General features: G+C 63.2%; 57 protein-coding genes, 5 tRNA genes and 1 pseudogene (2 of these 63 cut by a window edge). 32 read left to right on the top strand and 31 right to left on the bottom strand.

Annotated elements, in window-relative coordinates; all coding sequences use genetic code 11:
- Positions 1-259, top strand: the 3' portion of a protein-coding gene (locus V8V93_RS13285; RefSeq protein WP_338667073.1) for an NAD(P)/FAD-dependent oxidoreductase. Its footprint begins 650 nt before the window's first position; the window shows 259 of its 909 coding nt (coding positions 651-909); the start codon falls outside the window, past its left edge; it ends in the stop codon at positions 257-259.
- Positions 260-269: 10 nt separating this feature from the next.
- Here the strand turns inward: V8V93_RS13285 and V8V93_RS13290 are convergent, their stop codons facing one another.
- Complete coding sequence (locus V8V93_RS13290; protein ID WP_338667074.1) at positions 270-899, bottom strand: PilZ domain-containing protein; 630 nt, start codon at positions 897-899, stop codon at positions 270-272.
- A 65-nt stretch (positions 900-964) separates the two neighbouring features.
- Here V8V93_RS13290 and V8V93_RS13295 point away from each other — a divergent pair, with 65 nt between their 5' ends.
- From V8V93_RS13295 to V8V93_RS13340, 10 genes are all read left to right on the top strand, one after another.
- Complete coding sequence (locus V8V93_RS13295) at positions 965-1252, top strand: potassium:proton antiporter (RefSeq protein WP_338667075.1); 288 nt, start codon at positions 965-967, stop codon at positions 1250-1252.
- 127 nt (positions 1253-1379) lie between these two features.
- Positions 1380-2120: a cytochrome c3 family protein gene (locus tag V8V93_RS13300; protein WP_338667076.1), complete on the top strand. Its 741-nt coding sequence runs from the start codon at positions 1380-1382 to the stop codon at positions 2118-2120.
- A gap of 14 nt (positions 2121-2134) precedes the next feature.
- Positions 2135-3340 carry an electron transporter RnfC gene (locus V8V93_RS13305; protein ID WP_338667077.1) on the top strand — a complete coding sequence of 402 codons (1206 nt, stop codon included), beginning with the start codon at positions 2135-2137 and terminating at the stop codon, positions 3338-3340.
- Positions 3334-4314 (top strand): RnfABCDGE type electron transport complex subunit D, encoded by a 981-nt coding sequence (locus V8V93_RS13310; RefSeq protein ID WP_338667078.1) that lies wholly within the window; start codon positions 3334-3336, stop codon positions 4312-4314. The genes V8V93_RS13305 and V8V93_RS13310 overlap by 7 nt, the downstream gene beginning before the upstream one ends.
- Positions 4315-4893, top strand: coding sequence for an RnfABCDGE type electron transport complex subunit G (gene rnfG, locus V8V93_RS13315; protein ID WP_338667079.1), 579 nt, complete (start codon positions 4315-4317; stop codon positions 4891-4893).
- Positions 4894-4907: 14 nt separating this feature from the next.
- Positions 4908-5585 carry an electron transport complex subunit E gene (locus V8V93_RS13320; RefSeq protein WP_338667080.1) on the top strand — a complete coding sequence of 226 codons (678 nt, stop codon included), beginning with the start codon at positions 4908-4910 and terminating at the stop codon, positions 5583-5585.
- Between the two features lie 2 nt (positions 5586-5587).
- A complete protein-coding gene (locus tag V8V93_RS13325) occupies positions 5588-6097 on the top strand; it encodes a hypothetical protein (RefSeq protein ID WP_338667081.1) in 510 nt (169 codons plus the stop codon).
- Complete coding sequence (locus V8V93_RS13330) at positions 6097-6672, top strand: electron transport complex protein RnfA (RefSeq protein WP_338667082.1); 576 nt, start codon at positions 6097-6099, stop codon at positions 6670-6672. Before V8V93_RS13325 ends, V8V93_RS13330 begins: the two co-directional genes overlap by 1 nt.
- 12 nt (positions 6673-6684) lie before the next feature.
- Positions 6685-8787, top strand: a complete 2103-nt coding sequence (locus V8V93_RS13335) for an FAD-dependent oxidoreductase (RefSeq protein ID WP_338667083.1) — start codon at positions 6685-6687, stop codon at positions 8785-8787.
- Positions 8788-8863: 76 nt separating this feature from the next.
- Positions 8864-8940, top strand: a tRNA-Val gene (locus tag V8V93_RS13340).
- A gap of 105 nt (positions 8941-9045) precedes the next feature.
- Here V8V93_RS13340 and V8V93_RS13345 read toward each other — a convergent pair.
- Complete coding sequence (locus tag V8V93_RS13345; protein ID WP_338667084.1) at positions 9046-9645, bottom strand: TetR/AcrR family transcriptional regulator; 600 nt, start codon at positions 9643-9645, stop codon at positions 9046-9048.
- 289 nt (positions 9646-9934) lie between these two features.
- On the opposite strand from V8V93_RS13345, the gene V8V93_RS13350 reads away from it, so the two are divergent.
- On the top strand, positions 9935-10675 hold the full coding sequence (locus tag V8V93_RS13350; protein WP_338667085.1) for an SDR family oxidoreductase: 741 nt from the start codon (positions 9935-9937) through the stop codon (positions 10673-10675).
- A gap of 116 nt (positions 10676-10791) precedes the next feature.
- On the opposite strand, the gene V8V93_RS13355 is transcribed toward V8V93_RS13350, so the two are convergent.
- Together V8V93_RS13355 and V8V93_RS13360 are read right to left on the bottom strand one after the other, a co-directional pair.
- Positions 10792-11154, bottom strand: a complete 363-nt coding sequence (locus tag V8V93_RS13355; protein ID WP_338667086.1) for an STAS/SEC14 domain-containing protein — start codon at positions 11152-11154, stop codon at positions 10792-10794.
- Between the two features lie 96 nt (positions 11155-11250).
- The gene (locus tag V8V93_RS13360; RefSeq protein ID WP_338667087.1) at positions 11251-11832 is read right to left on the bottom strand and encodes a hypothetical protein; all 582 of its coding nucleotides are present in this window, start codon (positions 11830-11832) and stop codon (positions 11251-11253) included.
- A 173-nt stretch (positions 11833-12005) separates the two neighbouring features.
- On the opposite strand from V8V93_RS13360, the gene V8V93_RS13365 reads away from it, so the two are divergent.
- The 11 genes from V8V93_RS13365 (at position 12006) to rfbD (ending at position 20860) form a co-directional block, all read left to right on the top strand.
- Complete coding sequence (locus tag V8V93_RS13365) at positions 12006-13733, top strand: aldehyde ferredoxin oxidoreductase family protein (protein WP_338667088.1); 1728 nt, start codon at positions 12006-12008, stop codon at positions 13731-13733.
- Positions 13734-13826: 93 nt separating this feature from the next.
- Positions 13827-14054, top strand: a complete 228-nt coding sequence (locus V8V93_RS13370) for a MoaD/ThiS family protein (RefSeq protein ID WP_338667089.1) — start codon at positions 13827-13829, stop codon at positions 14052-14054.
- A gap of 4 nt (positions 14055-14058) precedes the next feature.
- Complete coding sequence (locus V8V93_RS13375) at positions 14059-14895, top strand: HesA/MoeB/ThiF family protein (RefSeq protein ID WP_338667090.1); 837 nt, start codon at positions 14059-14061, stop codon at positions 14893-14895.
- Positions 14896-15027: 132 nt separating this feature from the next.
- A complete protein-coding gene (locus tag V8V93_RS13380; RefSeq protein WP_338667091.1) occupies positions 15028-15414 on the top strand; it encodes a winged helix-turn-helix domain-containing protein in 387 nt (128 codons plus the stop codon).
- Between the two features lie 53 nt (positions 15415-15467).
- Complete coding sequence (locus V8V93_RS13385; RefSeq protein ID WP_338667092.1) at positions 15468-16292, top strand: substrate-binding domain-containing protein; 825 nt, start codon at positions 15468-15470, stop codon at positions 16290-16292.
- A gap of 66 nt (positions 16293-16358) precedes the next feature.
- Entirely contained in the window at positions 16359-17054 is a 696-nt protein-coding gene (locus V8V93_RS13390; RefSeq protein ID WP_338667093.1) for an ABC transporter permease, read from the top strand.
- Positions 17051-17704 (top strand): energy-coupling factor ABC transporter ATP-binding protein, encoded by a 654-nt coding sequence (locus tag V8V93_RS13395; RefSeq protein ID WP_338667094.1) that lies wholly within the window; start codon positions 17051-17053, stop codon positions 17702-17704. Before V8V93_RS13390 ends, V8V93_RS13395 begins: the two co-directional genes overlap by 4 nt.
- 15 nt (positions 17705-17719) lie before the next feature.
- Positions 17720-18427, top strand: a complete 708-nt coding sequence (locus tag V8V93_RS13400; protein ID WP_338667095.1) for a molybdopterin-guanine dinucleotide biosynthesis protein MobB — start codon at positions 17720-17722, stop codon at positions 18425-18427.
- Positions 18428-18430: 3 nt separating this feature from the next.
- Positions 18431-18892, top strand: a complete 462-nt coding sequence (locus tag V8V93_RS13405) for a tRNA (cytidine(34)-2'-O)-methyltransferase (RefSeq protein ID WP_338667096.1) — start codon at positions 18431-18433, stop codon at positions 18890-18892.
- Positions 18893-18968: 76 nt separating this feature from the next.
- Positions 18969-19985, top strand: a complete 1017-nt coding sequence (rfbB, locus tag V8V93_RS13410) for a dTDP-glucose 4,6-dehydratase (RefSeq protein ID WP_338667097.1) — start codon at positions 18969-18971, stop codon at positions 19983-19985.
- Positions 19985-20860 carry a dTDP-4-dehydrorhamnose reductase gene (gene rfbD / locus V8V93_RS13415; protein WP_338667098.1) on the top strand — a complete coding sequence of 292 codons (876 nt, stop codon included), beginning with the start codon at positions 19985-19987 and terminating at the stop codon, positions 20858-20860. Before rfbB ends, rfbD begins: the two co-directional genes overlap by 1 nt.
- On the opposite strand, the gene V8V93_RS13420 is transcribed toward rfbD, so the two are convergent.
- Positions 20857-23586 (bottom strand): SulP family inorganic anion transporter, encoded by a 2730-nt coding sequence (locus V8V93_RS13420; protein WP_338667099.1) that lies wholly within the window; start codon positions 23584-23586, stop codon positions 20857-20859. The two genes, rfbD and V8V93_RS13420, sit on opposite strands and share 4 nt — an antisense overlap.
- Positions 23587-23861: 275 nt before the next feature.
- Here V8V93_RS13420 and V8V93_RS13425 point away from each other — a divergent pair, with 275 nt between their 5' ends.
- Positions 23862-24764, top strand: a complete 903-nt coding sequence (locus V8V93_RS13425) for a glycosyltransferase family 2 protein (RefSeq protein ID WP_338667100.1) — start codon at positions 23862-23864, stop codon at positions 24762-24764.
- 258 nt (positions 24765-25022) lie between these two features.
- Here the strand turns inward: V8V93_RS13425 and V8V93_RS13430 are convergent, their stop codons facing one another.
- The 6 genes and pseudogenes from V8V93_RS13430 to V8V93_RS19495 form a co-directional block, all read right to left on the bottom strand.
- Positions 25023-25964 (bottom strand): aminotransferase class IV, encoded by a 942-nt coding sequence (locus V8V93_RS13430; protein WP_338667101.1) that lies wholly within the window; start codon positions 25962-25964, stop codon positions 25023-25025.
- Positions 25965-25974: 10 nt separating this feature from the next.
- Positions 25975-27000, bottom strand: coding sequence for an aspartate-semialdehyde dehydrogenase (locus V8V93_RS13435; protein WP_338667102.1), 1026 nt, complete (start codon positions 26998-27000; stop codon positions 25975-25977).
- An 18-nt stretch (positions 27001-27018) separates the two neighbouring features.
- A complete protein-coding gene (locus V8V93_RS13440; RefSeq protein ID WP_338667103.1) occupies positions 27019-27891 on the bottom strand; it encodes a methylenetetrahydrofolate reductase in 873 nt (290 codons plus the stop codon).
- Between the two features lie 123 nt (positions 27892-28014).
- Complete coding sequence (locus tag V8V93_RS13445; protein WP_338667104.1) at positions 28015-28404, bottom strand: (deoxy)nucleoside triphosphate pyrophosphohydrolase; 390 nt, start codon at positions 28402-28404, stop codon at positions 28015-28017.
- Complete coding sequence (locus V8V93_RS13450) at positions 28401-29846, bottom strand: ABC-F family ATP-binding cassette domain-containing protein (protein ID WP_422394418.1); 1446 nt, start codon at positions 29844-29846, stop codon at positions 28401-28403. The genes V8V93_RS13445 and V8V93_RS13450 overlap by 4 nt, the downstream gene beginning before the upstream one ends.
- Before the next feature lie 33 nt (positions 29847-29879).
- Positions 29880-30299, bottom strand: a pseudogene (locus tag V8V93_RS19495) (ATP-binding cassette domain-containing protein); the annotation flags it as partial.
- A 176-nt stretch (positions 30300-30475) separates the two neighbouring features.
- Here V8V93_RS19495 and V8V93_RS13455 point away from each other — a divergent pair.
- From V8V93_RS13455 to V8V93_RS13465, 3 genes are all read left to right on the top strand, one after another.
- Complete coding sequence (locus V8V93_RS13455; RefSeq protein WP_338667106.1) at positions 30476-30751, top strand: GIY-YIG nuclease family protein; 276 nt, start codon at positions 30476-30478, stop codon at positions 30749-30751.
- Between the two features lie 101 nt (positions 30752-30852).
- Positions 30853-31101: a hypothetical protein gene (locus tag V8V93_RS13460; RefSeq protein ID WP_338667107.1), complete on the top strand. Its 249-nt coding sequence runs from the start codon at positions 30853-30855 to the stop codon at positions 31099-31101.
- Positions 31098-31553, top strand: coding sequence for a hypothetical protein (locus V8V93_RS13465; protein ID WP_338667108.1), 456 nt, complete (start codon positions 31098-31100; stop codon positions 31551-31553). Before V8V93_RS13460 ends, V8V93_RS13465 begins: the two co-directional genes overlap by 4 nt.
- A gap of 74 nt (positions 31554-31627) precedes the next feature.
- Here V8V93_RS13465 and leuB read toward each other — a convergent pair whose 3' ends face one another.
- The 6 genes from leuB to V8V93_RS13495 form a co-directional block, all read right to left on the bottom strand.
- A complete protein-coding gene (gene leuB / locus V8V93_RS13470; protein WP_338667109.1) occupies positions 31628-32695 on the bottom strand; it encodes a 3-isopropylmalate dehydrogenase in 1068 nt (355 codons plus the stop codon).
- Positions 32696-33016: 321 nt separating this feature from the next.
- Positions 33017-33508, bottom strand: a complete 492-nt coding sequence (locus tag V8V93_RS13475) for a 3-isopropylmalate dehydratase small subunit (RefSeq protein ID WP_338667110.1) — start codon at positions 33506-33508, stop codon at positions 33017-33019.
- A gap of 12 nt (positions 33509-33520) precedes the next feature.
- Positions 33521-34780 carry a 3-isopropylmalate dehydratase large subunit gene (leuC, locus tag V8V93_RS13480; RefSeq protein WP_338667111.1) on the bottom strand — a complete coding sequence of 420 codons (1260 nt, stop codon included), beginning with the start codon at positions 34778-34780 and terminating at the stop codon, positions 33521-33523.
- 4 nt (positions 34781-34784) lie between these two features.
- The gene (locus tag V8V93_RS13485; protein WP_338667112.1) at positions 34785-36317 is read right to left on the bottom strand and encodes a 2-isopropylmalate synthase; all 1533 of its coding nucleotides are present in this window, start codon (positions 36315-36317) and stop codon (positions 34785-34787) included.
- Positions 36318-36455: 138 nt separating this feature from the next.
- Complete coding sequence (pssA, locus tag V8V93_RS13490) at positions 36456-37223, bottom strand: CDP-diacylglycerol--serine O-phosphatidyltransferase (protein ID WP_338667113.1); 768 nt, start codon at positions 37221-37223, stop codon at positions 36456-36458.
- Positions 37224-37250: 27 nt separating this feature from the next.
- Positions 37251-37898, bottom strand: coding sequence for a phosphatidylserine decarboxylase family protein (locus V8V93_RS13495; protein ID WP_338667114.1), 648 nt, complete (start codon positions 37896-37898; stop codon positions 37251-37253).
- Positions 37899-38005: 107 nt separating this feature from the next.
- Between V8V93_RS13495 and V8V93_RS13500 the strand changes: the two genes are divergently transcribed.
- Both V8V93_RS13500 and V8V93_RS13505 read left to right on the top strand, forming a co-directional pair.
- Positions 38006-39034, top strand: a complete 1029-nt coding sequence (locus V8V93_RS13500; RefSeq protein WP_338667115.1) for a metal-dependent hydrolase — start codon at positions 38006-38008, stop codon at positions 39032-39034.
- The gene (locus V8V93_RS13505; protein ID WP_338667116.1) at positions 39031-39897 is read left to right on the top strand and encodes a DMT family transporter; all 867 of its coding nucleotides are present in this window, start codon (positions 39031-39033) and stop codon (positions 39895-39897) included. Before V8V93_RS13500 ends, V8V93_RS13505 begins: the two co-directional genes overlap by 4 nt.
- 370 nt (positions 39898-40267) lie before the next feature.
- On the opposite strand, the gene V8V93_RS13510 is transcribed toward V8V93_RS13505, so the two are convergent.
- The 5 genes from V8V93_RS13510 to V8V93_RS13530 all read right to left on the bottom strand — a co-directional run bounded on the left by V8V93_RS13510 (position 40268) and on the right by V8V93_RS13530 (position 41854).
- Positions 40268-41287 (bottom strand): hypothetical protein, encoded by a 1020-nt coding sequence (locus V8V93_RS13510; RefSeq protein ID WP_338667117.1) that lies wholly within the window; start codon positions 41285-41287, stop codon positions 40268-40270.
- Between the two features lie 191 nt (positions 41288-41478).
- Positions 41479-41553 (bottom strand) — tRNA-Gly (locus V8V93_RS13515).
- Between the two features lie 64 nt (positions 41554-41617).
- Positions 41618-41692: transfer RNA gene (locus tag V8V93_RS13520), tRNA-Gly, on the bottom strand.
- A 4-nt stretch (positions 41693-41696) separates the two neighbouring features.
- A tRNA-Cys gene (locus tag V8V93_RS13525) sits at positions 41697-41771 on the bottom strand.
- An 8-nt stretch (positions 41772-41779) separates the two neighbouring features.
- Positions 41780-41854: transfer RNA gene (locus V8V93_RS13530), tRNA-Gly, on the bottom strand.
- Between the two features lie 224 nt (positions 41855-42078).
- Between V8V93_RS13530 and dksA the strand changes: the two genes are divergently transcribed.
- Positions 42079-42441, top strand: a complete 363-nt coding sequence (dksA, locus tag V8V93_RS13535; protein ID WP_338667118.1) for an RNA polymerase-binding protein DksA — start codon at positions 42079-42081, stop codon at positions 42439-42441.
- A 30-nt stretch (positions 42442-42471) separates the two neighbouring features.
- The gene (locus tag V8V93_RS13540; RefSeq protein ID WP_338667119.1) at positions 42472-43989 is read left to right on the top strand and encodes an NFACT RNA binding domain-containing protein; all 1518 of its coding nucleotides are present in this window, start codon (positions 42472-42474) and stop codon (positions 43987-43989) included.
- A 290-nt stretch (positions 43990-44279) separates the two neighbouring features.
- Here the strand turns inward: V8V93_RS13540 and V8V93_RS13545 are convergent, their stop codons facing one another.
- The 5 genes from V8V93_RS13545 to V8V93_RS13565 form a co-directional block, all read right to left on the bottom strand.
- On the bottom strand, positions 44280-45281 hold the full coding sequence (locus V8V93_RS13545; RefSeq protein ID WP_338667120.1) for a hypothetical protein: 1002 nt from the start codon (positions 45279-45281) through the stop codon (positions 44280-44282).
- A gap of 107 nt (positions 45282-45388) precedes the next feature.
- Complete coding sequence (mutY, locus tag V8V93_RS13550) at positions 45389-46483, bottom strand: A/G-specific adenine glycosylase (RefSeq protein WP_338667121.1); 1095 nt, start codon at positions 46481-46483, stop codon at positions 45389-45391.
- Positions 46484-46495: 12 nt separating this feature from the next.
- Positions 46496-47242 (bottom strand): 2,3-diphosphoglycerate-dependent phosphoglycerate mutase, encoded by a 747-nt coding sequence (gene gpmA, locus V8V93_RS13555; RefSeq protein ID WP_338667122.1) that lies wholly within the window; start codon positions 47240-47242, stop codon positions 46496-46498.
- Between the two features lie 82 nt (positions 47243-47324).
- A complete protein-coding gene (locus tag V8V93_RS13560; protein ID WP_338667123.1) occupies positions 47325-49985 on the bottom strand; it encodes a tetratricopeptide repeat protein in 2661 nt (886 codons plus the stop codon).
- A gap of 78 nt (positions 49986-50063) precedes the next feature.
- Positions 50064-50924 (bottom strand): glycosyltransferase family 2 protein, encoded by an 861-nt coding sequence (locus tag V8V93_RS13565; RefSeq protein WP_338667124.1) that lies wholly within the window; start codon positions 50922-50924, stop codon positions 50064-50066.
- 72 nt (positions 50925-50996) lie between these two features.
- On the opposite strand from V8V93_RS13565, the gene V8V93_RS13570 reads away from it, so the two are divergent.
- On the top strand, positions 50997-52106 hold the full coding sequence (locus V8V93_RS13570; RefSeq protein WP_338667125.1) for a glycosyltransferase family 4 protein: 1110 nt from the start codon (positions 50997-50999) through the stop codon (positions 52104-52106).
- Between the two features lie 6 nt (positions 52107-52112).
- On the opposite strand, the gene V8V93_RS13575 is transcribed toward V8V93_RS13570, so the two are convergent.
- The 4 genes from V8V93_RS13575 to V8V93_RS13590 form a co-directional block, all read right to left on the bottom strand.
- Complete coding sequence (locus V8V93_RS13575; RefSeq protein ID WP_338667126.1) at positions 52113-53036, bottom strand: lytic murein transglycosylase; 924 nt, start codon at positions 53034-53036, stop codon at positions 52113-52115.
- Between the two features lie 19 nt (positions 53037-53055).
- The gene (locus V8V93_RS13580; RefSeq protein ID WP_422394369.1) at positions 53056-53262 is read right to left on the bottom strand and encodes a dual CXXC motif small (seleno)protein; all 207 of its coding nucleotides are present in this window, start codon (positions 53260-53262) and stop codon (positions 53056-53058) included.
- 4 nt (positions 53263-53266) lie between these two features.
- Complete coding sequence (locus tag V8V93_RS13585; protein WP_338667127.1) at positions 53267-54628, bottom strand: TolC family protein; 1362 nt, start codon at positions 54626-54628, stop codon at positions 53267-53269.
- 98 nt (positions 54629-54726) lie between these two features.
- A protein-coding gene (locus V8V93_RS13590) for a MogA/MoaB family molybdenum cofactor biosynthesis protein (protein WP_338667128.1) crosses the window boundary here: on the bottom strand, positions 54727-55038 show its 3' end. It continues 480 nt past the right edge of the window; the window shows 312 of its 792 coding nt (coding positions 481-792); its start codon lies off the right edge, out of view; its stop codon occupies positions 54727-54729.

Consider the following 55038-nt stretch of genomic DNA (forward strand, 5'->3'; position numbering starts at 1 on the left):
CACCCAGGACGTCAGCGGCGTGTTCATCGAGTTGGGTGCCAAGGGCGTGCTGGAACTGACCGCCATGCTCGGCGTACGGCTGGACGAGAACATGAAGTACATCGAGGCGGACAAGAAGCAGTGCACCAACGTGCCCGGCGTGTTCGCCGCGGGCGACATCTGCGGCCCGCCCCTACAGATGGCCAAGGCCGTGGGCGAGGGCTGCGTGGCGGGCATCGAAGCCGCGACCTACGCGAAGAAGCTTGAACTCGACGAATAGGCCCGAACGGCTATAACCTGGGGATGCGGCAGCAGACCTGGGTCTCGATGAAACCGGATATCCGCTTGCGGGCATCCGGTTCGTCGTTGTTGAAACGCAGCACAGCGTAGTGCGCGTGGTTCTTCATGAAAACCTTGAGCACGGTGCAACCCACGGAAATCCCGTCCCCGTCCATGTCGAAGGGGTGGAAGGTCAGGTGCACGCGCCCGCCCGTCTCCGAAGGGAATCCGCCCTCCCCGCCGTCCATGAAACGGACGCGGGTGCAACTGGCGGACATGTCCTCCAGCACACCCCTGGCCGCTGACTTCCCGTTGACCACGAAGGCAGGAAACGAGCAGGAACAACGCGGCTCGCTGCGTTCCTCGGCGTCGAAGATCTGTTCCGGGGCGGCCAGTTCGAGGATGGTGCCGGGCGATTCCAGGGTGTTCAGCACGCGGGAGTTGAAGCCGAGCAGCTTGCCGTCGAAGGCGTAGCGGACCAGGGCAAAGGTGTCGGTCGCCAGGCGCCGCATGACCGCATCGGGGACATCGGCAAAGACCATCAGGCGTCCGTCGGGCTCAAGCCCGGCCACCAGCCCGAGAAAACGGTCTTCGAATGTGGAGACCTCCAGAATGATGTAGTCGCCCATGGCGATGTCCATGCCACCCTCCCGTATTGTTTCAATAAACCATGGCGCTTCGGGGTGCAATTATATATACGCACTCTATGCTCAAAACGCTCGGAATTCTCGCCTGGGGCGGATGCCTGCTGACCCTGGCCTGGCAGGGAGCGGCCTGGGCCGTCACCGGGGCCTGGCCTTCCATAACCCTCATGGACGTCTTCGGCAAACTGTTCGGCCTCGACCTGCTCACCCTGGCCCGGCACCTCTCCCTGGATATCGCCGCCAAGGCCGCCTACATGCTCTTCACCACGGAACTGTCCCTTTTCCTGTGGTGGGCCGGGGTGGTCATGTTCGGTCTGATGTTCGCCCTCGGGCTCCTTGGCCGGAAATAAATTCGGCATTCCCTCATATCCGCCGGACAATAGCCAGCGTAACCCAAAAACCCCTTTAGGGTATGGACTAAACCCCACGGTTTCAGCTACAAGTTTGTATTCCGCTCCAAATCGTGAGGTCGACCCATTGCAGAAACGGTATCTCCCCATCGCCATCGTGACCGGCATCCTTTTTCTCGTCGCCCTGGGCGGCTATCTGGCTCCCGCCGGCTCCGAAGGACCGCCGGTCCGGGTGCTCCTGGCGAACAAGGGTGGCAAGGTCATCCTGGACCACGCCCAGCATATCGACGATATGGAGGGCCGCTGCGCCGACTGCCACCACACCTCGGGCAGCGACCCGAATCCGCCCGCCTGCTCCTCCTGCCACGCGGCCAAATTCGGCAAGGATTTCGCCATATCGCACCAAGACACCATGGATGAGAAACAGTGCGGCTCCTGCCACCACGCCGGGGCGACCATCGGCAAATTCGCCCACGACGAACACGCCGACGACTACGCCTCAGGGGATTGTCAGACCTGCCACCACGACACGGACATCGAGCCGGAACCGCAGGCCTGCTCCAACTGCCACACGAACGGGGCCGACTCCCGCCCGAGCCTGCGCGATGCAGCCCACGCCCGGTGCGCGGACTGCCACGACGATATGTTCAAGGAAGGGGCCATCGGCTGCACCCGCTGCCACGAGCGCAAGACCGAACCGGCGTCCGAAGCGGACTACCAACCCTGCGCCGATTGCCATGCCTCGCCCACGGACCAGTTGATTCCGACCACCATGGCCGCCTTCCATGCACAGTGCCAGGGATGCCACGAGAAGAACGGCTCCGGCCCGTACGGCGATGACGCCTGCTACCAATGCCATATGAAATAAGGGACCCCAGAACCATGAGCGATTTCAACTTCAGCCTGCTGTGCGGCGAAACCGGGCCCCTGACCACGGCCTCCCGGCCGGACAGGCTGCGCCTTTCCCTGGACGGCACGACCCCGATCCTGGCCGTGGGCGACCAGGTCCTGGCGGGCACGAAAGTGGCCGTAGGCAACGGACCGGACAAGGGCGACCTGCACGCCCCCCTGGCCGGGATCATCCTCGAACTCGATCCCTACTCCATGCTCATCGAGATGGACAACGGCGGCAAGGCCGAGCCCCACACTCCCTGCGCCGAGGGAGGCGGGCTGCTCAGGCAGTGGCTCAAAACCATGGGCGTGGACGTGGGCGCCCTGTACCAGGCCCCCACCCTGATCATCAACGGGGTCCCGCCCGAGCCGGGCATCTCCGTGTTCGAGCCCTTGCTGCGCGACTACCGCAAGACCCTTGAGATGGGTCTGGAAACGATCCAGAAGGTCATCGAACCGGCCAAGATGTTCCTGGTGGCGGCCAAGGGCAACCGGGCCAACGCCTTTGCCAACTGCACCGTGGTCCACGTCAATCCGGTCTATCCCAACGGGCTGGACCCGCTGGTCTACAAGACGGTCCTCAGGCAGGAGGTCCTGCCCGGCGCGCGGCCGGACAACGCCACGCTCCTGTCGGTCAAGGATTTGTACGCCATCGGCCGGGTTATGGAGACGGGCCGCCCCCTGACCGAGACGGTCATGACCATCGGCGGGCAGAACCGGCTGGTGCGCGTGGGCACGCCCGTGGGCTTTCTGGCCGCCGAGGCCTGTGCCCAGATCCAACCCGGAGACCGCGCGGTGCTGGGCGGCCCCCTGCGCGGCATGGCCGCGGTCAACCTGGAACAGGGCGTGGACAAGGACACCTACGGGCTGACCCTCATGCGCCGCGAGGCGAGCCTGGAGACCACCGACAATTTCTGCCTCGGCTGTGGAAACTGCGAACGCCACTGCCCGGCCCGGATCCTGCCCGGCATGATCAGCCGCTGCGCCGAATTCAAGCATTTCAAGCGGGCCGAGGCCTACCACATCCACTCCTGCATGGAGTGCGGTTTGTGCGGCTACTGGTGCACGGCCCGGCGTCCGCTGCTGCAGTACATCCGCCTGGCCAAGTACGAACTGGCCCTGCTGGCCGGAGCCCGCGTACCGGCCGGACCCACGGCCGATGAACTCAAGGAGCAGACCGGAGACACGCCATGCTGAAGCCGCTCAATCCCATCCTGACCGTGGCCGTCCCGCCGCACGTGCACTGCGGGCGGTCCATCCGGCGCTACATGGTCGACACCCTGATCGCGCTCATGCCCGCCGCCCTCATGGCCGTGGTCGTCTTCCGCGTGGAGGCGCTCCGGGTCATGGCCCTGTCCTGCGCCGTGGCCGTGGCCGCAGAGTTTCTGCTCAACCGGATCATGCGCCGCGAGCAGTCCGTGGACGACTACAGCGCGCTGGTCACCGGCCTGCTGTTCGCCTTCCTGCTCCCGGCATCGAGCCCGTGGTGGCTGGTGGTCGTCGGTTCGTTCGCCGCCATCGCCCTGGGAAAGATGATCTTCGGCGGCCTGGGCGGCAGCCCGCTCTGTCCGGCCCTGGTGGGCTGGGCCGCGTGCCGCATCTCCTGGGGGAGCTACATGGATACCAACGCGACCATGCTCTCCTCCCACCTGGCCGCGCCCCTGCAGCAGCTCAAGTATTTCGGGCTGGACGCCATCGGCTCCATCCACTACCCCGACCTGCTCCTGGGCAATCAGCTCGGCGGACTGGGTGCCGTGCACGTGGCCGCGCTGCTGGTGGGCGCCGCCTACCTGCTCCTGCGCGGCCACATCAAATGGGAGGTCCCGGCCGGATTCATCGCGGGCCTGCTGCTGGCCGCCTGGGTCTACCGGCTCATGGACCCCACGGTCTACGCCCCGCCCCTGTTCCACCTGCTGGCGGGCGGCGCGATCTTCGGAGCCTTCTTTCTGGCCACGGACCCGTCCTCCAGTCCCATCGGACGGCTGCCCGCCATTCTCTTCGGGCTCATGGCCGGGGCCATGGTCGTCATCATCCGGGTGTACGGCATGTATCCGGACGGCGTGCCTTTCGCCATCCTGCTGGCCAACCTGTTCACCCCGCTGCTCGACCGCATCCGGCCCAAACCGTTCGGTGGCCCCTACTCCTTCCAAAGCGGCACGGAGGGCGCGTAAATGAAGGGAATGATCAAGATGGTCGTGGTCCTGTCGCTCTTCTGCGGCCTGTCCGGCCTGACCCTGGCCACGGTGCGCCAGGCCACGTCCAAACGCATCGAAGACCAGGTCATGACTTACGTGCAGGGCCCTGCCCTGGCCCAGATCTTCACCGGCTACGACAACAACCCGGTCAAGGACCGCAAGACCTTCGACCTGCCGGACGGTCCGGTGACCGTGTTCCCGGCCATGAAGGACGGCAAACTCATAGGCGTGGCCTTCGAGACCTTCGGCAAGGGATTCGGCGGCCCGGTGGGCATCATGGTCGGCTTCAACACCGACGGCACCAAGCTGGCGGGCATCGGCACGACCACGCTCAAGGAAACGCCCGGCCTGGGCATGCGCCTGGTGGAGCCCGAGTACCGCGACCAGTTCCGGGGCCACACCACCAAGTCCGTGGCCCTGACCAAGAACGGCGGCGACATCGCGGCCATCGCCGGGGCGACCATCTCGTCCACGGGCAGCGTGGCCGCGGTCAACCAGGCGATCAAGATTTTCCAACAGATCAAGGACAAGATCCACGCCACGTGGACCTCGTAAGCCAAGGTAGTCACATGAGCACATTGTGGAAGGAATTCTCGAAGGGACTGTGGCACGACCTGCCGCCGTTCAAGCTTGTTCTGGGGCTGTGTCCCACCCTGGCCGTGACCAAGACCGCCTACAACGGCTTCGGCATGGGCATGGCCGTCATCTTCGTCCTGGCCCTGTCCAACATGCTGATCTCCATGCTGCGCAAGGTCATCCCGAGCAAGGTGCGCATCGCCTGCTTCATCGTGGTCGCCGCCTCGCTGGTGGTCTGCGTGGAGCTGCTCATGCAGGCCTATGCCTATCCGCTGTACCAGCAGCTCGGCATCTTCGTACCGCTGATCGTGGTCAACTGCATCATCTTGGGTCGGGCCGAGGCCTTCGCCTCCAAGAACCCGGTCCTGCTGTCCGTGGCCGACGGCCTGGGCATGGGCATGGGTTTCACCCTGTCCCTGACCTTTCTCGGCTCCCTGCGCGAGCTGTTCGGCTACGGCACGTGGTTCGGCATGCACGTCATGGGCGGCTGGTTCAAACCCTTCGGCTTCATGGTCGAGGCCCCGGGCGCGTTCGTCTGCCTGGGCGTGCTGCTCGCGGGCATGAACGCCCTGACCAACTGGCAGCGGAAGACCAAGGGACTGGAGGCCGTCGAGGGCCCGGTCCACGACTGCAAGACCTGCGGCATGTGCGCCAGCAAACCGAGGATGTGACCATGAAACGACGGCTCATGCTTCCGCTCCTGGCCCTCTCGCTGATCCTGGCCGCGTCCCCGGCCCTGGCCCAACGCCCGACCGACGAGAGCATGATGAACATGCTCAAGGCCTCGGGCACCGTGGAAACGATCCAGGCGATGATTTCCAAACTTCTCGCCCGGACCCAGGCGAATCTGCAGGCACGTCTCCCCAACCTGCCGGACAAGGCGGTCCGGATAGTGAACGAGGAGATGCACAACGGCGTCCAGGACATCATCAGGGAAATACTGGCCAAGCAGATGGCCTTTTTCGCCGACCATATGACCCAGAAGGACGTGGACGACCTGATCGAGCTCTACAATTCCCCGGCCTGGAAGAAGCAGGTCGAGGTCTCCAGGCTCTACGTGGCCTCGGAATACGGCAAGATGCTGCGGGACGACGTCCCGCGCATGACCAAGGAAATGATCTCCCGCATCCTCTCCCGGCTGAAGGCCGAGGGGTATCTCGATAAAAAGGACGAGGGCATATAATGGACTACTTCGTACTCGTCATCGCCGCCATCTTCGTCAACAACATCGTGTTGGCGCAGTATCTGGGCAACTGCCCGTTCATCGGCACGTCCAAGGAGTCGGGCGTGGCGCTCGGCATGGGGCTGGCTGTGGTCTTCGTGGCTACCCTGGCCGCGGTTATCACATGGTGCGTCCAGGAGTACCTGCTTGCGCCCAACGACCTCGACTATCTCCAGACCATCGCCTTCATCCTGGTCATCGCCGCCCTGGTCCAGTTCGTGGAGATGTTCCTGAAAAAGGCCATCCCGCCGCTGTACAAGTCGCTCGGCATCTTCCTGCCGCTGATCACCACCAACTGCGCGGTGCTCGGCATCGCCATCATCTGCCAGCGCGAGGAATTCGGCCTGCTCCAGACCTTCCTCTTCTCCATGGCCTCGGGCGTGGGCTTCATGCTCGCATTGGTGCTCCTGGCGGGCATCCGCGAGCGGCTGGACCTGGCCCGCGTACCCATGGCCATGCGGGGCACCCCGCTCGGCCTGGTCATGGCCGGGTTGATGTCCCTGGCCTTCTTCGCCTTCAAGGGCATGGCATCCTAGGAGTAAGACGCTATGATCACCGCTTCCGTACTCATCCTCCTCGGCATCGGGTTCACCTCCGCCGTCATCCTGGCGGTGGCCTCCAAGCTGCTCTACGTCTATGAGGACCCGCGCATCGCGCAGGTGGAGAACGTGCTGGCCGGAGCCAACTGCGGCGGATGCGGTTATCCCGGTTGCGCCGGAGCCGCCCAGGGCGTGGTCGAGGGCAAGGCCGGGGCCACGGTCTGCGTGGTCGGCGGCGATGCGGTGGCCGAAAAGGTGGCCGCCATCATGGGCCTGGAGTTCTCATCAATGGAAAAGCAGATCGCCTTTGTCGACTGCACCGGCGGCATCCGGGCCGAAGAGGTCTACAGGTACGCCGGGGTCAAGGACTGCCGCGCCCAGCACATGCTCTACAACGGCTCCAAGATGTGCCCCGAAGGCTGCCTCGGATTCGGGACCTGCATCACGGCCTGCCAGTTCGGAGCCATCGAGATGGGGCCCAACGGCTACCCCGTGGTGGACCCCAACCTGTGCACCGCCTGCGGCGGCTGCGAGCAGGTCTGCCCGCGCGGCGTAATCACGGTCTGGGGCATGACCGCGCGCATCACCCACCTGAACCTCGAAACCGACTGCCTGGCCCCGTGCCGCCAACGGTGCCCGGGCCAGATCAACATCCCCCGCTACATCGAACAGGTCTCCCGCGGCGACTACGCCGGGGCCCTGGAGACCATCCGCGAGCGCATCCCCATGCCCCTGTCCATCGGCCGGGTCTGCCCGCACCCCTGCGAGGGTGTCTGCCGCCGGGGCCGCGTGGACGAGCCGGTGGGCATCAACATGATCAAACGTTTCGCGGCGGACTGGGAGATGAACTCCGGGACCCGCCTGCCCATCTCCTGCGCCCCGGACACCGGACGCAAGGTGGCCGTGGTCGGCGGCGGCCCCGCCGGGCTGTCCTGCGCCTTCTTTCTGCGCCGTCTGGGCCACAGCCCGACCATCTTCGAGTCCATGCCCAAGCTGGGTGGTCAACTGCGCTACGGCATCCCGGAATACCGGCTGCCCAAGGCCGTGCTGGACTGGGAGATCCAGGGCATCCTGGACCTGGGCATCGACGTGCGCTTCGAACAGTTTTTCGGCAAGGACTTCACCCTGGACACCCTGCGCGAGGAGGGCTTCGAGGCCGTGTTCCTCGGCATCGGGGCGTGGATGAACATGAATCTGCGCATCGAGAACGAGGACGCCGAGGGCGTCTCCACGGGCACCGAGTTCCTGACCAAGGTGGGCCTTGGCGTGGAGAGCGGCACCGGCAAGAAGGTCGTGGTCGTGGGCGGCGGCAACACCGCCATCGACGCGGCCCGGACCAGCGTGCGCCTGGGCGCGGACGTGACCCTCATGTACCGCCGTACCCGCGACGAGATGCCCGCCAACATGGAAGAGATCATCGGGGCCGAGGAGGAAGGCGTCAAATACCTCTTCCTGGCCGCGCCCACGCGCATCGTCAAGGACGGCGACGGCCGCGTGACCCACATCGAGTACATCAAGATGGAATTGGGTGAGCCGGACCAGTCCGGGCGCCGCCGCCCCATCCCCATCGAGGGCTCCGAGACGCTCATCGAGGCGGACACCGTGTACACGGCCATCGGACAGAAGCCCGAGCTGTCCTGCCTCTACGAGGACGGCGTGTGCCAGTTGGAGGAGACGCGCTGGCGCACCCTAGCCGCCGATCCCGACACCCTGCAGACGGCCATGCCGCACGTCTTCACCGGCGGCGACATGCACACCGGCCCGGCCCTGGTCATCACCGCCCTGGGCGAGGGCCGCAAGGCCGCCCGGTCCATCCACCAGTACCTCAACGGCGAGCCGCCGCACGTGGACGCGCGCACCCAGCGTGACATGATCCCCTACACCATGTTCACCGATGTGCCCAACGTGGGCTACCGGGAGCGGTCCGAGATGCCTCATCTGATAGAGTGCGACGAACGCGCCTGCACCTTCGGCGAGATCGAAGGCGCGCTCAGCGAAGCCCAGGCCAAACGCGAGACGTGCCGCTGCCTGCGTTGCGGGCTGACCTGCTATAACCGCGACATGGTCGACGGCCAGGAGTGCGCCGATGGGGATTGCGTCAAAAATCAGTAAAAAAAGGTTGCAAAGCGCAAGGCTTGGCGATATACAGTTTCTCCCTTGAGGCGATGTCCTCAAGCAAGACCGAAGTGGGCGATTAACTCAGCTGGTCAGAGTGCCATCTTCACACGGTGGAAGTCACAGGTTCAAATCCCGTATCGCCCACCACTTCGACAGCAAAAACGGACGCTTGATACAAGCGTCCGTTTTTTTTCGTTGGCAAGAGCACTGCGTCCACGAAACATCCGCCTCCCCTTTCCGGAAGAGAAAGGTTCACCGGGTTGCCGAAAGGCCCGCAAGGACGGCCGAGACCACCCTTTGCAGCAGAAGCTCCCTGTCTTCGTCCTTGTGTTCCAAAACCAGAACCGGATGGTGGAACGAGGCCGTGGCCTCGAAGAGGACTTCCATGGCTCTTTCGGGCAACGCTATGTCCAGCTCGCCGGAATCCGCACCGCGCTCCAACAGGGACAGCAACTGATCGTGCAAATTCTCCAGATGGCGGAGCACGAAGGGCTTGTCCGCTTCCACCGCCATGTTGAACGACCGGTACAGTTCAGGGTCCCGCATGACCTTGTTCCGCTTTTGACGGTGATACGCCATGAACCATTCAAGGATGGCCAACCGGGAAGGGCCGCCGGTACGGGCCACCCGCTCCATTGCCTCATCCATCTCATTCAGCCAGCGCTCCGAGATGGCGTCGAGAATAGCCCCCTTGCTCGGGAAGTGGTTATACAAGGCAGCATGGGTCACCCCCAACCCTTTGGCGACATCCACAAGCCGGAACCTGTCCAGGCCGACCTGGCGTATGGTATCCTGGGCGATTTCAATGGTCCTCTCGACCATCTCCTCTGAACTCAATCCGGTCTTCGGCATCTTTTTCGCCCTTGTTCGCCCTTTTGTCTTTTTTCCGGCACGTCCCCCTGTCTTGAGCCGATGCCGGAACACACATAAAAAATCGATCTCATTACATTTTAAAAAAAAGTAATTTACCCCGAACAGCTTGTCAATCGGCGCGGATCAAGGGATACGCGGATATACAGTTTCAGGTTGACGCCATTTTAATTACAATTTATATAAAAAGTAAGTTGTAATAAAAGAAAAAAACACTCAATTTCCAACCGTGAATAAGGGACCAGCCGGTCCCGGCACAAAGGAGAACGCCATGAACACAACAAGCAAGACGGCTATTGTCACCGGCGGTTCAGGCGGTATCGGAAAGGCGATTTCACTTCGTCTCGCACAGGACGGGTTCGCCGTGGCGCTGAATTATATCGGCAACAGGGAACAGGCGGACCGGACGGTCGCCGACATCAAGGGCATGGGCGGCAACGCTCTGGCCGTCCAGGGCGATGTCGGCAACGTCGAGGACATGGAACGGCTGTTCGATACAGCCAGGGAGACCTTCGGCGGTGTCGACGTTGTCGTGAACAGCGCGGGGATCATGCCCATGGTGCCCATCCAGGAAGCGGACATGGACGCTTTCGACAGGGTCATCAACGTCAATCTCCGGGGGACGTTCATCGTTCTGGGATTGGCAGCCAAACGCCTTGAACGAGGCGGGCGGATCATCGCCCTGTCCTCAAGCGTCATTGCCCTCGCGTATCCGGGATACGGCCCGTACATCGCTTCCAAGGCCGGTGTCGAGGGACTTGTGCGCGTGCTGGCCAACGAGATGCGCGGCCGGGGCATCTCCGTCAACGCCATTGCCCCCGGCCCCATCGGCACCGACCTGTTCCTGAAAGGAAAGACCGAGGAGCAAATCGCCCGCATCAGTAGCCTGGCGCCTCTGGAGCCCAGGCTCGGCACACCCGATGAGATCGCCGCCACGGTGTCGTTTCTGGCCGGGCCGGACGGAACCTGGGTCAATGCACAGGTTCTGCGCGTGAATGGAGGGGTTGCCTGATCCGGAAGCCGAAGACAACCCGCGGCGCGAACATGCCGGTCGCCCGGGTCAACCGCAATGGCTCTCGCCCGCTCAACCAAAAAACGGACGCCTGTGCAGGTGTCCGTTTTTTGATCTCAACCGCATATCCAGTCCAGGGCCTGGTCCAGCTTCTCGGGTGGATACAGTTTGACCTCGCAGTCCATGAGCAGTTCGCCGAGCTTGACGCCCCAGCGAACCCAGGCCGGGCCGCCGACCACGGCCAGCCGGCGGAAATCCTTGCGGTGGGCCATGCCGAATTTGGCGTCGTCCCACAGGGCCTTGGGCTCCCAGCCCGTGAAGTCCTCGTCCATGTACAGCAGGGCATCGGCCTTGCCGTGCGCCCGGATGATCATCTCCAGGGCCGGAATCCAGACGTCCCGGTAGTCGTCGTCCGAGAGCTTGCCCGAGACACGGACCGCCAGCATCCTGGTCGTGGACTGTTCCATAACGCTGATCATGCAAAACCTCCTTGTTCGGATACAATGCCGCACAAGGAGTATAGCCCATTTGCGGTCCCGTGCCCAGCCGAAACCGCAGGATCGCTCGGTCCGAGATCAGACGAACGTCACCCGGATGGGCAGGTCGCCGTCCAGACCGTCGAGACGGGCGAGAAATCCGCCCGCATCCAGACCGCCCGCCTCGATGATCTGGGCCTTCTTCTCGCGCAAAAAACCGGCCAGCACGTCGGCGTCCACCAGGATGCCCCGCGCGAGCAAACCCCGCCCGCTTTCCACTGCCAGGGTGCTGAAGACCTTCATGGCCAGCCGGGCCGGGGCCGCGTCGACGCGGGAGTGGTCCTTGACCTCGATCCCGCTGCGGAAGCTTTTGTAGAAATTGTCCCGGCCCATTACGATGCCCACCAGGCCGGGCATGGCGCTGCCCAGGGCCATGCGGTCCCCGTCCTTGATGTAGGTGCGGTCCAGATCGTCCACCGGACTGTTGTTCAGGAAGATGGTCCGGACCGTGGAGTCGATGAATCCGTCGTCGAAACCGAGGGCCTCATGCAGAAATTGGCGGACGGAAGTCCCGGAAACGCCGTTCAGCGCGAATCCCTTCTGGAGAATATAATTCCAGCCCCATGCGGCCTCCGCAACCATCGAAATGTCCATGCAGCCGTCCTTGCTGATCAATTCCATGTTCTGCCTTCCGAATGTATTGTGCTATTTTTGAACATTATGCCGATGTAAACATAATATATTGTTTTTTTTGACATTAATTTTGAAAACGGGGTATGAAAAGACAGTTAGTCCGTTTATCGACAATGCGTCAAGAGGGACGCTCAATTCCAAAAAAGACTGAGGGTGAATCAATGTCAAAAATTTTGCGAATCAACTGTCGGACAAAGGAATACACTTACGAGGACGCCGGTCCCTACGTCGGCCTTGGCGGCCGCGCCCTGACCTCCAGGGTCATCAACAAGGAAGTCCCGGCCACCTGCCATCCCCTGTCCGCCGAAAACAAACTGGTTTTCGCCACCGGCCTGATGGGCGGTTCCACCGCTGCCAACTCCGGCCGTCTGTCCGTGGGCACCAAGTCCCCCCTGACCGGCGGCATCAAGGAGTCCAACTCCGGCGGCCTGTTCGCCCACAAGATGCCCAAGATGGGCCTCAAGGCCATCATTCTCGAGGACAAGCCCGCCGAAGATGCGCCCTTCTCCACCCTGTTCATCACCGAGGACAAGGTCGAATTTCGCGACGCCTCCGACATCAGCGGCCTGGACACCTACCCCGGCCATGACAAACTTCTGGCCCAGTACGGCGACAAGCTCTGCGCGGCCATGATCGGCCCCGCCGGCGAGACTCTGCGCAAGACCGCCACCATCCAGTTCACCGACCCATACAAACGGCCCGCCCGCTCGGCCGGTCGCGGCGGCACCGGCGCGGTCCTCGGCTCCAAGAAGATCAAGGCCATCGTCCTCGACCCCGCGGTCAACGTGAAGGTCTCGGCCGCCGACATGGACGCCTTCAAGCAGGCCCGCTCCACCTGGGTCTCCATCCTCAAGGGCCACCCCGTCACGTCCCAGGGCCTGCCCGCCTACGGCACCTCCGTGCTGGTCAACATCATCAACGAGGCGGGCGCCATGCCCACCAAGAACTTCCGCTACGGCCAGTGCGAGCACGCCGCCGAGATCTCCGGCGAAAAAATCGCCGACCTGATCAAGGAGCGCGGCGGCAAGACCACCGAGGGTTGCCACACCGGCTGCATCATCCAGTGCTCCCAGCAGTACAACGACGCCGACGGCAACTACGTGACCTCCGGCTTCGAGTACGAAACCGTCTGGGCCCTGGGCGCCAACTCCCTGATCAAAGACCTCGACGACATCGCCCTCATGGACCGCATCTGCGACGAAAAGGGCATGGACACCATCGAGATCGGCAACACCGTGGCCGTGGCCATGGACGGCGGTATCATCCCCTGGGGTGACGGCAAGGCCGCCATCGAACTGCTCAAGAAGGTCGGCACCAACGATCCCCTGGGCATGATCATCGGCAACGGCGTGGACTTCGCCGGCGGGGCCTTCGGCGTGGAACGCCTGCCCACCGTCAAAGGCCAGTCCATGCCCGCCTACGACCCGCGCGCCGTCAAGGGCGTGGGCGTGACCTACGCCACCACCCCCATGGGTGCCGACCACACCGCCGGTTACGGCGTCACCGCTAACTGCCTGGGCGTGGGCGGCACCATCGACGGCCACAAGAAGGAAGGCAACGTCGAGCTGTCCAAGAATCTCCAGGTGGCCACCGCCGCCATCGACTCCATGGGCTTCTGCCTGTTCGTGGCCTTCGCGGTCCTGGATTCCGAGAACGGCGTCCAGACCATGGCCGACCTGGTCCAGTCCTGGACCGGCAACGCCTTCTCCGTGGACGACCTGGTCGCCCTGGGCGCCGGCGCCTTGCAGGACGAACTGGACTTCAACGAGCGCGCGGGCTTCTCCAAGATCGACGACCAACTGCCCCGCTTCTTCGAGACCGACCCCCTGCCGCCTCACAACGTCACCTGGGATTACACCGTGGATGAGCTCCAGGACGCCAAGGTCTAACCACCGCATCAACCTAAACGACATGGGCCGGGGAATGTTCCCCGGCCCCTTTTTTGGTTGACCCCCGCACCCCAAACCACCTAGGTTCATGCCATGGGAATAGAACTCAAATGTTTTGCTACCCTGAGGGATTACCTGCCGGAAAACAGCGACGACTACCCCGTTGAACCGGGCGAGACCATCCGCTCCCTGGTGATCCGGCTCGGCATCCCGGAGAAGGACGTGACCATCATGTTCATCAATTCCCGGTTCTCCACTCTGGACAGCGAGATCAAGGACGGCGACCGCGTAGGACTGTTTCCCCCGGTGGGCGGAGGCTAGTCCCTTGGGCGCCTCCCTCGAAGAATCCATCCGGCGCCTGGCCCGACCCCGCACCCTGCCCTGGGGCGGCACCGGAGCGGTCCTGGACGTGAGCGACGTGACCGCACTGGCCGAAGAATACGGCCTGCCCGGTCACGAGATCGAGGCCCTTGCCCTGAGCCAGGACGTCACACCAGCCCGCTACCTGCGCAACCGGCAATCCGTCTCCCGCGAGGACCAGATCCGTCTGCTGCGGGCAAGCGTCGCCATGGTCGGGCTCGGCGGCCTGGGCGGATCCCTGCTGGAGCAGTTCCTGCGCCTGGGCATCGGCCGCGTGCGCGCGGCGGACGGCGACCGGTTCGAGGCCTCCAACCTGAACCGCCAGGCCCTGTCAAGCCTGGACGGACTCGGCCGCGACAAGGCCCGTGCCGCCAGGCTGCGGGCCGATGAAATCAACCCCTCGATCACGCTGGAAACGCACTCGGAATTTCTCGCCGACGAGACCCTGCCGGGCTTTCTCGACGGCTGCGCGCTGGCCGTGGACGCCCTGGGCGGCCTGACCATGCGAGGCCATCTGCAACGGGCCGCGGCCGGGGCGGGCATCCCCCTGGTCACCGGAGCCCTGGCCGGATGGACCGGCTATGTGGCCGTGGTTATGCCGGGGCAGACCGGCCCGGCGGACCTCATGGGCACGGACAACGGTGCCGAGGAGCGCCTCGGCTGCCCCGCGCCGGCCGTGAACCTGGTGGCCTCGCTCATGGCCCTGGAGGTCGTCAACGTCCTGACCGGCGCGCCGACCTTGGCCGGGCGGATGCTTGTCACGGACCTGCGTTCGTACACATTCGAGACCATTTCGCTCTGATTTGGTGTCAAGCCTGACCCCATTATGTTTTCATTGACGTAATTCAAAAAAATCGTCTATTTTATTCACTTGGTAGAATATCTTTCCGAAATCGGTTCCACTTTCTTTGATCTGAGAACTCCGAGGTACCTCATGAAACGAAACCCCGAAACCATCCTGAGACTGCGCGTCTGGCTCGAACAAGAGGACCAAACCTACATAGGCATCGGCAGCACCCTGTTGCTCCAGCAAGTGGAAAAACTGGGATCGTTACGCAAGGCGGCTGAAGCCTTGGGCATGTCCTACAGGCGGGCATGGGGCAAGTTGAAGAACGCCGAAGAACGCATAGGCAAACCCCTGGTGGAGAAGACCAAGGGTAAGGGCCAGCGCTTCAACCTCTCGCCCTATGGCCGCGAAGTCATGGAGAAATTCCTGCATTTCTACTTGGATGTAGAGGAATACGCCACCAAGCGCGCCACGGAACTGCTCGAAATGGACGTCAAGAAATCCGGCGAATTCTACCGGGACGACATGGAATAAATCCTCATCTTGTTTGAGGACTGCGGATACAACTGTTCATCATTGGAGGAAAAATGAAACGTTTGCTTATCGCCGCCCTGTCCTGCCTCATCGTCATGGTCATGGCCCTGCCCGCGCTGGCCGGCCCGACCCTGATGATGGCCACCACCACCAGCACCGCCAACACCGGCCTGCTGGACGAACTGATCGTTCCCAAATTCCTGAAAGATACCGGAATCGAGATCAAATTCGTGGCCGTGGGCACCGGCAAGGCCCTCAAAATGGCCGAGAACTGCGACGTAGACGTTGTCCTGGTCCATGCTCCGGCCGCTGAAAAGGCTTACGTGGACAAGGGCGTGCTCGTTGACCGCAAGGAACTCATGTACAACGACTTCGTCATCATCGGACCGGCCTCCGACCCGGCGGGCATCAAGGGCATGGACGTGGCCGACGCCCTGAAGACCATCGCCCGGAAGCAGGCCGTGTTCGCCAGCCGCGGCGACAACTCCGGCACCAACAAGAAGGAGCTCTCCCTGTGGAAGGCAGCCGGCATGGCCGTGCCCGAAAAGGACGCTTGGTACATCCAGACCGGCCAGGGCATGCTCCCGACCATCAACATCGCCAACGAAAAGAACGGCTACACCATGACCGACCGCGGCACCTACATCAAGTATGCGGACACCAAGGGCGGCAACCCGCCGCTGGTGGTCCTGGTCGAAGGCGACAAAGTCCTGTTCAATCAGTACAGCGCCCTGGCCGTGAACACCGCCAAATGCAAGGATGCCCAGTACGACCTGGCCACCAAATTCATCAACTGGATGGCCTCTCCGGACACCCAGAAGGCCATCGGCAACTTCAAGCTGCTTGGCAAGAAGCTGTTTATCCCCAACGCCAAATAGGACCGCACGTCTGACTCGACGGGGGAGGGAGGCGGCAACTCTCTCCCCCGTTTTTGCGAGATTACCATGGAATATCTGCTTGAAGGCTTCCGGCAGGGGATTTTACTCCTCTTCTCGGGCGATCCAGAGGCCTATTCCGCCATTTGGGCCACGGTCTACGCCTCGACTCTGTCCATGATCTGCAGCATGGCCATAGGCGTGCCCCTGGGCTTCCTGCTCGGCTACAAGGAATTTCCCGGGAAGAAGGTCGTCCGCACCATTGTGGATACCCTGCTCTCCTTCCCCACCGTGGTCATCGGGCTGGTGGTCTACGCCTTCCTGACCCGCAACGGCCCTCTGGGCGGCACCGGCCTGCTCTTCACCATCCCCGGCATGGCCATCGGCCAGACCCTGCTCGGCCTGCCGATCATCGTGGCCATGACCGCCAATGCAGTGGAGTCACTGGACAAACGGCTGCCCATGACCCTGATCACGCTCGGCGCCAGCCCCGCTCAGATGATGTGGGCCACGGTCCTCGAAGCCCGCTACTCGATAATGCTCGCGGCCATGGCCGCCTACGGGCGCATCGTTTCCGAGGTGGGCATCTCCATGATGGTCGGCGGCAACATCAAGTGGCACACCCGGACCATCACCACGGCCATCGCACTGGAGACCGGCAAGGGCGAATTCGCCGTGGGCATCGCCCTGGGCATGGTCCTCCTGGCCGTGGCCCTGCTGGTCAACATCGGGGCCGCGGGCCTCAAAAGGCGGGCCGTCCAATGACCTCGCCGCTGATCGCCCTCGACAACGTCCGGCAGCGCTATTCGGAACGAACCGTCCTGGACATCGAACACCTGGAGTTCGGGGAAGGAACCATCACCGGCCTGGCCGGTCCCAACGGCTCGGGCAAGTCCACCCTGCTCCGCCTGCTCGCCTTCCTGGAACCCCCGGCAAAGGGAACCATCACTTTTCTCGGCCAACCCGCTTCGGCCAAATCCACCGTGAACCGGCAGGTCACCCTGCTGGTCCAGGAACCCTACCTGCTCAAGCGCACGGTCTTCGCCAACGTGGCCTACGGCCTGCGGATCCGCAGCAAGAACGACATCCCGTCCAAGGTGGCCCGCGCCCTGGAGGTCGTCGGCCTCGACCCCGCAGTCTTCGCCAAACGGCAGTGGTTCGAGCTGTCCGGCGGCGAGGTGCAGCGAGTGGCTCTGGCAGCCCGGCTGGTTCTCAAGCCCAAGCTCCTGCTCATGGACGAGCCCACGGCCAGCCTGGACGCCAAGAGCGCCGAGCTGATCCATCAGGCCGCCCTGTCCGCCCGCGATGAATACGGCGCGGCCCTGATCGTGGCCAGCCATGACATGACCTGGCTCGAAGCGGTCACCGACCACATCCATTATCTCGAAAACGGCCGCCTGGTGCGGACCGTCTAAACGTACGGAGGACCCATGAAGGCAGTCTCCATCATCGGACCGAAAAATTCCGGCAAGACCACCCTGGGCGTGGAACTCGCGCGTCACTTCAAGGAACGTGGAATGACTGTGTCCGCGGCCAAGTTCAGCCACCACGGCTTCGACTGGAGAGATGCCGACACCACGGACTACGCCGCCGTGTGCGACACCGTGACGGGCCTGGGGCCCAAGGAGGCCTTCGTCCACTGGACCGGGCACCGCTTCCTGCCGGACCTGCTGCCGCTTTTGACCAACGACGTGCTCATCGTGGAAGGCGGCAAGGAGCTCGGGTTTCTGCCCCGCATCCTCTGTCTGCGCGGCGATCTGTCCGACGGCATTGACTGGCTGCACCCGGAACTGGCCATCGCCAGCGTGGGCGAGACCGCCGTGGACGGCGTACCGGTGATCGACGATCTCCCGGCCCTGGCCGATGTGGTCCTTGAGAAGGGGTTCTTCCTGCCGGGCATGGACTGCGAGACCTGCGGCCGCCCGGACTGCCGAACCCTGGCCGCGGAAATTGTGGCCGGAAAGACCACTCCCCGAGCCTGCCTGGCCATGCACAATTCCATCCAGGTCGACATCGACGGCGCGGTGGTGGGCATGAAGCCGTTCGTGGAGGACATCATCTCCGCCTCCATCCGCGAGATGATCCGCACCCTCAAGGGGTACGCGCCGGGCAAGGCGACCATCAAGCTGGACGTCTAGCTCATGCGCATCGTCCTCTTCGAGCCGGAAATTCCGCCCAACACCGGCAACATCGCCCGGCTGTGCGCGGCCACCAGGACCCCGCTGCACCTCATCGAGCCGCTCGGCTTCTCCATAGACGACAAGCATCTCAAGCGCGCCGGGCTGGACTACTGGCCGCACGTCGACGTGACCGTGCACCCGGATTTCGACCAGTTTATCGAAACCGTGGCCCCGCCGCGACTGGTCATGGCCACCACCAAGGCGCGCACGGCCCACCACCGCTTCGGATTCCGGGCCGACGACGCCATCGTCCTCGGCCCGGAGACGCGCGGCCTGCCCCGGGAACTCATGGAGGGCCACCCCAGGGTGCGCATCCCCATCTGGGGCGAGGTACGCAGCCTGAACCTGTCCACGGCCACGGGCATTCTGCTCTTCGAGGCCCTGCGCCAGACCGACTCCATCGTGGACGTCTTCCCGGCTTGAGTTTTCGCCGCCTCGGCGGTACTATTTCACCGTCAAAGAAATTCCCAACCCTTTCACCCGAGACTGAAAGAACTCCATGAAACTTCTCGTCACCGGCGGCTGCGGCTTCATCGGCACCAACTTCATCCGGCTCATGCTCGCCGCGCACCCGGACTGGTCCATCCTCAACCTGGACAAGCTGACCTACGCGGGCAACCGGTTGAACCTCCTCGACCTTGAAGAAAACGAGCCGCGCTACGAGTTCGTCCAGGGCGACATCTGCGACCGGGAACTGGTCATGGACCTCCTGTCCGGCAATGGAATCGACGCGGTGGTCAACTTCGCGGCCGAATCCCACGTGGACCGGTCCATCAACGACCCGTCCCCCTTCGTGACCACCAACACGGGCGGGGCCCAGAACCTCATGGAGTGCGCCAGGCAGTGCGGCACCGGACGGTTCGTCCACGTGTCCACGGACGAGGTCTACGGCACCCTCGGCCCCTCGGGTAAATTCACCGAGACCACGCCGCTGGCCCCGAACAGCCCGTACTCGGCCAGCAAGGCGGGAGCGGACCTCATGGCCCGCGCCTACTTCGAGACCTACGGTTTTCCGGTGCTGATCACGCGCTGCTCCAACAACTACGGGCCGTACCAATTCCCGGAGAAACTCATCCCGCTCATGTATCTGAACGCCAAGGCGGACAAACCGCTGCCGGTCTACGGCGACGGGCTCAACGTGCGCGACTGGATCTATGTGGACGACCACTGCCGGGGCGTGGAGCTGACCCTGACCAAGGGACGCGAGGGCCAGGCCTACAACTTCGGCGGCAACGCCGAGGAGACCAACATTTCCGTGGTCAAGACCCTGCTGTCCATCGTGGGCAAGCCGGAGTCGCTGATTACCTTCGTCACGGACCGACCGGGCCACGACAAGCGGTACGCCATGGACTACTCCCTGGCGGCCGAAGAGCTCGGATTCGCACCGACCTTGCCCTTTGACCAGGGGCTGGCCCGGACCGTCGCCTGGTACGAGGCCAACGCCACCTGGCTCGAACAGGTCCAGAGCGGCGAATACCGGACGTTCATGGACTCCTGGTACGAGGAGCGCGCCTGATGCGTATGGAAGGCTCGCGCATCGCCGTCCTCGGCGGCAGGACCGGCCTGCTCGGCCAGGCCCTGACCACGGCCCTGGACAACGCCGGAGCCCTTGCCTTTCCCTTGTCCAGACGGGATTGCGACGTCCTCGATCCGCTGTCCGTGGAACAATGGCTGGACAAGAACGACCCGGACCTGCTCATCAACGCCACGGGCTACACCCAGGTGGACCTGGCCGAAGACGAGCCGGAAAGGGCGTTTGCGCTCAACGGCTCGGTCCCGCCGCTGCTGGCCACCCTGGCCGCGCGCCGGGCCATCCCGTTTGTCCACTACAGCACGGACTTCGTCTTCAACGGCCGGAAACGCTCGCCCTACACCGAGTACGACGAGCCCAACGCCACCTCGGTCTACGGAATCAGCAAGGCGGACGGGGAGCGCGGCCTGCTCAAGCTCGGCTACAGGCGCACCCTGATTATCCGCATCTCCTGGCTCTTCGGGCCGGGGCGGACAAATTTCGTCAAAAAGATCCTGGGACTGGCCGACGCGCACAAGACCCTGACCGTGGTCAACGACCAGATCGGTTCCCCGTCCTACACCCCGGACGTGGCGAAAAACACCGTCAAATTGCTGGAATGGGACGCCACCGGCATCTTCCACCTGGCCAATGCGGGCGAGACCTCCTGGCACGGGCTGGCCAACACGGCCGTGAACCTGGCGAACAAGGACTGCACGGTCTCGCCGGTGCCCACCTCGGCTTACCCCACCAAGGCCTCCCGGCCGCCCTACTCGGTGCTCGACCTGTCCAAGTTCACCCGGACCACGGGCACGGCCCCGCGCTCCTGGGAGGACGCGCTCAGGCAATACGTGCTGGGTGATCTCGGCCTGGGCGCCTAGAGCATCAGTTCGCGGACCCTGGCGTTGGAATTGGCCAACCGCTCGGACAGAAGATTGATCAGGAACCGGTTGATGGCCGTGACCAGCCTGGGCACGCGCGCCTCGATGGCGTCGAGCTTGCGCAGGGTCATGCGGTAGAGGACGCATTTCTCCGCCGCCCGGATGGTCGCAGACCTCGGGGACAGGGTGTAGATGCCCATCTCGCCGAAGACCGCGCCGGGCCCGACCTTCTTGAGCCGGATGATCCGCCCGTCCGGCAGTTCCAGTTCCACGTCCAGCCTGCCGGACTCCACGAAATACATGGCGTCCGAACTGTCGCCCTGGCGGAAGACCGCCTCGCCCGCCTGGGCCACCTCGCGCTTGAGGACCTTCATGAGCGCCGGGATGTACTTGGGTTCCGGGAAGATCGGCACCAACAGTTCGGGCAGGGTCTTCTGCCGGATCTCGAGCATGCCCTCGGCGTCCAGCACGCGGTTTTCGCACCACTCCAGGGCATAGTCCAGGTTGAAGAAAATCTTGAATTGCCCGTCCTCGTCGCCCGCGTATCCCAGGGAGACCAGGTGCGACTCCAGCTCCAGCGGAGCGCTGGTGATGACCACCTGAATCCTGTTCTGTACGGCCAGCTTGTACAGCTTGGCGAAGCCGAAGCTTGAGGCCGAGGCAAACCCCCTGGCCAGCCGGAAATCGAGGACTAGGTATTCCAGAGAGAGCTGGTTGTCGTCGTCCAGCCGCCTGCGGATGTCCCGGAGGAGCTGTTCCATGGCTCCCAGGAAGAGGAACCCCTGAAGACGCATGATGTGGATATGATCGCCGAACTCCTTGAGGACGCGCTGCTGGGCGGAGGCCCGGTCCACGTTGCTGGTGTGCTGGGAGCCGGAGAGCACGTTGCGCACCACCCCGCCCCGGCCCACGCGGCTGACCGTAACCATCAGGGCCAGAGCCACGCCGAAGCCGATGCCCTCAAGCAGCCCGAGCAGGATGGTGGCCGCGAAGGTGAACCGGAGCAGCCACAGCTCGGAACGGCTGGTGAAGGACGACTTGGTGCGCAGCATCCAATCACGGATGAGGTCCAGCCCGGCATAGACGAGCAGCCCCTCGGGCACGAACCGGGGGATCATGGGCAGGATGAAGTCCGCATAGAACAACCCGACGGCGCAGATCAGCCCGGCCACGATACCGACCAGCGGTCCCCGGCCGCCCGCGGCATAGCTGCCCGCACTCCGGCCGAAGGACAGGGAGACCGGCATGCCGCAACACAGCCCGGAAACCATGTTGGTCACGCCCAGCGCACTGTATTCGCGGCTCAGGTCGCTCTCGCGCCCCCGGATCAGCTCCAACCGGGTGATCCGGAACATGACCGTGAGCACGGCCAGGACGACCATGGCCCCGATGTACAGCCCGTGGGACTTGATCACCGACCATTGGATGTCGGCAAAGAGCATGGGCGACTTGAGCACCTCCACCAGGTGGACCAGCAACGACCCCTTGGGAAAGGCCACGGGCTGGGCCAGGTCGCGGACCGCCGGGTCCGTGGCCCAGACGCCCGCCGCGTTGCCCGCGCCCACGGCCACCAGGATAAGGGCCAGCAGGAACAGGGAGTTCTTGGTCCGGAACATGGCGAAAAACAGGATCAGGCCGAAGATCACGCTCGGCCCCATGGTGTAGAGGTCCTCGCTCAGGTTGAAATTGGTCACCAGAGACAGCCCCAGGCTGTAGACGTTGCTCCAGTCGAGGTTCAGCCCGCCCATCCAGGCGAAGGCCCCGATGAGCACGAACACGCCCACGCCGCCGATGACCCCGCCGATAATCTGCAGCGGGATGAAGCGGATGTATTCGCCGAGCTTGAGCTGGCCGAGCACCAGCAGGCTCAACCCGGTCAACAACGCCGCCGTCGCCACGCCAGCCAGGATGGTCGGCAGGATGAGTTCCGGGGCGAATGTGTCGGCCATGTAGCGGTACATGCTGCCCATGAACAGGAAGAGCACGGCGGTCAGGACCGTCTCCGGGCCGACCAGGGCGAAGGGAACCCGCGACAGGAAGGAAAAGAAAATGGACCCGACGATAACCCCGGTCAGGGCGGTGCCGAGCAGAAACGGCAGATACTGGTGCATGCCCCCCTGGGACGCGGCCAGCAGGGACAGGGAATAGACGAAAAAGAGGGACAGAACGCCGGAGACGATGCCCGCATACAGATTCAGGGTCTTGCCGCCTCGCAGCAGCCGCCAGCGGTCCGGATCGCCTACCGCCTCGATGTTCGCCGCTTCCGCGCCGTCCCGGAAATCGGCGTCCCAAACCTGCGGCTCGTCGGGTTCGGCCAGGTCGCTGACGTCGATCTCGCTTTCGTCCACCTCGGGCAGTTCCTCCACGGCTTCGAGCCGCGCGCCACACCGGGAACAGGCGTCGCCGTGACCCGGCTCCTGTATATGGCCGCAGGCGGCGCAGATGACGTCCTCGGGCCTTTCCAGGTCCACTGTCAACTCCCCGGCGTCCAGGTCGATGGGCTTCAGCGGCTCGCCGTCGCCACCAGCCGGAAGCGTTTCGTCCTGCGCCGCGGCCCCGGCCGGTTCCTCCACCTCCACCTCATACGGGATGCCGCCTGCCACGGCCTCATCTTCGGCCTCGATGGTCACGCCCCGGCCGCAACCGGGACACTTGGCCTTTCTCCCGGCCAAAGCATCCGGAACAATGCGTTCATAGCCGCAGGATTCACACTTGAAAATAGCCACAAGGTACCGCCGGATTCAAGAGGTGCTATACAAGACCGGAATAGACGAAACCGGTTTCCATATTGTTTCACGCATTTAAGTACATACGTCAACCCAGGCCCACGCGCAAGCCGGCTGTACAACGTCGGCTACATATCTTTTTTCATGAAATTGTATTCAAGGGCTAAAGTTTCCGATCTATGGGTCGATATAATTGGTGCGAGTGAGGCGAAGTGTGTACACGGATCGTACGCACCTCCTCGGACAGGAACTCGAAATCCCATGGAAGGGCGACCATGCGCAAGCATACCGTTTCCATAATCGTTTCCGACCCGGAAACCCACCCCGGCCTGCCGCGACTGCTGCAGTCCATCTCCCGACAGTCCGACGGGCTGGACCGGACCGAGATCGTGGTGGCGGGAAACGGCGGACACGCCCCTTCCGACGAGGCCCTCTGGCGGGCCATCACTGGCCTGGAGGCCGTCCGGCTGGAGACCTTCGATCCCGACGTCACCCCGGCGCGGGCGCGCAACCTTGCCGCGGCCAAGGCCATCGGCGACCGGCTCGTCTTCCTGCGGCCCGACCACCGTCTCGACCCCAAGTACCTGACCACAGCCGACGCGGTCTTCGCGGACCACCACGAGACCGGCGTCATGTATGCCGACTACATCCGGCTCGCGCCGGGCAGGAACCGCTCCATGGGCCCATCCATGATCCAACTGCCGCCCTACCGCGACGGCCTGCTCCAGGCACGCGGCTTTCTCGGCCCCGGCGTGCTCATCACCCGCGAAGCCTTTGACCGGACCGCCGGTTTCCGCGATAACACCTTCTACCGGGACTGGGACCTGTGGGTCCAGGCGGCGCAGGCGGGGGCTCCATTCTATCACGTCGGCTACCCGCTGACCTCCTGCGAACACCGCAAGGTTTCTTTCCGCGAACGGGCCGAAGACGGGCGGAGCAAGGCCGTCCTGGTCATCAACAACCAGCACTTCTTCCATGAACACACGGTGCGCTGGGCGCTCGCCTATCTGCGCGGCGACGCCTGGGCCGAGGCCTTCGGCTTCATGACCATCCCCGGCCCCATGGACGTCACCCGCATGCTCCACGACCACGCCATGCGCACCATGGGCACCGACACCCTGGCCGAAGAAGCCATCCGACAATTCGACCAGGCGGTCATCAACTCCCACCTCCTGTAAACCGTTCGTTTAGTGAGATAATGGTTGAGAGCGACCTCCTATATCAGAGAACCGCTACCGATTGTTGCGCGCCCGATCCCCCCCCCCCAAAAAAAGAAAGAAGAGGCGTTCGACGCATTGCTGAGCCGGAAGCCTTATTTATGTGCCCTCCCCACGAAGCGGCATTAAAAAGTTCAGAGAGAGGAGGGATGGGGAGTGCGGGACAAAAAAAGGGCCGTCCCATGGACGGCCCCTTTTGAATAGCACTGGAGGCCCGGCCTAGAGGGGGATGCCGGTGTCCTGGAGGTCCTTTTTGAGGAGCTCGCGGATGCGGGCGGCCACGGGGCCGGGCTTGACGTTATGGATGGGTTTGCCGTTGAACCGGACCACGGGGATGGCGTCGCCGGTGGTGCCGACGATGATGACTTCGCGGGCCAGGAGGATTTCCTCTTCGCTGATGCTGCGGAAGACGATGGGCACCTCACTTTTGATCAGGTCCACGGCGCGCATCAGAGTGGTCCCGGCCAGGGCGTTGGTGAATTCCGGGATGATCAGCTTGCCGCCCTCGTCCACGATACAGACGTTCTCGGTGGCCCCTTCGGCCAGGAACCCGTTGCGGTCGAAGCAGAACGGGAAATCGTAGCCCTTCTCCTCGGCCTCGTGCTTCATGAGCACGTTGGGCAGGTAGTCGATGGACTTGATGGTCGCCAGGTACGACTGCTTGGCCGGGATGGAGGTCTTGAAGGCGGTGACCCCCTTTTCGTAGACCGATTCCGGCTTGGGATGCAGGTCGTAGGAGACCACGTAGAGGCTCGATTCCGGGCACTCGGACGGATAGATGCCGAAGCCGCCGGGTCCGCGCCCCAGGAGCACACGGACCATGCCGCTCTCGCGGCCGCCCGCCCTGGCCACGTCGAGGATCAGCTCTCGGATCTCGTCCCAAGAGCACGGCGGGGTCATGTAGATGGCCCGGCAGGACCGTTGCATGCGGGCCATGTGCGGCTCGAGCTGGTAGAGCTTCCCGTCGACGAACTTCATGGTCTCGAAGATGCCGTCACCGCGATGGACCAAATGGTCGTCCCAGGGCATGACCATGAGCTTGGGGTCCGTGCAGATCATGCCCACACGGTGCTCGTAGAAGGCCTGGATTTCGCCTGCGCCGGGCCGCTCGACGGCCAGCATGGCTTCCAGATAGGTTTTCGAATCCGCTACCTTGGCCACGATGAACTCCTTAGGGCACGCGCACCAGGTCGCGCGCGATCAGGGTCTCGGCGATCTGGACGGTGTTCAGGGCCGCGCCCTTGCGGATGTTGTCGGAAACGACCCACATGTTGATGCCGTTCTCAATGGTCTCGTCCTCGCGGATGCGGCCGACAAAGGTGTCGTCCTCTCCCGAGGCGTTGATAGCCATGGGATAGATGAGCTTTTCCGGGTAGTCTTCGACGGTCACGCCCGGGGCCTTGGCCAGCAGGGCGCGGACGTCGTCGGCGGTCAGCTTGAGCTCGGTCTCGATGTTCACGGACTCGGAGTGGCCGTAGAAGACCGGCACGCGCACACAGGTGGCGGTGACCTTGATGGACGGATCGCCCATGATCTTGATGGTCTCGTTGACCATCTTCATCTCTTCCTTGGTGTAGCCGTTGTCCATGAAGACATCGATGTGCGGCAGGCAGTTGAAGGCGATCTGGTGCGGGTACACGTCGGCCACCACGGGCTGGCCGGACATGAGGCGGCGCACCTGGTTCTCCAGCTCCTCGATGGCCTTCTGCCCGGTGCCGGACACGGCCTGGTAAGTGGAAACGACCACGCGCTTGATCTTGGCCTCGTCATGGAGGGGCTTGAGCGCGACCATCATCTGGATGGTGGAGCAGTTGGGGTTGGCGATGATGCCCTTGTGCCAGTCCAGATCCTGGGGGTTCACTTCGGGGACCACCAGGGGGCACTCGTCGTTCATGCGCCAGGCTGAGGAGTTGTCGACCACCACGCAACCGGCCTTGGCCGCGATGGGCGCGAACTTCTCGCTGATGGAGCCGCCTGCGGAGAACAGGGCGATGTCCACGCCTTCGAAGGAGTCCTCGGTCAATTCCTGCACGGTCAGTTCCTCGCCCTTGCACTCGACCTTCTTGCCCGCGCTGCGGACCGAGGCCAGGGGAATGACCTTGCTGTAGGGGAAATCCCTCTGTTCCAAAACCTTCAACATTTCCTGACCCACGGCGCCCGTGGCGCCGCACACGGCCACAACGAAATTCTTGCTCATTATCCTTACCCCCAAAAACTATATATTGAGATTTTTTCCGATTTCAAGAACGGCCTCGGCGCGGTTGAGCGTATACAGGTGTACGCCCGGCGCGCCGCCTTCGATGAGCTCCCGAGCCTGTTTGGTCGCGTAGTCGATGCCGAGTGCGTACACGGCATCGTCACCGCCCTCCTCATGCGCCTTTTCGAGAGCGCTCAGGAACTTGCCCGGAATGGCCGCGCCACACAGGCTGAGGATGAATTTGGCCGACTTCAGGCTCAGGAGCGGCATGACGCCGGGAATGACCGGCACGTCCGCGCCCATCAGCTTGAGGCGCTCCACGTAGTCGAAATACATGCGGTTGTCGAAGAACATCTGGGTGACTAGGAACTTCGCACCCTTGCGCACCTTGAGATGGACCATGTCCAGGTCGGACTTGATGGACGGCGACTCGCAATGGGGCTCGGGATAGGCCGCCCCGCCCACGCACAGGTCGGGATACCGCGAGCAGATGTATTCGATCAGCTCCGAGGCGTGCTGGAACTCCTGGGCGCTGAAATCGAAATCGTCCAGGCCACGGGGCGGGTCGCCGCGCAGGGCCAGGACATTGTCGATGCCGGCCTTGACCAGGCTTTCCAGGAAACCGTCCAGTTTCTCGGCCGAGGCCCCCACGCTGGTCAGGTGGGTAATAGGCTCGATGCCGTGGTCCCGTTTCATCCGGGTGGCGATCTCCAGGGTGTTGTCCTGGGTGCCGCCGCCCGCGCCGTAGGTCACGGACGCGAACAGGGGATCGAGGACCTTGAGCTTGTCGACCACCTCGAAAAAGGCGGGCCAGGCCTCCCGCTCCTTGGGAGGGAAGAACTCCAGGGAGAGGAACGGGGACGTCCCTTCGATCAGATCACAAACGCGCAAAGCTTACTCCTTCAACAATCGCTTCAGGTCAGGCCCAATTCGGGCAAGTGAAGATACATACTCCTTCTCGGCCCAACCTTCAATGGAGAAATGGCGTAAATCCCCGTACGACGGGCATCGGGATCAATTGTGGAGAGCTTCGACGATGACGACGTCGGCGGGCAGGAAGTCGAGAGCGACCGGCCCCGTGGGATCGGCCCAGGCCATCTGCTGGCCTTCCACACCCTTCAACTCACCTGAATATTTAGTGATATGGTAAAAATACAGATGAACGGAGAACTCGTCGTACTCGTGCCGCAGGTCGCGCCAGTACGCAAATTCCTCGGGCGTTACGTCCAACTCCTCGCGGAACTCGCGGACCAGGGCCTGTTCGCGCGTCTCGCCCCGCTCCACCTTGCCGCCGGGGAATTCCCACCATCCGGCCATGGGCCCGCCCTCGGGCCGCCGCACGGCCAGGTATTCCCCGTCGCGCCAGACGATGCCCGCCACCACCTCCAGGACCGGCTTGCTCATGCCGCCCCCTGTTCGCCGGTGATGGCCTCCATGCGGTCTTCCAATTCGGCCATCCGTTCCATGATGGTCTCGGCCCACTCCGTGGCGTCCTTGTAGGCCGCGTTGAGCTTCAGCGCCTGTTCGGGCTTCTCGTAAGTAGCGGGATCGTTCATCTTCTCTTCCAACCCGGCCTGCTCGTCCAGAATCTTTTCCAGGTCCGCCTCAAGCTTCTCGTACTTGTTCTTCAGCGGTTTGAGCTCGCGATAGAGGCGGTTGCGCTCCTCGGCCTGGCGGCGCTTTTCCTCCTTGGTCAGCTTGCGCTTCTCCAAGGCTTCCTCGGCGTCGCAGGCGGCCTGTCCGTTGCGGCACGCCTCTTCCCGCTTCTGCCGGGCGTGAAATTCCTCGAACCCACCCACGTGCTGAGCCAGCCCGTTTTCGTCCAGGGACCAGACCTCCTCGGCCACCTCGTTCAGCAGGTAGCGGTCGTGGGCCACGAAGAGCAGCGTGCCCTCGTAGTCCTGCAAGGCCCGAATGAGCCCTTCGCGGGTCTCGATGTCCAGATGGTTGGTGGGTTCGTCCAGGACGAGCAGGTTGGCCTTGGCCAGGAACAGGGTGGCCAGGAGCAGGCGGGACTTCTCGCCGCCGGACAGCCCCTTGACCTTGCGCTCGAAATACCGCTCGCCGAGCAGGAACAGGCCGAGCACGCTCATGACCTGTTCCTCGGTCAGCCCTGGGCTGGACAGCCGCCGGATCTCGCCGATGACCGAATTGTCCAGATTGAGGATTTCATGCTGGTGTTGGCTGAAATAGCCCATTTCGGTACCGGGACCGATCTTGACGTGCCCGGCGGACGGCGTCAGCGTCCCGGCGATGAGCTTGAGCAAGGTCGACTTGCCCGCACCGTTGGGCGCGACCACGGCCACCTTCTTGCCCCGGAAGAGTTGGAAGTTGAGGGCGGGCCAGACGGAATGGCCGCCCTCGTATTGAAATTCGAGGTCCACCGCGGACACCGGGACCTTGTCGCCACGTTTGGGCTCGGGCAGGCGGAAACTCAGGCTCCGCCCGCGGTGATGGGAGGCCTGGACCTGCTTGATCTGGTTGAGTTCCTGTTCGAGCTTCTCGACCTTCTTGAGTTTGCTCTGCGCCTGGGCCGCCTTGCGCGCCTTCACCCGGAACTTGTTGATGTATTTGTATTCATTCTCGATCCGGGCCGACAGCTTGTCCGCTTCCTTGCGCCGCTGCTCCCGATTCTCCTCATCCCAGGCCAAGAACTCGTCGAAGGAGCCCTTGCGCAGGAGCGGCTTGGCCCCGCCCAAGAAGAGCACGTGGGTGCCCACGCGGTTCAGGAAGATGCGGTCGTGGACCACGAAAGCGAGCGTACCCCGGAAATTGAGCAGATAGTCCTCCAACCACTCCACGGCCTCCAGGTCGAGGTGGTTGGTGGGCTCGTCGAGCAGGAGCACGTCCGCGCCCTGCAACAAGACCCGCCCGAGCTTGGCCCGTTCGCGCCAGCCGCCGGACAGTTCGCCGATGTTCTTGTGCAGATCGTCTTCGGCAAAACCCAGGCCGGTCAGGATTGCCCGCGCCTTGTGGTCCGGGTTGTAGCCGTAGAGCTGCTCGAACTCCGCCTGGCGGTGAGACAGTTGTTCGATACGGGCGTTGTCGCCCTCATGTACGGCCTTTTCCCACGCCTCCCAGAACTCGTTCCAGGAGGGCAGCGCGGACAGGACCCAGGCCAGGAGCTGCTGCTTGAGGACATCGCCGGTCATCTCCTGGGCCACGTAGCCCACGCGGGCGCCCTTGGTCAGGGTAACCTGGCCGCCGTCGGGCTCGATCTCCCCGGCCAGGACCTTAAGCAGCGTACTCTTTCCGCAGCCGTTGGGGCCGGTCAGGGCAAGGCGCATGCCCGGCGCGACCTCGAAGGCCACGTCGGAAAAGATCGGCTCGCCGCCGTAGGATTTTTCGAGGCTCTGTACTGTGATGCGCGACATGATAATAATGGACCTTTAGCGTTTGCGGATGAGAGATATAATGCGTGAAGCGGATTGGCAACTGTTTTGACCGCGCACGATCCTGAAGGTACACTGCCGCCATGCAGACATGGAACGTCTACCTGCTCCGATGCGCGGACAACAGCCTCTACTGCGGCATCACCAACGACCTGAACCGGCGGCTTGCGGCGCACAACGCCGGCACCGCCTCCAAGTACACCCGGGCCCGGCTCCCGGTGTCCCTGGCGGCCAGCGTGGAGGTGAACGGCAAGAGCGCGGCCCTGAAACTGGAACTGGCCATCAAGAAGCTCCCGGCCGGGCAAAAGATCGAGCGGCTCACCAGCCACGCGGAACCAAGACGGACGGCAGCCGGGTGACACGCCGAGGAAAGACGCATTTCCTTGCCAGCCGCCATGTTTCCACGTAACTTGCACGCAACCTAAGGCTCTCCCGGAACCCGACAACCCATAGACACCCAATGCTGGAAGTCAGTACCGTATATCTTCTCCTGGCCATGTTCGGGTTCGTTCTCCTGGGGATCATCGTCATCCACCACCACAACTGCTCGGACCTGATCCGCCGCAAGCGCAACGAAGTCCGGCGGCTGACCGTGCACCTCGAGGCCAAGAACACCGTCCTCGAGGAGCAAATCGCCGACCTCAAGACCAAGGTGGGCGATCTCGATGAACAGATCGCCATCCTGGAACAACGGAAAACCGTGCGATGACCTTCAGCATGCTCTTCGGCCTGTTTCTGGCCATCTTCTTCATAGCGTTCCGCATGATCTCCAAATATCGGTACGCGACCATGAACGAGCTCAACAACCGGCAAAACGAACTCGAAACCCGGCACCAATCCCTGCGCGACCAGAAGCGGGATCTGGAACGGGATCTGGTCAACAAGGAACAGGCCCTGGCCAGCCTGCGGAGCAGCCAGGGCGACATCCGGGGCATCACCGTGGCCGATCTGGAAGCGGCCGAGGCGGACGAGAACGAAAAGATAGGCCGCTACCTGCTGAACCAGGGCAAGATCACCCGGGAACAGCACGACCGGGCCCTGAAGAAGATGGAAATCCTCAAGATGGACTACATCGGCGTATGCATGGCGCTCGGCTTCATCGACCTGGAGACAGGCAGGCAGGCGGAAAAGGCCGGAAAACTCAGCAGCCCGTCCCTCTGATCCTCTTTTTCCCCTATGCAAAAAAGGGCCGCATCGCCAAACGATGCGGCCCGTTCCATTCTCTTTCGGCCGAATTACATGTTCGCCAGCACGGCGTCGGCCATGGCGGTGCAGCCCACGGCCTTGCCGCCTTCCTGCACGATGTCGCCGGTGCGGAAGCCCTGCTCCAGGGTCTTTTCCACGGCCTGTTCGATGCAATCCGCTTCCGCGCCCATGTCGAAGGCGTGGCGCAGCATCATGGACACGGACAGGATGGTCGCCAGGGGGTTGGCCAGGTCCTTGCCCGCAATGTCCGGGGCCGAGCCGTGGATGGGCTCGAACAGGCCGGGGTTGCCCGCGCCCAGGGAAGCCGACGGCAGCATGCCGATGGAACCGGTGATGGCCGCGGCCTCGTCCGACAGAATGTCGCCGAACAGATTGCCGGTGACGAGCACGTCGAACTGGGACGGATCGCGCACCAACTGCATGGCCGCATTGTCCACATACAGGTGGGACAACTCGATGTCCGGGTAGTTCCTGTGCTCGTCGATGACGATCTCGCGCCACACACGGGACACGTCCAGCACGTTGGCCTTGTCCACGGAGCAGACCTTGCCCGAGCGCTTGCGGGCGGCTTCGAAGGCCACCTTGGCGATGCGCCGGATCTCGTGCTCGAAGTAAACCATGGTGTTGAAGCCGAAGCGCTCGCCGTCCTTCTCGCCGTCATAGCGCGGCTCGCCGAAGTAGATGCCGCCGGTCAGCTCGCGCACGACCATGACGTCCAGCCCGCGGGCCACGATGTCCGGGCGCAGATAGCAGGCGTCTGCCAACTGCTTGAACAGCCTGGCCGGGCGCACATTGGCGAACAGCCCGAGCTCCTTGCGGATGCCGAGCAGCCCCTTCTCAGGGCGAATGGCCGGGTCAATGGTGTCCCACTGGGGACCGCCCACCGCGCCGAGCAGCACGGCGTCCGATTCCCGGCACTTGGCCACGGTCTCGGCGGGCAGCGGCTCGCCCTCGGCATCGATGGCGCAACCGCCGATCAAAGCCTCGGTCGTCTCGAAGGTGCGGCCGAACTTGTCGGCCACCTTGTCCAGAACCCGCAGGGCCTGGGTCACGATCTCCGGCCCTATCCCGTCACCGGGCAATACACAAATCTTCATTACGCTCTCCTGTTGTGATGCCTCCGGCGGGCCTACCGGCGGTCGCCTTCGGCGGGACCAGAGAACCTTTTGAAAAAGGTTCTCCGGACTCTCCAAAACTTTTTGTCGCGCCTTCGGCGAAGCCGTAGGGGCGCATGATCAATGCCAATATCAGAAATTTACGTTCAAGAATACATCCAGCCCGACAGCCCGACCTCCGCCACCTCCCCCGCTAAGCGGTTCCAGAAAGCTCGGAAAAGGAAGGGATGAGGGTCCGGGAAGGGGAGGAAAGAACCCTTTTCAAAGGGTTTTCCTGCCCTTCCCCGGCCGCCGGAGGCCTTCCTAGGCCAATTTCTTCTTGGCGTACTCGACCAGTCCGCCCGCGTTGAGAATTTCCTGCATGAACGGGGGAACCGGAGCGGCCTGCACGGTCGTGCCGGTGGTCAGATTCTTGATGACACCGGACGCGGTGTCCACTTCGATCTGATCGGTATCGCTGAACTTGTCGATATCGTCGCCGATCTCGAGCAGGACCAGGCCCATGTTGAAGCCGTTGCGGTAGAAGATGCGCGCGAAGCTGTGGGCCAGGACCACGGGGATGCCCGCGCCCAGGATGGAGATGGGCGCGTGCTCGCGGGACGAGCCGCAGCCGAAGTTCACGCCGCCGACCATGACGTCGTTCTCCTTGACGCGCTTGACCCATCCGGCCTCCAGGCCCTCCATGCAGTTGGCGCCCAGTTCCTTGGCATCGGTGGTCACCAGGAAACGGGCCGGGATGATCGCGTCCGTATCGATATGGTCGCCCACTTTGTGAACGGTTCCGGTTACTTTCATTATTGCACCTTCCTACAGCTTGGCGGGGTTGATGATCTCGCCGGCCACGGCGGAGGCGGCGGCCACGGCGGGGTTGGACAGGAAGACCTCGGACTCCAGGGAACCCATGCGGCCCTTGAAGTTCCGGTTGGTGGTGGAGATGGCGCGCTCGCCGCCCGCCAGGATGCCCATGTGGCCGCCCAGGCAGGGACCGCAGGTGGGCGGACCGACGATACAACCGGCGTCCATGAAGATCTCCATCAGCCCTTCCTGCATGCACGCCTTCCAGATGGCCGGGGTGGCGGGCAGGATGATACAGCGCACCTTGGGGTCGACCTTGCGGCCCTTGAGCACTTCGGCGGCCAGGCGCATGTCCTCGATGCGGCCGTTGGTGCAGGAGCCAATGACGGCCTGGTGGATCTTGAGCCCGGCGGTCTCGTCCACGGGCTTGACGTTTTCGGGCAGGTGCGGACAGGCCACCTGGGGAGCCATGCCGGTGACGTCGATGTCGAGCACGCGCTCGTACACGGCGTCCGCGTCCGGGGTCATCGTCTCGCCGCCCTTGAACCCGGCGTTGGCCGCGTAGTCCAGGGTCTTCTGGTCCACAGGGAACAGGCCGACCTTGCCGCCCGCTTCGATGGCCATGTTGGCGATGGTCATGCGGCCTTCAAGGGTCATGTCGTCGACCACGTCCCCGCCGTATTCCAGCGCCTTGTACAGCGCGCCGGACACACCGAGGATGCCGATCTGGTTGAGCACGTAGTCCTTGGGGCCGACGTACTTGCCGGGGGTGCCGGTCAGGTTCACACGGATGGTCGGCGGGACCTTGAACCAGGTCTCGCCCAGCGCCATGGCCGCGCCGATGTCGGTGGAACCCATGCCCGTGGCGAACGCGCCCAGGCCGCCGTAGGTGCAGGTGTGGGAGTCCGCGCCCACGACCACGTCGCCGGGGCCGACGATGCCCTTCTCGGGCAGCAGCGCGTGCTCCACGCCGACCTCGCCGCACTCGTAGTAGTGGGTCACGCCCATCTCCTCGGCGAAATCGCGGACCACCTTGACCTGCTCGGCGGAATCGATGTCCTTGTTCGGGGTGAAGTGATCGCAGACCAAGGAAATCTTATCCCGGTCGAACACCTTCTTCGCGCCCATGGCCTTGAAGGACTTGATCGCCAGAGGGGCGGTGATGTCGTTGGCAAGGACCATGTCCACCTTGCACTGGACGATCTGCCCCGCGCCGGTGACCTGCTCGTCCGTATGGTTCTGCAGAATTTTTTCAGCTAAGGTCTGACCCATTTGTCTATTTCTCCTCTTTCGCTTTTTCCAAGCGGTTCAATGCGTTGACCATGGCCAAGGCGCTGGCCTTGACCACATCGCCGTCGTTGGCCCGACCCACGGCCTTGACGCCTTCGTGCTCTATGCGCACGGCGACCCCGGCCAGGGCGTCGGATCCTTCGGTCACGGCGTTGACCGTATAGCTTTCGAGTTTCGGGGATACGCCCACCAATGAGTAGATGGACTGGAACACGGCGTCAATGGAACCTTCGCCGAAATTGCTGGTGCGTCTGACCTCGGCCTCGTTCGCGGCCCCGAACGCCATGACCGTTGCCGCATGCGGCGGCACGTCGCCGGTGCCGGAGAACACGGACATGTCCACCAGCCGGAAGCGGTCCTTGCGGCGGTACACGGACTCCAGGATGAGCGCCTCCACGTCCTCGTCGAAGACCTGCTCCTTCTTGTCGGCCAGGTCCTTGACCGCCTTGAAGAGTACGTTGATCTGATCCTCGTCCAGGCTGTAGCCCAGCTCCTCGGCCTTCTTGCGCACGGCGTGGGAGCCGGAGTGCTTGCCGATGACGATCTCGTTGTTGGTCAAGCCGATGGAGGCCGGAGTCATGATCTCATAGGTCAGCCGGTTCTTGAGCACGCCGTCCTGGTGCACCCCGGATTCATGGGCAAAGGCGTTGGCCCCGACGATGGCCTTGTTGGGCGGGATGGGCATACCGATGATCTGGGAAAGCCTGCGGCAGGACGGGTATATCTGCTCGGTGACGATACCGGTCTCGACGCCGTACAGTTCCTTGCGGGTATTCAGCGCCATGACCAGATCCTCAAGCGCCGCGTTGCCCGCGCGCTCGCCGATGCCGAGCACGGTGCACTCCACCTGGCGCGCGCCCGCACGAACGGCGGCCAGGGAGTTGGCCACGGCCGAACCCAGGTCGTTGTGGCAATGGACCGAGATCATGGCCTTGTCGATGTTGCCGACATTGTCCATGAGATACTTGATCAAATCATAATACTCGAAGGGCTGGGTATACCCCACGGTGTCCGGAATGTTGACCACGCAGGCCCCGGCGTCGATGGCGGTCTCGGTCACTTTGACCAGGAAATCCCAATCCGAGCGCGAGGCGTCCTCGGCTGAAAACTCCACGTTGTCGGTGTACCGGCGGGCATGGCCGACGGCCTTCTTGATCATCTCGATGACCTCGTCGGCGGTCTTGCCCAGCTTGTGCTTCATGTGGATTTCGCTGGTGGCCAGGAAGACGTGGATACGCGGGTGCTTGGCATCCTTGATGGCTTCCCAGCAGCGGTCGATGTCGCCGGTCACGGCGCGGCACAGCCCGGCGATCTGCGGTTTCTCGACCGCGGCGGCAATGGCCTGGACCGCCTCGAAATCGCCCTGACTGGCGATGGGGAAACCCGCCTCGATGATGTCCACGCCCAGGGTCTCAAGCTGGCGGGCCATGCGGATCTTCTCGTCCAGGTTCATGGTCGCGCCGGGAGACTGTTCGCCGTCACGCAAGGTAGTGTCGAATACGTACACTCTTTCTGCCATGGTATCCTCCGGATAGTTCCCCTTGTGGGGGTATGTTCTAAATGTTTGACAACGGGTATGCAACCGCCAAACGCAAAACCCGCGCGGGGAGCGTGGCGATCAGGGTCAGTACGACGTACTAATATGGGATGAGGAGAGCTAGCCTAGCTCTTTCTTGGAGCTGTCCCGTAGTAGTCGCTTGCCTCTGCGGGATAGTAGGAAAAGGGTGTAGAGCGGGCCGGAGATGAGGTAGCCCAGGAAGAAGACGAACCCGAGCACCTTGGGCCGGGACGCGATGAGCGAGAAAATCAGGATCGCGGTCACCATCCAGCTGAAGGGATGGGCCTTGAATGCGCTGATTTCCTTGAAGGAATAGAAGCGGATGGTGCTGACCATGAAGAAGGACAACACGTAGACGAGGACCAAGGTGCCCACCGAGATCACGGAGTGCAGGTATTCCTGCGGCACGTAGTCGGTGAAGAGCACCAGGGTGGCCAGGGTACAGGCCGCCGCCGGAATGGGCAGGCCCACGAAATGCTTCTTGGATGTGGTCGCCGCCTGGACGTTGAACCGGGCGAGGCGCAGGGCTCCGCAGGCCATGAACAGGAAGGAGGCCATCAGGCCGAGGCGGCCGAAGTCGTGCAGCAGCCAGAGGTAGGACATGACCGCCGGGACCACGCCGAAGGCGACCAGATCGGCCAGGGAGTCGAGCTGGACGCCGAATTCGCTCTGCGTGTTGGTGATCCGCGCCACCTTGCCGTCCAGGCCGTCGAACACGCAACTCGCCAGGATGCACAGGGCGCAGGAGGCGATGTCCCCCTGGATGGCCCAGGTCAGTCCCAGAAAGCCGACAAACAGGCTGGCCGTGGTCAGCAGGTTCGGCAGAAGGTAGACACTTTTATGGCGCGGCAATTTTTTCTCAACCATGGCAATCAGTTACTTGTACTCTCCGGTTCAGGCGGAACGCTTCTCCGCCAGGACCGTCTCGCCGGCGACGGTCTTCTGACCGACGCTGACAGTTGGTACATAGCCATCCGGAATGTAAAGGTCAACTCTTGAACCGAACTTAATCAAACCATACCGCTCGCCCCGCTTGAGCTTGTCGCCCGGCTCGGCCCAGCAGACGATGCGCCGTGCGATGAGCCCCGCGATCTGGACCATGGTGAACCGCTGGTTGCCCTTGCCGGTGATGACCACGACGTTGCGCTCGTTGTCCTCGCTGGCCTTGTCGAAGGAGGCGTTGAAGAACTTGCCGGGGATGTAGCGGATGGCCTCGACCTTGCCGCTGACCGGCATGCGGTTCACATGCACGTTGAAAACGTTCATGAAGATGGCGATGTACTGGCGGGTGTCTCCGGTCATGGGGTCCACGGCCCGGCCGACCTTGATGACCTTGCCGTCCGCAGGGGCGGACACGGCCTCGGCGTCCTCGGGGCCGACCCGCTCGGGGTCGCGGAAAAAGTGCCCGATGAACGCGGTGGCGACGAGGCCGAGCACGGCCACGGGCCAGCAGCCTATGATGGCGAAAATCAGAGTGGTGAATGCTGCGATGACGATATAGGGCAGCCCTTCCAGGGCGACGCCGACAGACGGTTTCAACATGGCGCGTTGAGCTCCTTTTCTGCTAAGTTTCCGCTCCTTACCCTTGGCTCCCTCAAACCGCAAGTTTGTTTTTTACAATATATTCGCCGCAAGGTATACCCCGGGGCATGGATCCGGTAACGCACCTCTCCTCGGGCCTCATGGGCGGCCTGGCCGCGCGCAAATGGTTTCCCGACGGGAAATTCCTCGTCCCCGCCTGCATGCTCGCGGCCTGGATTCCCGATGTGGACATCTTCTTCGGCGACGGCCCGGAGTTCAACCTGATCTACCACCGGGGCATCAGCACCTCCTTCTTCGGCACGTTCTTCCTGGCCCTGGCCCTGGCCGGGCTGTACAAGCTCGTTTCCCGGCGTACCCCGTTCGTCAAGATCGCGGCCCTGTTCTACGCGCTCGCCCTGACCCACGTCTGGCTGGACCTGATCACCACCTACGGCACCCAGATCCTGGCCCCCTTCTCCAACCACCGCTTCGCCCTGGACGGCGCGTTCATCATCGACCCGCTCTTCACCCTGACCGCGCTCGCCCTCATCGTCGCCGCCTGGCTGATCAAAAAACGCCGCCACGCCATCGCCCTCATCGGCATGGCCTGGTTCTTCGCCTACCCCCTGGCCAACATGGGCGTGGGGGCCGTGCTCCAGACCGTCTACGCCCACCGGCTCGACGCCGAGGGCATCGCCTACGACCACGTCCACGTCACCCCGGACGCCCTGTCGCCCCGGTTCTGGAAGGTTGTGGTCACCGCCGGACCGGACTACCTCCTCGACACCATGGACCTGTTCGGCGACCGCGAGCCCGCCGCCCCCCTGCGCGTAAAACGGGCGGACAAGGCGTTCCTGCGCAAGCTCGGCGAGCAAGAGTCCATGTTCGCGACCTACGCATGGTTCACCAAATGGCCCTACGTCGAAGAGACCGACACCCCCAAGGGACGACGGCTCGTCTTTCACGACCTGCGCTTCACCTCCACCAATCCGGTCCTGGCCTGGTACTACCGCGGCAAACGGCAGCCCTTCACCCTGACCGCGCAGCTCGACAATTCGGGACGGCTCGCGGCCTGGTCCTATGAAGGCGGCATCCGCACCCAGGACAACACCGGCACCGGCGGCTCCGGGACGGGCCTCGAAGAAAAAATCCAATGACATGGTTCCTGCTCTCGGCGGGCGCGGCCTTCTTCATGGCCAGCAACTCCGCGTTCATCAAGCGGTTCTTCTCGGACCTCTCGCCCTGGGAAATGAGCCTCATCCCCTATTTCTACGGTCTGCCGCTCTTTCTCGCCGCCCTGGCCTTCATCGACATCCCGGCCATCGGCCCCGATTTCCTCCCCTACATGGCCTGGGTGCTGCCCATGCTCACCGTTGCCATCCTCCTCTATTACCGCGCCATCCGCGTGTCCCCCTTGTCCCTGACCCTGCCCTTCCTCAGCTTCACCCCGGTCTTCGTCCTGTTCACCGGCGGACTCATCCTCGACGAAGCCCTCACTCCCCAGGGCACCGCGGGCATGCTCCTGGTGGTCGTGGGCGGCTACGTCCTCAACCTCGACTCGGCCAGGTACGGATTCCTCGGGCCGATCAAGGCGGTCTGGAAGGAACCCGGCTCGGCCCTGATGCTCGTCGTGGCCGTCCTGTTCGGGCTGACCTCGGTGGGCGGCAAGGTCATCATCCTCAACTCCTCGCCCCTGTTCGCGGCCGTGGTCATCTTCTCCCTGTACGGCGTCCTGCTCACCCTCCTCCTGCTGGCCACCGGCAAGGCGTCCCTCAAGAATCTCACCCGCAGGCCGTTGCTCGGCATCGTGGCCGGACTGATCGTCTTTGCCGAAGCCCTCTGCCACAATGTGGCCATGACCCTGACCGCGGCCGCCTACATGATCACTATCAAGCGCCTGGCCGGCATTTTCTCGGTCCTCTACGGCTGGCTGCTCTTCCATGAAACCGGCATCCGCTACCGCCTCATCGGCACCGCTATCATGACCGCCGGCGCCGCCGTCATCGCTTTGTGGGGATAGGATGCCTCGGCGGCCAGGGGAAGGGAGAGAGGGACCCTTTGAAAGGGCTTCCTCTCTCCCTTCCCTGGATCCGCGACTCCCTCTCACCCTCCTAAACTTTTTAGATGCGCATTCGCGCGTACGGAGGGTCGAGGCAAGGCTTGCCTCTTCGCCAGAAAACGTTTGATCCAGAGTATAAGCCTGAAAAAAACTGAATGAACGCGCTCGCACGGCCTCCGCGAAGCGGCGACAAAAAGTTTTGGAGGGTCCAGGGAACCTTTCTCAAAAGGTTCCCTGGCCGTCGGAGACGCCCGCCCGGCGAGGGCCCGCCGGAGGCGCAAAAAAAGCCCGGGCGGGCCGGGCTTGGTATGGATCGTCGGGTGAACGCGGGCTAGGTCAGGTAGCGGTAGAAGTCGCTGCCGAGCTTGTGCATGGGCAGGACCTTGCCTTCGAGGATGAGCCCCTGGGGAATGAATTTTTCGTCCAGGTATTCGGCCGGGGGCTGGAAACCGTTTTCGCGGGCAAGGATGACCGAAGTGCGGCTGGCGGCGCTGTGGGCGATGAGCCCTTCGGGAAAAAACACGGCCCGGTCCAGGCTGTCGCCCACGGTTTCGAGGAAGGCCCGATATTTGTAGAAACAGTTGTCCGCGTCCAGGGACTGCTGGATGCCCGCCATGACCTCGTTGGCCACGAAGTCGACCGCCCTGCCCCGGACCATGCCGAAGGCATTGGGCCGGGTCGGATCGGCGAGCATGACGGCCCCCGCGCCGAGCGAATGGACCAGGTCGTGGGTCCGCTCCCCGGAAACCGGATCGCACTGATAGCCCAGGGTCTGGATGTCCGAGGAGCCGCTGCGCCGGGCCAGGATCTGCAGGGCCAGGAGCATGATGCCGGTCCCGGCACCGATGTCCACGCCCACGAACGGGCCGCTGCCGGGGTACGTCCCCGCATGGGACAGGACCGCGCGCATGACGTGGGCCGCACGCGGGGCGTCGGCCAAAACGCGCAGCACAGAGGACCACATGCGCAGCCGGTTCATGACCTCGATGTCGTCGCCCGGCTCGTTCATGGACTGATGGCGCGAAAACTGTTCGAACAGTCCGGCCAGTTCGCCATAGGGCACGGGCTCGCGGTGAGCATCCTCGTGCACGTAGGCGAAGAAATATTTCACGGCCACGTTGAGCAGCCGGGTGTCGGACACGGGCTCGCCGGGATCGCACAGCCGCTCCACGTCCGAGACCAGGGCGTCGGGCGTGTAGAAATCCGGGGCGATGGCCGGGGCCGGAGTGCCGACCATGGTCGTAAAATTCCGAGCCTGCATGCCCGCCGAGGCCAGGGGCGAACCGATCAGGCCCCCCGAAACGGGGCTGTGGGCCGGGTCAAATATGTGGGGTATGCTCGTCTTGCTCATGGTTGTCCGAACGGTCGAGGTTTGGGGAAATTGTTGCCGTCCGGGTCTGTATCTGCACGGACCATACCGAGCGTACGCAAAAAGGCGCACAAAAGTCATATTTTATTGATAGAGCAATAATATCGATATGGTAATGGAATATGCCAGACACAAAAAAAGGCCGGTCTCGTCGAGACCGGCCTGATCGTTTCTGGAGCGGGAAACGGGATTTGAACCCGCGACTTCAACCTTGGCAAGGTTGCACTCTACCACTGAGTTATTCCCGCGTGTCTTCGGCGGCGTGGGCTCCCCTAAAAAAGCCGGTCTCTCGCGGAGACCGGCTTGATTAGCTGGAGCGGGAAACGGGATTTGAACCCGCGACTTCAACCTTGGCAAGGTTGCACTCTACCACTGAGTTATTCCCGCCGAGTGGAGGCGACATCCGGATTTGAACCGGAGAATGGAGGTTTTGCAGACCTCTGCCTTACCACTTGGCTATGTCGCCGACGTTTTTGGAGCGGGAAACGGGATTTGAACCCGCGACTTCAACCTTGGCAAGGTTGCACTCTACCACTGAGTTATTCCCGCCCTCAAAAGCGAACCACTGTTTACCCGTGGCCCCGTTGGGTGTCAAGGGTATTTTGGTTTTTTTCGAAATTAGGAGCCATATGAACTCCTTGGAATTTTTGGCCTAATGGAAAGGCTTTACTTTTAGGGTCTTTTTGGTATACCAACGCGCTTTAATTCAGTAGAAAAGGGGTTGCACCCTTAGCTCCTCAACAGACTGCTCACTCTCAGAGGGGGAGGTTCATATGGAAGCGAATGATCTGAAGTACTTTAGGGAAACCCTGGACGGCATGCTCGATGACATCCTCAAGAAAAGCGAGGCGACCATCGAAGACATGACCGAATCGGGTGAGATCTATGCCGATCCGGCGGACCGGGCCACGGCCGAAAGCGACCGTGCCTTTACCCTGCGTCTGCGCGACCGCGAACGCAAGCTGATCAAGAAAATCCAGCAGGCCATCAACCGCATCGAGGACGGCGAATTCGGCATCTGCCAGGAATGCGGCGACGATATCTCCATTGCCCGGCTCAAGGCGCGGCCCATGACCACGCTGTGCATCAACTGCAAAAGCAAACAGGAAGAAGACGAGGCCGTCCGCGGCGACTAGCCGCCCGGCTTCACCTGGACGGAGACGGCCATGGAAGCCAATTTCTTCCGCTTCCTGAGCGCGGAACTTTCGTCCACCCTCATCGGCCGCCGGATAGACAAGGTATTCGGCCCGGCCCCCGGCGTCTGGGTGCTGGCCATCCAGAACACGGGCGAACCCCTTCACCTGATTTTCAGGCCCGCCAAATCGGCGGGCCATTTATTTCTCTCCCCCGTCAAACCGGTCAACCCGCAGACCGCCCCGGCCATGGCCATGTGGTTCCGCAAGCGCCTCAGGAACCGCAAGATCCTGGCCGCACGCACAGATTGGCCCAACCTGCGCCTGGCGCTGGAACTCAGCCCGCGCACCGACCCGGACGGCAAAACCTTCCTCATCCTCGACTGTCGCACCGGCATGTCCCTGGCCGACGAGCTCCCCCCCTCCTTCTCCCTTGAGCCGGAGTGGCCCGCCCTCGAAGACGTCCTGGAAGACCCGGACATCTGGCGCGAATACCCGCATATCTCGCCGCCCCTGCGCAAGGTGCTGGCCGGGCTCCCCGAAGAACGGGCCCACGCCCTCTATTTCCAGGTGGCCACGGCCTCGGCGGACGCCTTCCACCTCGCCCGGTCCGGCGACGCCTGGTCGCCGCCCACGGTCTGGCCGTCCGGCAAGAATGACGAAATTTTCCATTCGGCCCTGGACGCGGCCCGCACCTACGGCGAACGCACCCTCTTCCCCATGCTCGACATGGAGGAGGACAAGGCTCAGATCGTCCAGCTCAAGCGCGTGCGCAAGAAACTCAAGCGCAATCTCGCCAGCCTGGACCAGGAGCAGGCGCGCCTCGAACAGCTCTCCGCCGAGCAGGTCAAGGCAGAGGCCCTCCAGGCCGAACTCTACCGCTTCAAGGACGCCGAGGGGCTCGAGTCCGTGGACGTCACCCACCCGGTGCACGGCCCCATGACCGTCCCCCTCAATCCCTTTCTCTCGCCCACCGAGAACATGGAGCGCTATTTCAAGCTGGCGGCCAAGGCCCAACGCGGCTTCCCGCACGTGGAGCGCCGCCGCCGCGAGCTCCTCGCCCAACTCGCCCAGGCCGAAGACGGCACCCTGGAAGTCCACCCCACCCTGGTCCCGCAGGGAACCTCCGAACCCGATGGCCCCGCCGCCCTGCCCAAACGGTTCCGGGGCCTGGCCGTGCGCCTGTTCCGCACCAGCGACGGCTTCACCGTCATCCGGGGCAAGAACAAGACCGCCAACCACCACATGCTCAGCCAGGCGGCCTCGCCCTTCGACTACTGGTTCCACGTGGAGGACGGCCCGAGCTCACACGTCATCCTCAAACGCGACCACCCCGGCCAGGATGTGCCCGAAACCTCCCTGACCCAGGCCGCCATCCTTTGCGGGCTCAAAAGCTACCGCAAGGACGACGGCAAGGCCGACGTCATGTACGCCCTGGTCAAGGACGTACGCAAAGTCAAAGGGTTCAACCTCGGCCAGGTCGCCGTGGACCGCAAACTCGGCACCCTGCGCGTCGACCTCGACCCGTCGCTTGAAGAAAAATTAGGCTAAGAATGCCTCCGGCGGCCGGGGAAGAGGAAGAGGGAACCCTTCGAAGAGGGCTTCCCTCTTCCCTTCCCGAACCTCCATCCCATCTCCCCTCCGAGACTCTTTAGCGCCGCTTCGCGGATGTACGGCTGCGTCTCATTCGGCTTCTTCTTCGAACGATTCCTCTAGTGCAAAAGATACAGGGAGAAGAGGTAGGTTTTACCTTAGCCCGCCGCCCGCGCGAAAGCGCACACATAAAGTTTGGGAGGGAGAGAGGGTTGGGGGTGCAGGGAAGGGAGAGAGGGACCTTTTTCTCAAAAGGTCCCCTCTCTCTCCCCCTGGCTGCCGGAGGCGTCCTGAACCGTACGGTTCACGGACATCTTTTGGAGCATATTCAGGGCGAGTTGTTTTTCGGAGTCCATGCGGTGGGCCACGCTTTTCTGGATGCGGGGGGTGGAGGAGCCGAACTGATTCTTGCGGGATTCGTACACGCCGTTGATGAGTTGGGCGTTAAAGTCGTCGTTCTGGCCCTTATGCAGGAACCGGTCGATGACCTTGTTGAAGATATTGGCCGCGCCTGTCGGGCCGTGCTGGACCGAGGTGGACCAGAGGACTTCCTGGAGGGCGGGCGGCGCGTTGTTGAAATCCAGACCGGTGCGGTCGAGGATCATGTTCCGGGCCGGGTCATAGGTCTGCCGGGCAATGAAATCGTGCTGGACCTGTTCGAACCCGGCCGGATCCTCGGCGGCGATGGCCCGCCAGACTGTGGGCATACCGCCCTGTTTGGAGCCGGTGTCGGACGGCCCGGCATCACGCAGCCGATCGGCCCAGTCGGGCCGGGTCTTGTCGAGATACGTCAGAAAATCGTCCATGGTGCCGGGCTTGGAGGCGATCTGATACGTACCGTAGGAGGTCCCGCCCACGCGGTCATAGCCGATGACAGCCCCCCCTCCCTCGCCGGATTCGAACCGGGCGGCCAGTTTGCCGGGGGTGTGCAGGTTGGTTGTGGGCCGGGATGTCGCCGCAGCGGGCGGCACGGCTGCCTGGGGCCGGACGAGCGGCGCTTTAAGGCCCGACTCGTCGCGCATGATGCTGGAAAGGGCGGACAGCGCCTCAAGCATCTGGGAGTCGTTGATGATGGAGACGTCGAAGGACCCGCCACTCCCTTCGCCGGTCTTGTCGCCGAAAAGGGCCTGCGTCATGCTCATCTGGTTGTCGAAGGCGGTCCGGATGGCCAGCCGTTTGCCGTCACGCCCCGCGGGCGCGCCTTGGGCGGCGTTCATGGCCTCGTAGCCGCCGATCTTGCCAATGGACATATGCTGCTCCTGCGCTGAAAACGTCAAAACATTGACCCCGAGAAGGGTGCGCAAGGAGAGAAGCAAGGGGTGTGCCTATGGGCACGGCCGTACGGATTCGTTGGAGATCAGGATTTGAAGAGGTGGGCGTAACGCATGTCGGCGAGCATGCGGTCCACCAGCTTGCGGTGACCCGAAGGGAGGGCATAGCCGGAGAGTTCGGCGGGCTTGACGAACCCGCCCTTGACCGCCTCGTGGAAGACCGGCTCGGCAGGTTCACCGTCGTACCGGCACAGGAAGCAGTCCATGGTCACCCGGTAGCGGGTGTAGCTGTAGCGGACCACGGTGATCTTCTCCACCGGCTCCACGGCCAGCTCCACCTCTTCCAGGTATTCGCGTCGGAGGGCCTGCTCCGGGGTCTCGCCGGGCTCGATGCACCCGCCGGGGAATTCCCACAGGCCGGGCCAGACGTCGCCGGGCTTGCGTTTCTGGATGAGCACCCTGCCCCGATGAACCAAAAAGCCGGTGGCCATGTCGATGCGGATGGTTTCCTTGGCCGCGGGCAGGACCGGCCGGAGCGGGACCGTACCCTTTTCATACGCCCGGCAGAATTCACGGACCGGGCACGCTTCGCAGCGCGGATTCTTGCGGCAGATCAGGGCCCCGAACTCCATGACCGCCTGGTTGAAATCGCCCGGCCGGTCGTGGGGGATGAGCCGACGGACCGCATCCTCGACCATATTGCGTCCCGCCCGGTCCCGGACCGGGATGTCCATGTCGAGCAGACGGGCGAAAACCCGCAGGACATTGGCGTCCACGGCGGGCTCATGCCGGCCGAAGGCGATGGAGGCCACGGCCCCGGCCGTGTAGTCGCCCACGCCGGGCAACGAGCGGATGTCCGCAAAATCGGCAGGAAACTCGCCGTTGAATTGATCTTGGATCAGGACGGCGGCTCGGTGCAGGTTGCGGGCGCGGGAGTAGTAGCCGAGCCCCTCCCAGAGGTTGAGGATCTCTTCCTCGTGGGCGTCGGCCAGGGAACGGATGTCCGGGAACCGGTCCATCCACCGCTTGTAGTACTCCACCACCCGGTCCATCTGCGTCTGCTGGGCCATGATCTCGGAGATCCAGACCCGGTAGGGGCTGGGGTCGTGCCGCCAGGGCAGGTCCCTGTGTTCGGCGTCGTACCATTGAAGCAGCTTGCGCGTGAATCCGGTCTGGTCCATGACCGCTGTTATCTACCCCCCCTTGGCCTGGTTGGCAACTGCCTCGGCGGCCTTGGCCGCGGCCTCGGGGTCGCCCAGGTAATAGTGCCGGATGGGGGTCAGGTCGTCGTTCAGCTCGTAGACCAGGGGCAGGCCGGTGGGGATGTTCAGCTTGGTGATGGCCTCGTCGGACATGTTGTCCAGAAACTTGACCAGCCCACGCAGGGAGTTGCCGTGGGCCACGATGAGGACCTTTTGCCCGGCGCGGACCTGAGGGGCGATGGAGTCAAACCAATAGGGCATGGTCCGGTCGATGGTCAGTTTGAGGCTCTCGCAGCGCGGCAGTTCTTCGGCCGCGAGGTCCGCGTAGCGCCGGTCCTTGCCCGGGAAGCGCTCGTCGTCGGCCTCCAACTCGGGCGGTGAGGTGTCGAAGCTGCGCCGCCAGACAAAGACCTGGTCGTCGCCGTACTTTTTGGCGGTCTCGGCCTTGTTCAGCCCCTGCAACGCGCCGTAATGGCGCTCGTTGAGCCGCCAGGTCTTGAAGACCGGCAGCCACATGAGGTCCAGCTCGTCCTGGACCAGCCACAGGGTTCGGATGGCCCGCTTGAGCAGGGAGGTGTGGGCCACGTCGAAGGTGAAGCCCTCCTCCTTGAGCAGCCGCGCGCCGTCCACGGCCTCGCGTACCCCCTGGCTCGTCAGGTCCACGTCCGTCCAGCCGGTAAACCGGTTCTCCAGGTTCCACTCACTCTGTCCGTGTCGGATCAATACCAATTTATGCATGATGGCTCCCCTTCGTGTTCGGTTCATGAAACAGGAGCATAACCCGATAACGGGATTCTTGGGAAGGGACAGCGTGTGAAGATCAATACCGCTTGGGGGCGGATTTGCGTATTTCCTTGTCGATCTGGTTGAACAGCTCGCGCTTGCGCTTGTCGAAGGTGACCGCGCTCTTGATGGCGGCCATGGCCACGCACAGGATGCTCAGGATGATGATCAGCCCCTTGGATATCTCCCACCGCTGGCTCGGGTCCTTGATGGTGTCCAGGATCATGTTGCCCTGGACGCCCTGGGTAAAATAGATGAGCGCCGGCACGGCGATGAGCAGGGAGCCCAGCCCGAGGAGTTCGAGCCAGATGAAGTTGCGCCCGAGCATGAGGATGAACAAGGTTGAGTCTCGGATGATACGCAGGGTGACCAGGCGGCCCTGGAGGCTGTCGATGTGCTCCTCGATCTCCTCCACAAAGCGAAGCGACTTGCGGAAATTGTCCGCGTCGTGCAGGCGCTGGGTGCGTATCCAATTGATCTTGTCCACGCAATAGTTGAACTCCCGGTTGAACTCCAGGAGCAGCTTGGGAAACGGGAACCAGGCGGCCTCGCGCTGGATGTCGCGTACCCGTTCCGCCAGGTATTCGATGTTGGAATGGACCCGCTTTATCTCGCGCTTGACCTCATCGTCGAGGGCGGCCTGAAACTTTTCCGCGCCCTTGATCAACTGGTGATAAGCCACGTAGTTGTTGGTCCGGCTGAAGTTGCGCAGCCGGTCCAGTTCCTCGTTGGCCGTCTCGAAATAAGGGTGATTCTCGTCGAACCGCCGGGAGATGTCGTCGGTCAGGTCCTCGACCTGCTTGCGGGTGGTCTCCACAGAGGTCTCCGCCTGGTGCCATTTCTCCCACATGGCGCTGAGCAGTTGCACCCTGCCGCGGTCGAGCTCCGGGTCCACGAGGATGCGGTTGAAGATGTTCGGGTCACGGGACACCAGGTCGAACAGGGTGTCCATGGCCTGGCCGGTGAAGCCCATCTTGACCATGCAGACCGCCTGCCGGTAGACGGGCTGGAGCCATGTGGGCGACAGGGAATTGACCCGCTTGTAGGTGTTGATGGCGTCCTTGTAATTGCCCTCCACCTCCATAAGCCGCGCCTGGAGAAAGGCCATGCACCCCTGCTGCATGGTCGTGTAGCTCATGCGCTCGGCCTCCTGCCAGTGGAACATGGCCTGGTTCAGGTCGCCGTTCTCCAGGTACCAGTAGCCCCACAGGGACTGGGGCTGGTAACTCCTCGGGTACTTGACCTGAGCCTCCTTGAGCTGCCGCTCGGCTTCCTCCATGTCCCCCTTTTCGAGGTTTTCCATGGCCTCCCAGATGTAGTCGCCCTCCTGGGGGGCGAGCTGCTTGAAGCCGTCCTCCCACTCCTTGCCCCGGCTGCGCCAGACGAGCTTCAGAGTACGCAGCTGGACCGGAGAATTGATCTCGAAGACCGCACGGGCCAGCAGGCTCTCCAGGTCGTTCTTCGACTCCATGACCCGGAGGATGGAGGAGACGAAATCCTCCTTGGAGACATCCTTGTCCAAGCCGGAGAAGCTGTTGGAAAATTCATTGATGTCCGCCTTGGACAACAGCCGCCAAACCTGGGGCTGCGGGGTAGCGATCCGCTTGCTCGGGCATTCGGACGCCTTGTGGTTCTTGAGCCCGCAGTAGAAGCATTCGTGATCCCCGTCCGAGGCCACCAGGGCGTTGGGCAGGGCCACCTGCATGGTCCCGTATCCGGCGCCGTCGTCTCCGTCCTTGAGGGAGAGGGTGCACCAGGAGTCCAGGTTGACCGCCCCCGCGCCGTAGCGGGCCTCGTTCATGCGGAACCAGGGCGAAAGCAGGAACCCGTCCATGAAACGCACGTGGGGGTAGTCCGGGGTGAGCCGGTTCCAGTCCAGCCCCACCTTGCGGGGCAGGTCCGCGGTGAAGTGCAGGTCCCCCTGGGGCACGGCGGCCATGACCACCGGCCAGTATTTCTTGTCCGGGGCCTCCTTGTTGTGCCGGATGAGGTTCATCAACTCGGTGGTGAAGTTCTTGAGCAGCCGGAAGTTGTCCAGCGGCAGGAAGAGCGCCCCTTCCTTGACGTCGGATATGTATTTGAGCCCGAGCCGCTGCAACAACTCGATGACGTCGGTGGAAAAATCGCGCCAGCCCAGGATGCTCTCCTTGTCCGACATGCGCCCCAGCGGCTTGAGGATGAAGAACCAGCGCAATGTGGATTCGTAGTCCAGGCCCTGGTCCGCGACCAGCCGCAGCCACTCCACGTTGGCCAGCCCCTCCACGCGCCCGGCCCCCTCGGTGGTCAGCCCGGCCACGGACTGCACCTGCGCCTTGAGCTTGGGGTGGACGACCACCTCGAAATCATGGGGCGGGGCCACACTCTGGCGGTCAAGCTCCACGGACAGGGACACGGAGTATTCGAGGTCGTAGCCCACCAGAAAGGTCAGGGGCACAAGCTGGCAGAACACCGGCATGGGGTTGACCCGTGCCCAGACCTGAAGGCGGGCGATGGCCCGGAAGACCTCCACGGTGTTGCAGTACCACAGGGCCTGTTCCCCGTCCTTGGCCAGGCACAGGGCACCATATTCCTGCAGGGTGTTGTCCACCGCGCCGTGCAGGTTGTCTTTCCAGACCACCCAGATGCCGAAGCCTGAGGCCACCAGCCGGGACTGGTTGATGACGGGAAGGGTATCCAGGAGCTTGGCTATGGTCGGCACGGGTCCACCTCACGCCTCTTGGCGGCGTCGTTCACAAGGGGAAAAGCACGCTCCACGGCCTGCGCCGTCCGGCATGCGCTAACTCAACGTATTCAGGGGAATTTCTTTCCCCTCGCGGACCATGCAAAACAGATTCCAAACATGGTCGGCTTCTTCCTTTTTGCCTCTTTTTTCGCACCCTTGCATGTAAATATCGACCTTGCGCCGCAGAGAGTCCAGGGCCGACTGGTGCTGTTCTTCGTCAAGTTTTCGACTTTGCAGGATTTTTATCAGTGCGCGGATACGGTGCAAATCGGCGCACGGCACACACACGGACAACTGGTCCGGCCTGCCGCCGTGCTTCAGGGTCAGGGGCTCACGGACCAGTCCCACCGGGAAGTGCAGGCAGGCGCGCAGCCACATGTCGTAGTCCTCGCAGGACGGCATGGCCGTGTCGAAGGGGCCCATGACTTCCCAGGCCGCGCGGGTGAACATGGTGCACGACGGGCTGATCAGACACATCTCCAGTGCGGCCTCGAAGAACCACCCCTCGGGTTTGGCGTACCGGGCGGGCTGGTTGACCCGCTTTCCGCCCCGGTACCAGATCTCCTCGGTCTGGCATATCTCGTAGCCGTGCCCGGCCATGTAGGCAAGCTGCGTCTCAAGCTTGCCTGGCAGCCACTCGTCGTCGGAATCGAGCAGGGCCACGACCTCGCCCCGGCACTCGGCGATGCCGGTGTTGCGCGCTCCGGATACGCCCTGATTCTCCTGGCGTCGGCAGTGGATGCGCGGGTCGTCGAACCGGGCCAGGACCGCGCCGGTATCGTCGGTGGAGCCGTCGTCGATGACCCGGCACTCCCAGTTGCCGTAGGTCTGGGCCAGGACGGATTCGAGCGCCCTGCCGAGATACTCCGCCCTGTTGTAAGTGGGCAGGATGATGGAGACCAGACTGTTTTTCATGTATATGAGCCCTTGCCTTCACCGTCGCGAACTGTCATGTTGTGTATCCAACAGTCCACCCAGGCGCAATCTATGAGAATATTTCAAGTCATCAATGTCCGCTGGTTCAACGCGACGGCGTGGTACGCCGTCACCCTGAGCAAACTCCTGGCCGACGCGGGCCACGAGGTCCTGGTCCTGACCCAGGCCGGGACCCAGTCCGAGGCTGTGGCCAGGGAAGCCGGACTGAACACCGTGTCCGTGGACCTGAACACCACCAATCCCGTGCGCTTCGCCGCCGCCGCAAGGCATATCATACAACTGCTGCGGGCGCACCGTCCGGATATCGTCAACTGCCACCGGGGGGAAGGCTTTTTCCTGTGGGGGCTGCTCAAGCTCCTCGGCTTCCACTACCGGCTGGTGCGGACCCGGGGCGACCAGCGCCCGCCTCGCTCCGACGCGATCAATCGCTGGCTCCACGCGGGCGTGGCCGATGCCGTGGTGGTCACCAACCGGCGCATGGCCGACTATTTCCTGCACAAGATGCGCACGCCCGGCCACGGGCTGTGGCTCATCCACGGCGGCGTGGATACCGCGAAATTCCATTTTGACCAGGCCGGGCGCGATAAGGTCCGGGAGGAATTCGGCTTCGGCCCGGACGACCTGGTTGTCGGCCTGCTCGGCCGCTTCGACCGGGTCAAGGGCCACAAGGAGACCATCGAGGCCGTGGCCGCCCTTCGAAGACGCGGCATGGACAACATCCGCCTGTTCCTCATCGGCTTCGACACGGCCATGACCAGCGACCAAATCAAGGCGCACATCGCGGACGCCGGGATCGGGGACATCACCCGCATCAGCGGCAGGCGCGATGACGTGGCCGCCTGTGTCAGCGCGCTGGACATCGGCGTGGTCGCCTCCCTATGGTCCGAAGCCATCGCCCGCTCGGCCCTGGAAATCATGGCCGCCGAACGCCCGCTGGTATCCACCAACGTGGGCGTCATGCCGGACCTGGTAGACCCCGCCGTGCTGGTCGATCCCGAAGACGTGGACGGACTGGCCGGGGCCATCGGCGCGGTGGCCGAAGACCCCGCCCTGCGCGACCAGGTTCTGGCCGCCCAGAAGCGGACCATGTCCCAGCTCACCCTGGACGAATTCCTCAAGCGGACCCTGAATCTCTATCAGAGCCTCGTGGACGGGGACTGATCCCGGTCAGCCGCCGAAGAGCTCCCTTGTCTTGGCGATCCTGTCGGCCACGGCCAGGACGGTCATGGCGTAGCTCTCGGAGTGATTGTAGCGGTAGATGACCTTGAGCTTCTGCTCCTCGGTCATGGAATCCTTCCAGCCATGCTCGGCCACAAAATTGGCCATGGAGAACAGGGCGTCCCTGGTCTCAAAGAGGTCCACGCGCCCGTCGCCCGACCCGTCGCGGCCATAGTGCTCCGCGCTGGTGGGCATGAACTGGCACAACCCAATGGCCCCATACACGGAGCTGCGGATGGTCAACGGGTCCTGGCCGTTGGCCTGGGCGTAGCGGATGAGCGCCTTGAGCTCCTCGTAGGCCCAGTCGCCCTTCTCCCTGGTCCGCCTGACCAGCCAGTCCATGGTCTCGCGGGGAACGTCCCTGCGCTCGATGCGGTCGCGGATAAGCTCGAAATTCCCTGCCAACGCCATGGAGGCCAGGATGGTGAACCCGTTGTAGTCACCCACGGTCATGCCCAGGCGCGACTCGATGAGCATGAGCGCGGTCAGGACCTCGCCCGGCACCCCGAATTGCTCGTGGATCAGGGTCAGGTCCGCCCGGTGCTCGCGGTAGAAGGCGTAGGCACCGGCGATGAGCAGCGGGTTGAGGTAACGGTCCATGACCTGCGGGGCGGACTGCGGCCCCGGCTCCCTGGCGGACAACCGGGTGTTGAGCAGGACGTTCATCTTGCGGGCCATGATCTCGGGCTGGAACTCAAGGTCCGGGCTGGAAAAGAGGTAGGCGACCTTGCGCCGTTCGAAGCCATCGCCGGCCAGGCGGTTTACCAGCGGGTCCCACAGGGCGTCGGCCGCGGCCGGTCCGGCCAGGGCGGCCAGTCCCAGGCAACAAAAGAAAACGGCGGCCAACGTTGTTTCGATGGCCGCGCGTTTCATGCGCCTTTTCGGCTTTGCGTCAAATTCGGTCCATGGGGACAAAACCCATTTCCTCCTCGAAGTCGTCGTCCATTCTGGATGAAAACTTCCTGAGATCATAGACCTTGCCGCAGGATGGACACTTCAGCGTGACCTCGCGGCATCCCCGGTAGGCGGTCAGGTCCTGACCGCATTTTTCGCACTCCATGCCCCTGGCCTTCCAGGTGCGCTTGCGGCCGGAAAACACGGTGCTACTTGACCTCTTTGAGGCCAAGGTTCTTCTCGCCCATAGCCACGTAGAGCTTGGACACGGCGGTTCCATAGTCGGCCAGGGCCTGCGACAACTGGGCCTCGGCCATGCTCAGGCGGTCCTGCGCGTTAAGCACGTCGGTGTTCGTACCCACCTGTGCCTGATAGCGGGCCACGGCCATGCGGTAGGCTTCCTCGGCCGCGACCACCGACTTCTTGGCCACGGAGATGCGGTCGGCCGCCTCCTGGAGGTTCAGGATGGAGCTCTTGACCTCGAAGCCCGCGTTGAGCCGAGTGTTCTCCAAGTCTGCTTCCATCTGCTTGACCATCTCCGCGTACTGCTTGGATTCGTAGTAGTCGGAACCCCACTGGAAGATGTCCATGGAGGCGTCCACGCCCGCGGTCCAGTATTCGCCGGAACGCTCGGAGGCATAGCCGCTGCCGTTGACCACGGCGTCGTCGCCACGGGTGACGTAATCCCAGTGGCCGTTGACCGAGGGGTAGAAACTGCTCTCGGCCATGGTCACGTCCTTCTGGGCCATCTCAACACTCTTCAAGCCCATGATCAGGTCGGGCCGATGATCGTAGGCCCGGATCAGGCATTCCTTGAGGGTCAGCCCAAAGGGGATGTATTTCAACTCTCCGACGTACTTGATCGGAGCCTCCAAGGGAATGTTCAGCAGGGTGTTCAACTGGGTCTCCTGCGTGGAGACGGCGTTGCGAGCCTTGAGGAGTTCCTGCCGGGCGGTGGCCAGGTCGACCTCGGCGTCCAGGACCTCGGCCTTGGGTCGCAGGCCGACCTCGTAGAATGCGCTGGTCACCTTGAGCTGGGATTCCAGGCGGGCCACGGAGTCCTCGGCGCTCTTCACGTCCATGCGCGCCTTGAGCAGGGAAAGAAAATTGGACTGGACGGACTCGATCAGGGTCAGTTCCACGTTGGTCAACGAGGCCTCGGTGGACTCCCTGTTCAGCTTGGCCTTCTGCCAGCCAGCCAGGAGGTTGAAACCCTGGAAAATAGGCTGGGTCAGGTTCAGGGAGGCGACCCAGTCGCCGTCATTGTTGCTGTATTGGTACTTACGGTTGTAATAGGTATATCCATAAGAACCGCTCAGGGTCGGTCCGAACTTGCCGAGCGCGGAGCGCTGGCCGTGCTGGGCACCCCGCAGCTGCGCGCGGATGGACTGCATGTTCGGATTAAACTCCAGGGCCCGTTGCACGCACCGCTCCAGATCGAAGGGGCCGGAGACATCCCCGGTCGAGCCCTTGTCCATGGCGGGATCGGCGTCCTGGGCGAAAGCGAGCCCGGCCGAAGCTACAAGGGCCGAAAGCATCAGAGCCAAAAACAAAAACCGTGTGCGGTCCATACTGGGATTCCTGCCTGAAATTTCAGGTTAAGTTGTACTATCAACAATCATCAACCCAACTATTTAACGACTTTTTCTAGAGGTCGCAAGACAAAACGTCAACCGTCACGCAACGCTGCGCAATCCGACGGGTCGCCCTGGAGTTTCTCCAGGGTATGCCGGAAGGTCGGCAGCAGCGGCTCAAGGCACTCGGCCACGGCCTTGGGGCTGCCGGGCATGTTGACGATGAGCGCGTTGCCGAGGGTACCGGCCACTGCCCGCGAGATGGCCCCGTGCGGGGTCTTGGCCAGGCTGGCCGCGGTCATGGCCCGCTCGTAGCCGGGCAGTCTTTTTTCTATGACGGCCAGGGTCGCTTCCGGGGAGACGTCCCTGGGGGCCACGCCCGTGCCGCCCGTGGTCAGGATGAGATC

Source organism: Pseudodesulfovibrio sp. 5S69 (assembly GCF_037094465.1).
GTDB classification, from domain to species: domain Bacteria; phylum Desulfobacterota; class Desulfovibrionia; order Desulfovibrionales; family Desulfovibrionaceae; genus Pseudodesulfovibrio; species Pseudodesulfovibrio methanolicus.

Bases quoted from the DNA above. Each gene is read 5' to 3' on its own strand.
- V8V93_RS13290 (WP_338667074.1), bottom strand. From the start codon at position 899: ATGGACATCGCCATGGGCGACTACATCATTCTGGAGGTCTCCACATTC.
- V8V93_RS13295 (WP_338667075.1), top strand. From the start codon at position 965: ATGCTCAAAACGCTCGGAATTCTCGCCTGGGGCGGATGCCTGCTGACC.
- V8V93_RS13305 (WP_338667077.1), top strand. From the start codon at position 2,135: ATGAGCGATTTCAACTTCAGCCTGCTGTGCGGCGAAACCGGGCCCCTG.
- V8V93_RS13310 (WP_338667078.1), top strand. From the start codon at position 3,334: ATGCTGAAGCCGCTCAATCCCATCCTGACCGTGGCCGTCCCGCCGCAC.
- rnfG (WP_338667079.1), top strand. From the start codon at position 4,315: ATGAAGGGAATGATCAAGATGGTCGTGGTCCTGTCGCTCTTCTGCGGC.
- V8V93_RS13320 (WP_338667080.1), top strand. From the start codon at position 4,908: ATGAGCACATTGTGGAAGGAATTCTCGAAGGGACTGTGGCACGACCTG.
- V8V93_RS13325 (WP_338667081.1), top strand. From the start codon at position 5,588: ATGAAACGACGGCTCATGCTTCCGCTCCTGGCCCTCTCGCTGATCCTG.
- V8V93_RS13330 (WP_338667082.1), top strand. From the start codon at position 6,097: ATGGACTACTTCGTACTCGTCATCGCCGCCATCTTCGTCAACAACATC.
- V8V93_RS13335 (WP_338667083.1), top strand. From the start codon at position 6,685: ATGATCACCGCTTCCGTACTCATCCTCCTCGGCATCGGGTTCACCTCC.
- V8V93_RS13345 (WP_338667084.1), bottom strand. From the start codon at position 9,645: ATGCCGAAGACCGGATTGAGTTCAGAGGAGATGGTCGAGAGGACCATT.
- V8V93_RS13350 (WP_338667085.1), top strand. From the start codon at position 9,935: ATGAACACAACAAGCAAGACGGCTATTGTCACCGGCGGTTCAGGCGGT.
- V8V93_RS13355 (WP_338667086.1), bottom strand. From the start codon at position 11,154: ATGATCAGCGTTATGGAACAGTCCACGACCAGGATGCTGGCGGTCCGT.
- V8V93_RS13360 (WP_338667087.1), bottom strand. From the start codon at position 11,832: ATGGAATTGATCAGCAAGGACGGCTGCATGGACATTTCGATGGTTGCG.
- V8V93_RS13365 (WP_338667088.1), top strand. From the start codon at position 12,006: ATGTCAAAAATTTTGCGAATCAACTGTCGGACAAAGGAATACACTTAC.
- V8V93_RS13370 (WP_338667089.1), top strand. From the start codon at position 13,827: ATGGGAATAGAACTCAAATGTTTTGCTACCCTGAGGGATTACCTGCCG.
- V8V93_RS13380 (WP_338667091.1), top strand. From the start codon at position 15,028: ATGAAACGAAACCCCGAAACCATCCTGAGACTGCGCGTCTGGCTCGAA.
- V8V93_RS13385 (WP_338667092.1), top strand. From the start codon at position 15,468: ATGAAACGTTTGCTTATCGCCGCCCTGTCCTGCCTCATCGTCATGGTC.
- V8V93_RS13390 (WP_338667093.1), top strand. From the start codon at position 16,359: ATGGAATATCTGCTTGAAGGCTTCCGGCAGGGGATTTTACTCCTCTTC.
- V8V93_RS13395 (WP_338667094.1), top strand. From the start codon at position 17,051: ATGACCTCGCCGCTGATCGCCCTCGACAACGTCCGGCAGCGCTATTCG.
- V8V93_RS13400 (WP_338667095.1), top strand. From the start codon at position 17,720: ATGAAGGCAGTCTCCATCATCGGACCGAAAAATTCCGGCAAGACCACC.
- V8V93_RS13405 (WP_338667096.1), top strand. From the start codon at position 18,431: ATGCGCATCGTCCTCTTCGAGCCGGAAATTCCGCCCAACACCGGCAAC.
- rfbB (WP_338667097.1), top strand. From the start codon at position 18,969: ATGAAACTTCTCGTCACCGGCGGCTGCGGCTTCATCGGCACCAACTTC.
- rfbD (WP_338667098.1), top strand. From the start codon at position 19,985: ATGCGTATGGAAGGCTCGCGCATCGCCGTCCTCGGCGGCAGGACCGGC.
- V8V93_RS13425 (WP_338667100.1), top strand. From the start codon at position 23,862: ATGCGCAAGCATACCGTTTCCATAATCGTTTCCGACCCGGAAACCCAC.
- V8V93_RS13435 (WP_338667102.1), bottom strand. From the start codon at position 27,000: ATGAGCAAGAATTTCGTTGTGGCCGTGTGCGGCGCCACGGGCGCCGTG.
- V8V93_RS13445 (WP_338667104.1), bottom strand. From the start codon at position 28,404: ATGAGCAAGCCGGTCCTGGAGGTGGTGGCGGGCATCGTCTGGCGCGAC.
- V8V93_RS13455 (WP_338667106.1), top strand. From the start codon at position 30,476: ATGCAGACATGGAACGTCTACCTGCTCCGATGCGCGGACAACAGCCTC.
- V8V93_RS13460 (WP_338667107.1), top strand. From the start codon at position 30,853: ATGCTGGAAGTCAGTACCGTATATCTTCTCCTGGCCATGTTCGGGTTC.
- V8V93_RS13465 (WP_338667108.1), top strand. From the start codon at position 31,098: ATGACCTTCAGCATGCTCTTCGGCCTGTTTCTGGCCATCTTCTTCATA.
- leuB (WP_338667109.1), bottom strand. From the start codon at position 32,695: ATGAAGATTTGTGTATTGCCCGGTGACGGGATAGGGCCGGAGATCGTG.
- V8V93_RS13475 (WP_338667110.1), bottom strand. From the start codon at position 33,508: ATGAAAGTAACCGGAACCGTTCACAAAGTGGGCGACCATATCGATACG.
- leuC (WP_338667111.1), bottom strand. From the start codon at position 34,780: ATGGGTCAGACCTTAGCTGAAAAAATTCTGCAGAACCATACGGACGAG.
- V8V93_RS13485 (WP_338667112.1), bottom strand. From the start codon at position 36,317: ATGGCAGAAAGAGTGTACGTATTCGACACTACCTTGCGTGACGGCGAA.
- pssA (WP_338667113.1), bottom strand. From the start codon at position 37,223: ATGGTTGAGAAAAAATTGCCGCGCCATAAAAGTGTCTACCTTCTGCCG.
- V8V93_RS13495 (WP_338667114.1), bottom strand. From the start codon at position 37,898: ATGTTGAAACCGTCTGTCGGCGTCGCCCTGGAAGGGCTGCCCTATATC.
- V8V93_RS13500 (WP_338667115.1), top strand. From the start codon at position 38,006: ATGGATCCGGTAACGCACCTCTCCTCGGGCCTCATGGGCGGCCTGGCC.
- V8V93_RS13505 (WP_338667116.1), top strand. From the start codon at position 39,031: ATGACATGGTTCCTGCTCTCGGCGGGCGCGGCCTTCTTCATGGCCAGC.
- V8V93_RS13510 (WP_338667117.1), bottom strand. From the start codon at position 41,287: ATGAGCAAGACGAGCATACCCCACATATTTGACCCGGCCCACAGCCCC.
- dksA (WP_338667118.1), top strand. From the start codon at position 42,079: ATGGAAGCGAATGATCTGAAGTACTTTAGGGAAACCCTGGACGGCATG.
- V8V93_RS13540 (WP_338667119.1), top strand. From the start codon at position 42,472: ATGGAAGCCAATTTCTTCCGCTTCCTGAGCGCGGAACTTTCGTCCACC.
- V8V93_RS13545 (WP_338667120.1), bottom strand. From the start codon at position 45,281: ATGTCCATTGGCAAGATCGGCGGCTACGAGGCCATGAACGCCGCCCAA.
- mutY (WP_338667121.1), bottom strand. From the start codon at position 46,483: ATGGACCAGACCGGATTCACGCGCAAGCTGCTTCAATGGTACGACGCC.
- gpmA (WP_338667122.1), bottom strand. From the start codon at position 47,242: ATGCATAAATTGGTATTGATCCGACACGGACAGAGTGAGTGGAACCTG.
- V8V93_RS13565 (WP_338667124.1), bottom strand. From the start codon at position 50,924: ATGAAAAACAGTCTGGTCTCCATCATCCTGCCCACTTACAACAGGGCG.
- V8V93_RS13570 (WP_338667125.1), top strand. From the start codon at position 50,997: ATGAGAATATTTCAAGTCATCAATGTCCGCTGGTTCAACGCGACGGCG.
- V8V93_RS13575 (WP_338667126.1), bottom strand. From the start codon at position 53,036: ATGAAACGCGCGGCCATCGAAACAACGTTGGCCGCCGTTTTCTTTTGT.
- V8V93_RS13585 (WP_338667127.1), bottom strand. From the start codon at position 54,628: ATGGACCGCACACGGTTTTTGTTTTTGGCTCTGATGCTTTCGGCCCTT.